Annotated in this window: 52 protein-coding genes, 8 tRNA genes, 1 other RNA gene and 1 riboswitch (1 of these 62 cut by a window edge); of the genes, 27 read left to right on the plus strand and 34 right to left on the minus strand. The window is 70.8% G+C overall.

What is annotated here, in order from left to right; translation table 11 throughout:
- The 4 genes from PSEJ35_RS16165 to PSEJ35_RS0112010 all read right to left on the minus strand — a co-directional run.
- Positions 1-273: IS5/IS1182 family transposase (locus tag PSEJ35_RS16165; RefSeq protein WP_037083205.1), on the minus strand; the 273-nt coding region annotated here is incomplete at its 3' end.
- A 56-nt stretch (positions 274-329) separates the two neighbouring features.
- Entirely contained in the window at positions 330-587 is a 258-nt protein-coding gene (locus PSEJ35_RS16170) for a YciI family protein (RefSeq protein WP_232207653.1), read from the minus strand.
- 197 nt (positions 588-784) lie between these two features.
- The gene (locus tag PSEJ35_RS0112005; RefSeq protein ID WP_028918010.1) at positions 785-1,453 is read right to left on the minus strand and encodes a L,D-transpeptidase; all 669 of its coding nucleotides are present in this window, start codon (positions 1,451-1,453) and stop codon (positions 785-787) included.
- 148 nt (positions 1,454-1,601) lie between these two features.
- Positions 1,602-1,868: a membrane protein gene (locus tag PSEJ35_RS0112010; RefSeq protein WP_024870206.1), complete on the minus strand. Its 267-nt coding sequence runs from the start codon at positions 1,866-1,868 to the stop codon at positions 1,602-1,604.
- Positions 1,869-2,201: 333 nt separating this feature from the next.
- Here PSEJ35_RS0112010 and PSEJ35_RS0112015 point away from each other — a divergent pair, with 333 nt between their 5' ends.
- The 4 genes from PSEJ35_RS0112015 (at position 2,202) to ffs (ending at position 7,164) form a co-directional block, all read left to right on the plus strand.
- Positions 2,202-2,399 (plus strand): hypothetical protein, encoded by a 198-nt coding sequence (locus tag PSEJ35_RS0112015; RefSeq protein ID WP_028918011.1) that lies wholly within the window; start codon positions 2,202-2,204, stop codon positions 2,397-2,399.
- Between the two features lie 16 nt (positions 2,400-2,415).
- Positions 2,416-2,625, plus strand: a riboswitch (cobalamin riboswitch).
- Between the two features lie 173 nt (positions 2,626-2,798).
- Complete coding sequence (locus tag PSEJ35_RS0112020) at positions 2,799-5,222, plus strand: ribonucleoside-diphosphate reductase subunit alpha (protein WP_051412663.1); 2,424 nt, start codon at positions 2,799-2,801, stop codon at positions 5,220-5,222.
- A gap of 14 nt (positions 5,223-5,236) precedes the next feature.
- A complete protein-coding gene (locus PSEJ35_RS0112025) occupies positions 5,237-6,235 on the plus strand; it encodes a ribonucleotide-diphosphate reductase subunit beta (protein ID WP_028918013.1) in 999 nt (332 codons plus the stop codon).
- 838 nt (positions 6,236-7,073) lie between these two features.
- An RNA gene (gene ffs / locus PSEJ35_RS17035) (signal recognition particle sRNA small type) lies at positions 7,074-7,164 on the plus strand.
- 234 nt (positions 7,165-7,398) lie between these two features.
- On the opposite strand, the gene PSEJ35_RS16175 is transcribed toward ffs, so the two are convergent.
- Genes PSEJ35_RS16175 through PSEJ35_RS0112060 form a run of 7 tightly spaced genes read right to left on the minus strand, consistent with a single transcriptional unit; the run spans position 7,399 to position 12,166 of the window.
- A complete protein-coding gene (locus PSEJ35_RS16175; protein ID WP_051412664.1) occupies positions 7,399-8,421 on the minus strand; it encodes a gluconolaconase in 1,023 nt (340 codons plus the stop codon).
- The gene (locus PSEJ35_RS0112035) at positions 8,418-8,891 is read right to left on the minus strand and encodes a molybdenum cofactor biosynthesis protein MoaE (RefSeq protein WP_028918014.1); all 474 of its coding nucleotides are present in this window, start codon (positions 8,889-8,891) and stop codon (positions 8,418-8,420) included. The genes PSEJ35_RS16175 and PSEJ35_RS0112035 overlap by 4 nt, the downstream gene beginning before the upstream one ends.
- Position 8,892: 1 nt before the next feature.
- Positions 8,893-9,138 (minus strand): MoaD/ThiS family protein, encoded by a 246-nt coding sequence (locus PSEJ35_RS0112040; protein WP_028918015.1) that lies wholly within the window; start codon positions 9,136-9,138, stop codon positions 8,893-8,895.
- Positions 9,135-9,635 carry a cyclic pyranopterin monophosphate synthase MoaC gene (gene moaC, locus PSEJ35_RS0112045; protein ID WP_028918016.1) on the minus strand — a complete coding sequence of 167 codons (501 nt, stop codon included), beginning with the start codon at positions 9,633-9,635 and terminating at the stop codon, positions 9,135-9,137. The genes PSEJ35_RS0112040 and moaC overlap by 4 nt, the downstream gene beginning before the upstream one ends.
- Before the next feature lies 1 nt (position 9,636).
- Positions 9,637-10,659, minus strand: a complete 1,023-nt coding sequence (gene moaA / locus PSEJ35_RS0112050; protein ID WP_028918017.1) for a GTP 3',8-cyclase MoaA — start codon at positions 10,657-10,659, stop codon at positions 9,637-9,639.
- On the minus strand, positions 10,656-11,417 hold the full coding sequence (locus tag PSEJ35_RS0112055; RefSeq protein ID WP_028918018.1) for an MBL fold metallo-hydrolase: 762 nt from the start codon (positions 11,415-11,417) through the stop codon (positions 10,656-10,658). The genes moaA and PSEJ35_RS0112055 overlap by 4 nt, the downstream gene beginning before the upstream one ends.
- Complete coding sequence (locus tag PSEJ35_RS0112060; RefSeq protein ID WP_028918019.1) at positions 11,417-12,166, minus strand: 3-deoxy-D-manno-octulosonic acid kinase; 750 nt, start codon at positions 12,164-12,166, stop codon at positions 11,417-11,419. The genes PSEJ35_RS0112055 and PSEJ35_RS0112060 overlap by 1 nt, the downstream gene beginning before the upstream one ends.
- A gap of 29 nt (positions 12,167-12,195) precedes the next feature.
- Here PSEJ35_RS0112060 and PSEJ35_RS0112065 point away from each other — a divergent pair, with 29 nt between their 5' ends.
- Together PSEJ35_RS0112065 and PSEJ35_RS0112070 are read left to right on the plus strand one after the other, a co-directional pair.
- Positions 12,196-13,236 (plus strand): glycosyltransferase family 9 protein, encoded by a 1,041-nt coding sequence (locus PSEJ35_RS0112065; RefSeq protein ID WP_037083211.1) that lies wholly within the window; start codon positions 12,196-12,198, stop codon positions 13,234-13,236.
- Positions 13,237-13,269: 33 nt separating this feature from the next.
- A complete protein-coding gene (locus tag PSEJ35_RS0112070; protein ID WP_051412665.1) occupies positions 13,270-16,353 on the plus strand; it encodes a spermine synthase in 3,084 nt (1,027 codons plus the stop codon).
- Here PSEJ35_RS0112070 and PSEJ35_RS0112075 read toward each other — a convergent pair.
- Positions 16,329-16,736 (minus strand): DUF6165 family protein, encoded by a 408-nt coding sequence (locus PSEJ35_RS0112075; RefSeq protein ID WP_028918022.1) that lies wholly within the window; start codon positions 16,734-16,736, stop codon positions 16,329-16,331. The genes PSEJ35_RS0112070 and PSEJ35_RS0112075 overlap by 25 nt on opposite strands.
- A gap of 133 nt (positions 16,737-16,869) precedes the next feature.
- Here PSEJ35_RS0112075 and PSEJ35_RS0112080 point away from each other — a divergent pair.
- Positions 16,870-16,960: transfer RNA gene (locus PSEJ35_RS0112080), tRNA-Ser, on the plus strand.
- Positions 16,961-17,094: 134 nt separating this feature from the next.
- Entirely contained in the window at positions 17,095-17,799 is a 705-nt protein-coding gene (locus PSEJ35_RS0112085) for a PP2C family serine/threonine-protein phosphatase (protein WP_028918023.1), read from the plus strand.
- 57 nt (positions 17,800-17,856) lie between these two features.
- Here the strand turns inward: PSEJ35_RS0112085 and dnaQ are convergent, their stop codons facing one another.
- The 3 genes from dnaQ to PSEJ35_RS17510 are packed head-to-tail and all read right to left on the minus strand — an operon-like array spanning position 17,857 to position 19,722.
- Positions 17,857-18,594 (minus strand): DNA polymerase III subunit epsilon, encoded by a 738-nt coding sequence (dnaQ, locus tag PSEJ35_RS0112090; protein WP_028918024.1) that lies wholly within the window; start codon positions 18,592-18,594, stop codon positions 17,857-17,859.
- Between the two features lie 5 nt (positions 18,595-18,599).
- Positions 18,600-19,052, minus strand: coding sequence for a ribonuclease HI (gene rnhA, locus PSEJ35_RS0112095; protein WP_028918025.1), 453 nt, complete (start codon positions 19,050-19,052; stop codon positions 18,600-18,602).
- Positions 19,053-19,071: 19 nt separating this feature from the next.
- Positions 19,072-19,722: a hypothetical protein gene (locus tag PSEJ35_RS17510; RefSeq protein WP_028918026.1), complete on the minus strand. Its 651-nt coding sequence runs from the start codon at positions 19,720-19,722 to the stop codon at positions 19,072-19,074.
- 12 nt (positions 19,723-19,734) lie between these two features.
- Here PSEJ35_RS17510 and gloB point away from each other — a divergent pair, with 12 nt between their 5' ends.
- Together gloB and PSEJ35_RS16180 are read left to right on the plus strand one after the other, a co-directional pair.
- On the plus strand, positions 19,735-20,496 hold the full coding sequence (gloB, locus tag PSEJ35_RS0112105) for a hydroxyacylglutathione hydrolase (RefSeq protein WP_028918027.1): 762 nt from the start codon (positions 19,735-19,737) through the stop codon (positions 20,494-20,496).
- On the plus strand, positions 20,493-21,677 hold the full coding sequence (locus PSEJ35_RS16180) for a lytic transglycosylase domain-containing protein (protein WP_051412666.1): 1,185 nt from the start codon (positions 20,493-20,495) through the stop codon (positions 21,675-21,677). Before gloB ends, PSEJ35_RS16180 begins: the two co-directional genes overlap by 4 nt.
- Positions 21,678-21,790: 113 nt before the next feature.
- Here PSEJ35_RS16180 and PSEJ35_RS0112115 read toward each other — a convergent pair whose 3' ends face one another.
- The 8 genes from PSEJ35_RS0112115 to tig form a co-directional block, all read right to left on the minus strand.
- Entirely contained in the window at positions 21,791-23,767 is a 1,977-nt protein-coding gene (locus PSEJ35_RS0112115; protein WP_028918028.1) for a peptidylprolyl isomerase, read from the minus strand.
- A 142-nt stretch (positions 23,768-23,909) separates the two neighbouring features.
- Positions 23,910-23,986: transfer RNA gene (locus PSEJ35_RS0112120), tRNA-Asp, on the minus strand.
- A gap of 79 nt (positions 23,987-24,065) precedes the next feature.
- Positions 24,066-24,140 (minus strand) — tRNA-Val (locus tag PSEJ35_RS0112125).
- Positions 24,141-24,172: 32 nt separating this feature from the next.
- Positions 24,173-24,535 (minus strand): HU family DNA-binding protein, encoded by a 363-nt coding sequence (locus PSEJ35_RS0112130; RefSeq protein ID WP_255326744.1) that lies wholly within the window; start codon positions 24,533-24,535, stop codon positions 24,173-24,175.
- A gap of 128 nt (positions 24,536-24,663) precedes the next feature.
- Positions 24,664-27,132 carry an endopeptidase La gene (gene lon / locus PSEJ35_RS0112135; protein WP_028918030.1) on the minus strand — a complete coding sequence of 823 codons (2,469 nt, stop codon included), beginning with the start codon at positions 27,130-27,132 and terminating at the stop codon, positions 24,664-24,666.
- 175 nt (positions 27,133-27,307) lie between these two features.
- Positions 27,308-28,597 carry an ATP-dependent Clp protease ATP-binding subunit ClpX gene (clpX, locus tag PSEJ35_RS0112140; protein WP_028918031.1) on the minus strand — a complete coding sequence of 430 codons (1,290 nt, stop codon included), beginning with the start codon at positions 28,595-28,597 and terminating at the stop codon, positions 27,308-27,310.
- 149 nt (positions 28,598-28,746) lie between these two features.
- Complete coding sequence (gene clpP, locus PSEJ35_RS0112145; RefSeq protein ID WP_028918032.1) at positions 28,747-29,376, minus strand: ATP-dependent Clp endopeptidase proteolytic subunit ClpP; 630 nt, start codon at positions 29,374-29,376, stop codon at positions 28,747-28,749.
- An 88-nt stretch (positions 29,377-29,464) separates the two neighbouring features.
- On the minus strand, positions 29,465-30,760 hold the full coding sequence (gene tig, locus PSEJ35_RS0112150; protein ID WP_028918033.1) for a trigger factor: 1,296 nt from the start codon (positions 30,758-30,760) through the stop codon (positions 29,465-29,467).
- A gap of 261 nt (positions 30,761-31,021) precedes the next feature.
- On the opposite strand from tig, the gene PSEJ35_RS0112155 reads away from it, so the two are divergent.
- The 6 genes from PSEJ35_RS0112155 (at position 31,022) to PSEJ35_RS0112180 (ending at position 32,483) form a co-directional block, all read left to right on the plus strand.
- Positions 31,022-31,098: transfer RNA gene (locus tag PSEJ35_RS0112155), tRNA-Pro, on the plus strand.
- 38 nt (positions 31,099-31,136) lie between these two features.
- Positions 31,137-31,213, plus strand: a tRNA-Arg gene (locus PSEJ35_RS0112160).
- A 30-nt stretch (positions 31,214-31,243) separates the two neighbouring features.
- Positions 31,244-31,320: transfer RNA gene (locus PSEJ35_RS0112165), tRNA-His, on the plus strand.
- 91 nt (positions 31,321-31,411) lie between these two features.
- A tRNA-Lys gene (locus PSEJ35_RS0112170) sits at positions 31,412-31,487 on the plus strand.
- Positions 31,488-31,579: 92 nt separating this feature from the next.
- Positions 31,580-31,664 (plus strand) — tRNA-Leu (locus PSEJ35_RS0112175).
- Between the two features lie 60 nt (positions 31,665-31,724).
- Positions 31,725-32,483, plus strand: coding sequence for a Bax inhibitor-1/YccA family protein (locus PSEJ35_RS0112180; protein ID WP_028918034.1), 759 nt, complete (start codon positions 31,725-31,727; stop codon positions 32,481-32,483).
- 72 nt (positions 32,484-32,555) lie between these two features.
- On the opposite strand, the gene PSEJ35_RS0112185 is transcribed toward PSEJ35_RS0112180, so the two are convergent.
- The 4 genes from PSEJ35_RS0112185 to grxC form a co-directional block, all read right to left on the minus strand.
- The gene (locus PSEJ35_RS0112185; RefSeq protein WP_028918035.1) at positions 32,556-33,869 is read right to left on the minus strand and encodes a Na+/H+ antiporter NhaC family protein; all 1,314 of its coding nucleotides are present in this window, start codon (positions 33,867-33,869) and stop codon (positions 32,556-32,558) included.
- A gap of 162 nt (positions 33,870-34,031) precedes the next feature.
- Entirely contained in the window at positions 34,032-35,036 is a 1,005-nt protein-coding gene (locus PSEJ35_RS0112190) for an isocitrate dehydrogenase (RefSeq protein ID WP_028918036.1), read from the minus strand.
- A 161-nt stretch (positions 35,037-35,197) separates the two neighbouring features.
- Positions 35,198-35,533 (minus strand): carboxymuconolactone decarboxylase family protein, encoded by a 336-nt coding sequence (locus tag PSEJ35_RS0112195; protein ID WP_232207656.1) that lies wholly within the window; start codon positions 35,531-35,533, stop codon positions 35,198-35,200.
- Between the two features lie 62 nt (positions 35,534-35,595).
- Positions 35,596-35,907 carry a glutaredoxin 3 gene (gene grxC / locus PSEJ35_RS0112200; protein ID WP_051412667.1) on the minus strand — a complete coding sequence of 104 codons (312 nt, stop codon included), beginning with the start codon at positions 35,905-35,907 and terminating at the stop codon, positions 35,596-35,598.
- Positions 35,908-36,029: 122 nt separating this feature from the next.
- On the opposite strand from grxC, the gene PSEJ35_RS0112205 reads away from it, so the two are divergent.
- The 6 genes from PSEJ35_RS0112205 (at position 36,030) to PSEJ35_RS0112230 (ending at position 45,407) form a co-directional block, all read left to right on the plus strand.
- Positions 36,030-37,667, plus strand: a complete 1,638-nt coding sequence (locus PSEJ35_RS0112205) for a M48 family metalloprotease (protein ID WP_028918039.1) — start codon at positions 36,030-36,032, stop codon at positions 37,665-37,667.
- Positions 37,668-37,747: 80 nt separating this feature from the next.
- Positions 37,748-38,437 (plus strand): phosphate regulon transcriptional regulator PhoB, encoded by a 690-nt coding sequence (gene phoB, locus PSEJ35_RS0112210; protein ID WP_028918040.1) that lies wholly within the window; start codon positions 37,748-37,750, stop codon positions 38,435-38,437.
- Between the two features lie 19 nt (positions 38,438-38,456).
- Positions 38,457-39,854: a phosphate regulon sensor histidine kinase PhoR gene (phoR, locus tag PSEJ35_RS0112215; protein ID WP_051412668.1), complete on the plus strand. Its 1,398-nt coding sequence runs from the start codon at positions 38,457-38,459 to the stop codon at positions 39,852-39,854.
- A 24-nt stretch (positions 39,855-39,878) separates the two neighbouring features.
- Positions 39,879-41,987, plus strand: coding sequence for a polyphosphate kinase 1 (gene ppk1 / locus PSEJ35_RS0112220; protein WP_028918042.1), 2,109 nt, complete (start codon positions 39,879-39,881; stop codon positions 41,985-41,987).
- A 53-nt stretch (positions 41,988-42,040) separates the two neighbouring features.
- Positions 42,041-43,564: an exopolyphosphatase gene (ppx, locus tag PSEJ35_RS0112225; RefSeq protein WP_028918043.1), complete on the plus strand. Its 1,524-nt coding sequence runs from the start codon at positions 42,041-42,043 to the stop codon at positions 43,562-43,564.
- Between the two features lie 85 nt (positions 43,565-43,649).
- Positions 43,650-45,407, plus strand: coding sequence for a VWA domain-containing protein (locus PSEJ35_RS0112230; protein WP_028918044.1), 1,758 nt, complete (start codon positions 43,650-43,652; stop codon positions 45,405-45,407).
- 486 nt (positions 45,408-45,893) lie between these two features.
- Here PSEJ35_RS0112230 and PSEJ35_RS0112235 read toward each other — a convergent pair whose 3' ends face one another.
- The 3 genes from PSEJ35_RS0112235 to PSEJ35_RS0112245 are packed head-to-tail and all read right to left on the minus strand — an operon-like array spanning position 45,894 to position 47,912.
- Entirely contained in the window at positions 45,894-46,838 is a 945-nt protein-coding gene (locus PSEJ35_RS0112235) for an aspartate carbamoyltransferase catalytic subunit (RefSeq protein WP_028918045.1), read from the minus strand.
- Positions 46,839-46,879: 41 nt separating this feature from the next.
- The gene (gene ruvX, locus PSEJ35_RS0112240; protein ID WP_028918046.1) at positions 46,880-47,353 is read right to left on the minus strand and encodes a Holliday junction resolvase RuvX; all 474 of its coding nucleotides are present in this window, start codon (positions 47,351-47,353) and stop codon (positions 46,880-46,882) included.
- Complete coding sequence (locus PSEJ35_RS0112245; protein WP_028918047.1) at positions 47,346-47,912, minus strand: YqgE/AlgH family protein; 567 nt, start codon at positions 47,910-47,912, stop codon at positions 47,346-47,348. Before PSEJ35_RS0112245 ends, ruvX begins: the two co-directional genes overlap by 8 nt.
- 77 nt (positions 47,913-47,989) lie before the next feature.
- Between PSEJ35_RS0112245 and PSEJ35_RS0112250 the strand changes: the two genes are divergently transcribed.
- Complete coding sequence (locus PSEJ35_RS0112250; protein WP_028918048.1) at positions 47,990-48,532, plus strand: DNA-3-methyladenine glycosylase I; 543 nt, start codon at positions 47,990-47,992, stop codon at positions 48,530-48,532.
- Positions 48,533-48,549: 17 nt separating this feature from the next.
- Here the strand turns inward: PSEJ35_RS0112250 and PSEJ35_RS0112255 are convergent, their stop codons facing one another.
- The 3 genes from PSEJ35_RS0112255 to PSEJ35_RS0112265 form a co-directional block, all read right to left on the minus strand.
- Positions 48,550-49,224 (minus strand): YitT family protein, encoded by a 675-nt coding sequence (locus PSEJ35_RS0112255; protein ID WP_028918049.1) that lies wholly within the window; start codon positions 49,222-49,224, stop codon positions 48,550-48,552.
- 170 nt (positions 49,225-49,394) lie between these two features.
- The gene (locus PSEJ35_RS0112260) at positions 49,395-50,525 is read right to left on the minus strand and encodes a PilT/PilU family type 4a pilus ATPase (protein ID WP_028918050.1); all 1,131 of its coding nucleotides are present in this window, start codon (positions 50,523-50,525) and stop codon (positions 49,395-49,397) included.
- Positions 50,526-50,668: 143 nt separating this feature from the next.
- Positions 50,669-51,706, minus strand: a complete 1,038-nt coding sequence (locus tag PSEJ35_RS0112265; protein WP_024869363.1) for a type IV pilus twitching motility protein PilT — start codon at positions 51,704-51,706, stop codon at positions 50,669-50,671.
- Positions 51,707-51,811: 105 nt separating this feature from the next.
- Here PSEJ35_RS0112265 and PSEJ35_RS0112270 point away from each other — a divergent pair, with 105 nt between their 5' ends.
- From PSEJ35_RS0112270 to PSEJ35_RS0112285, 4 genes are all read left to right on the plus strand, one after another.
- Positions 51,812-52,498: a YggS family pyridoxal phosphate-dependent enzyme gene (locus PSEJ35_RS0112270; protein WP_028918051.1), complete on the plus strand. Its 687-nt coding sequence runs from the start codon at positions 51,812-51,814 to the stop codon at positions 52,496-52,498.
- A 19-nt stretch (positions 52,499-52,517) separates the two neighbouring features.
- Entirely contained in the window at positions 52,518-53,357 is an 840-nt protein-coding gene (proC, locus tag PSEJ35_RS0112275; RefSeq protein ID WP_028918052.1) for a pyrroline-5-carboxylate reductase, read from the plus strand.
- A complete protein-coding gene (locus tag PSEJ35_RS0112280; RefSeq protein WP_037083220.1) occupies positions 53,354-53,821 on the plus strand; it encodes a DUF4426 domain-containing protein in 468 nt (155 codons plus the stop codon). Before proC ends, PSEJ35_RS0112280 begins: the two co-directional genes overlap by 4 nt.
- Positions 53,822-54,007: 186 nt before the next feature.
- On the plus strand, positions 54,008-54,424 hold the full coding sequence (locus tag PSEJ35_RS0112285; RefSeq protein WP_028918054.1) for a hypothetical protein: 417 nt from the start codon (positions 54,008-54,010) through the stop codon (positions 54,422-54,424).
- A 43-nt stretch (positions 54,425-54,467) separates the two neighbouring features.
- Here the strand turns inward: PSEJ35_RS0112285 and PSEJ35_RS0112290 are convergent, their stop codons facing one another.
- Positions 54,468-54,832: the 3' portion of a pirin family protein gene (locus PSEJ35_RS0112290; RefSeq protein ID WP_028918055.1), read on the minus strand. 496 nt of this gene lie beyond the right edge of the window; the window shows 365 of its 861 coding nt (coding positions 497-861); the start codon falls outside the window, past its right edge; it ends in the stop codon at positions 54,468-54,470.

The raw sequence follows: 54,832 nt of genomic DNA on the forward strand, positions 1-54,832 counted from the left end.
GCGGGCAAAGCGGCGCATCACCGGCATCTCGTACAGCGTCTCTTCCATGCCCGGGTCGCTCAGCGAGTACCACTGCTGCAGGAAGTGGATGCGCAGCATCGTCGCCAAGGGATACGGCTGCCGGCCGCGCTGGCCCANCTTCGGGTAGTGCGGTGCGATCAGCGCCAGCAATGCGTTCCACGGCACCACCTGCTCCATCTCCGCCAGGAAGACCTCGCGCCGCGTCTTCTTGCGCTTGCCCGTGTGTTCCGCGTCCCCGAAGCTCAGCTGCATCGTCGTCATCCGTCGAACCTTGCGCTATTGTCGCCGAAGGGATTTGTCCAACCCGGCTACAATGCCCGGGGCACAAAACAGGGCACAAACCCCGGTTTGTGAATGGCTTCGATGATGAAGAGTCCGCCGACCATTTCCTTCGCTTCGGTATAGGGGCCGTCGCTGGCCTGCATCCTGCCGGCGCGGGTGCGCAGCGTCTTCCAGTCCTTCGGCTCGGCCAGCGAGGCGGATACCCGCATCTTCCCGGTCGCCTGCATCTTCTCGTCCAGCGCCGGGCACTGGCTGACCAGCCTCGCGACCGCCTCGGGGGTCATCTTCGCGAACGCTTCGGGGGGGTGTGGTACGCCAGGCCGAGGTATTTCATCGCGCATCCTCCATGGGTATGCACGGGCGACGAATCGGCGGCGCGGGGATCGACAGGCGGATTTCGCCCCGGCCAGAAGTGCCCGAACCAGGGGCTGCGTTTGCGGACGCAAACTCCCCCGCGAAGCGAGGATGAGCGACGCGCCCGTCAGCGACGGGCGCTCTTCCTGCCGTTCTTGTCTCCGGCGGTCGCGCGGCTCTGCACGAACTCGGGGAAGGTGTCGGCCAGCGAGTCCTTCTCCGGCAGGATGTAGAACACGCCGCCGCGCGCGAACACCGGTTCGATGACCTTCTCGTAGAACTCGGGCGCGACGTTGATGCAGCCGTGGGTGATGCGGTTGTCGTCCGGCTCGGGCGAGGCCAGGCGCTCGGGCCGCCGCTCGGAGCGGACTCCGGTCGCGGTGGGATGGATGGAGACCGCGGACTCGTAGTCCACCCAGAGCACGCGGCCGGCGTCGATCGACGGGCCGAAGCCGCCGATGAAACGGCCGGCGGGCGTGGTGCGGTCGCGTCCGGGGATCTCGCGCAGCGCCAGGCCGGCGATACCCGGTGCGGTGTGGTCGCCGATCGCCGAGCCGAACAGCCCGGGCGCGGCACCGCGCGGACGGCCATCGCCGTCGAACACGAGGATCTGCGCCGAGGCCTTGTCCATGATCGCGAACGGATAGCCTTCGGTGTCGCGCGTGGCGACGATCCAGCCGGCCAGCTCGATCACCAGGTCGGACACTTCCTGGTCCGGCGGAAGCAGGTCGACGGCGCCTTCCTGCTGCGCGACGGGCTCCTGGTCGGCAGCGAATACGGGGTTTGCGAACGCCAGGGCACACAGCAGCGCGCCCAGGATCGCAGGATGTTTAGGTGTACGGATGGTGCGATTCCTCGCGGGGATCGAATCAGGGAATGAGACCGGTGGCGCAAGGCCACCGGGTCCCAGGTTCAAACCGTTCCTCACAACTCGTGCAGGACGATCAACCGCGCGGCTGGCGGGTCGGCGGCGCCGATTCCAGCTGCTGGACGCGGCTTTCCAGCTGGTTCAAGCGCTGGTTGGCCTGCTGCGCGGACTGGTTGGCCGCATCAGCACTCTGCGCCGCGCCCTGCACCCGGGTGTCGAGCTGGTCGAGACGCGAGTTGATGCGGGCGAAGTCCTCGTCGTAGCTGGCACAGCTGGCAAGACCCAGGCCGGCGACAAGCGCCACGCCCAACGTACGCGCCATCACCACATGATGCTTGCTCATAAACCAATCCTCCTTCGTCTGGGGGCCTCGGAATATAGCGACCTTTCGGTCAATGCCATGAAGACGCCTTCAGCTCACATTGCTGTACGTGGATGGAGCGTGAAGGCGGACAGATGCGTGTCGCACGCGCACGTTTAATCCGCGGTGAACTCCTCAGGTATACATCGAGTAATGCCTCACAGATCGGATGGTTCGCCGCTCGGAAACGCATCAGCATGGCCGCATATCGCTACCACTCACGTTGCCGGGTTGCGGATCCAACAGTGTGGACGGGAGCGACCCACCATCCGGATTCTCCGGTCTGGCGGATAGGCAGGCGGCAACCGGACCAGCTTGCCCGGCATCGGCATCGGCATCGGCATCGGCATCGGCATCGGCATCGGCATCGGCACGGACACCGACACCGGCATCAGCCCTGCCTGGGCTTCGGCGATGGACTACCCGGTTGCGGGCAAGCTCATGGCAACGCACAGGCCGATGCACCGGCCGCAAGTGGGTCGGGGGCGCCAGAAACGCGATATGTTCCGTTGACTACGCATGCCGACCCCTTTATGTTGTGGCCGTCGGTTCCGCCGGTGCTCGCCGGTGGATGAAAAGGGAAGCCGGTCGAAACCCGGCACTGCCCCGCAGCGGTAGATGGAGACGACGTCGCACCTGGCACTGGGATGGTGATCCCGGGAAGCCGCGACCGAGGAGGTACCGGACGCCGGTACCACATCCATGAGTCCGAAGACCTGCCGACAGCCGCGCGCAGCACACCGCGCGGTGCCGGCCGCGGAGTCTCCGGGGGGAGATGGCTGGTGCAGCAGGACCAGCCGCCACCCCACGTCGCGGCTCCTGCGACACCGCATGCCTACCCTGTTTCTCCGATGCCATGCGCGCCTGCGTGGGACAGGCGCGCGCCCGTGCATCACGCATGGAGAAACTCCGATGAATCCGAACGAAGCCGCCGTGGCCGACGCCGCGCCCGCCGCGCCTGCCTTCGACCTGACCCCGCCGCCGGCGGCCACGACGATGCGCGTGACCAAGCGCAATGGGCAGAGCGAGGCGGTCGACCTCAACAAGATCGTGCGGGCCATCGCCCGTGCCGCCGAAGGCCTTTATTCGGTGGAACCGATGAGGGTGGCCACGCGCACGATCTCCGGCCTGTACGACGGCGCCACCACCGCCGAACTGGACGAGCTGTCCATCCGCACCGCGGCGCTGCTGACCGCGGAGGAACCCGAGTACGGGCGGCTGGCGGCGCGCCTGCTGGCGGGCGTGATCGCCAAGGAGGTCTCCGGGCAGGAGATCCACGCCTTCTCCCAGTCCATCAACCGCGGCCATGAACTGGGCCTGGTCAACGACCGCCTGCTCGGCTTCGTGCAGGCCAATGCGCGCAAGCTGAACGACGCGCTGGATGCGACGCTCGACCGCAACTTCGACTACTTCGGCCTGCGCACCCTGTACGACCGCTACCTGCTGCGCCATCCGCAGACGCGCAAGGTGATCGAGACCCCGCAGCAGTTCTTCATGCGCATCGCCAGCGCGCTGAGCGAGGACGTCCCCGGCGCCATCGCCCTGTACCGGCGCATGGCCGAGCTCGATTACCTGCCCTCCTCGCCGACGCTGTTCAACAGCGGCACCACGCACGAGCAGCTGTCGTCGTGTTTTCTGCTGGATTCGCCGCAGGACACGCTGGAGTCCATCTATGCCCGCTACGGCGACATCGCCCAGCTGAGCAAGTTCAGCGGCGGGATCGGGGTCAGCTATACGCGGGTCAGGGCCCGCGGTTCGCTGATCCGTTCGACCAATGGCCACAGCAACGGGATCGTGCCGTGGCTGAAGACGCTGGATTCCTCGGTCGCGGCGGTCAACCAGGGCGGCAAGCGCAAGGGCGCCGCCTGCGTCTACCTCGAGCCCTGGCATGCCGACGTCGAGGAATTCCTCGAGCTGCGCGACAACACCGGCGACGAGGCGCGCCGCACCCACAACCTCAACCTCGCCAACTGGATCCCGGACCTGTTCATGCGCCGGGTGGAGGCCGATGCGGAGTGGTCCCTGTTCGACCCGCGCGTGGTCCCGGAGCTGGTTGACCTGTACGGCGAGAGTTTCGACCGGGCCTACGAGCAGGCCGAGGTCCAGGGCAAGGCAGCCAGGATGGTCAAGGCCCGGGAGCTGTACGCGCGGATGATGCGGACGCTCGCGCAGACCGGCAACGGCTGGATGACGTTCAAGGACAAGTGCAACCGCGCCAGCAACCAGACCCTTCGCGCCGGCAACGTGATCCACCTGTCCAACCTGTGCACGGAGATCCTCGAGGTCACCTCCAGCGAGGAGACCGCGGTGTGCAACCTCGGCTCGATCAACCTGGCCCGCCACCTCGACGAGGACGGCGCCTTCGACTTCGACAAGCTGGCCGAGACCGTGCGCCTGGCGGTGCGCCAGCTCGACCGCGTGATCGACCTCAACTTCTATCCGATCGAGAGCGCCCGCCGCGGCAACCTGCGCTGGCGCCCGGTCGGGCTGGGCTGCATGGGCCTGCAGGACGTGTTCTTCCGCCTGCGCCTGCCGTTCGACGCCCCCGAGGCGCGCGCGCTCTCGGCCAGGATCGCCGAGACGATCTACTACCACGCCCTGGAGACCTCCTGCGAGCTGGCCCAGGAGCGCGGGCCCCACCCGTCCTTCGCCGATACCCGTGCGGCCAATGGCGAGCTGCAGTTCGACGCCTGGAACGTCGTCCCCGCGGATGCGGAGCGCTGGGACGCGCTGCGCGAGCGGATCCGCCGCCATGGCCTGCGCAACTCCCTGCTGGTCGCCATCGCCCCGACCGCGACGATCGCCTCCATCGCCGGCTGCTACGAGTGCGTGGAACCGCAGGTGTCCAACCTGTTCAAGCGCGAGACCCTGTCCGGCGACTTCCTGCAGGTCAACCGCTACCTGGTCGACGAGCTCAAGACCCTGGGCCTGTGGACGCCGGAAATGCGCGACGCCATCAAGCTGGCCGAAGGCTCGATCCAGGCCCTGCCGCAGATCCCCCGGCTCCTGCGCGACGTCTACCGCACTGCCTGGGAAATTCCGATGCGCTCGCTGATCGACATGGCCACCGACCGCGGCGCCTTCATCGACCAGTCGGCCTCGCTCAACCTGTTCATGGAAAGCCCCACCATCGGCGCCCTGTCCTCCATGTACATGTACGCCTGGAAGAAGGGCATCAAGACCACCTACTACCTGCGTTCGCGCCCGGCCACCCGCATCGCCAAGGCGACGGTTGCCGGCAGTACCGGAGCCCGGGCCCCGGCACCGGACTACACGCCGGAGCAGGCCGTGGCCTGCTCGCTGGAGAACCCCGAAGCCTGCGAGGCCTGCCAGTGAGCGCCGCCCGCCAGATGCTGCTCCACCCCGGCTTCGAGCTCACCCTGCGCCCGATGCGCTATCCGCAGTTCTACGAGATGTACCGCAATGCCATCCGCAACACCTGGACGGTGGAAGAGGTGGACTTCTCGCAGGATCTGGCCGACCTCAGGCACAAGCTCGGCCCGGCCGAACGCCACCTCGTCGAGCGGCTCGTCGCTTTCTTCGCCACCGGCGATTCGATCGTGTCCAACAACCTGGTGCTGAACCTCTACCAGCACGTCAACGCGCCGGAGGCGCGGATGTACCTGTCGCGGCAGCTGTACGAAGAGGCGCTGCACGTGCAGTTCTACCTGACCCTGCTGGACACCTACCTGCCGGATCCGGCCGAGCGCGCCAGGGCCTTCGCGGCGGTCGACAACATCCCGTCGATCCGCCGGAAGGCCGAGTTCTGCTTCAAGTGGATCGACTCGATCCAGTCGCTGCACCGGATCGAGTCCCGCGAGCAGCGCCGCCAGTTCCTGCTGAACATGGTCTGCTTCGCCGGGTGCATCGAGGGCCTGTTCTTCTTCGGCGCGTTCGCCTACGTGTACTACCTGCGCTCGCGCGGGCTGCTGCACGGGCTGGCCAGCGGCACCAACTGGGTGTTCCGCGACGAAAGCTGCCACATGGCGTTCGCCTTCGAGGTCATCCGCACCGCGCGCGAGGAGGAACCGGACCTGGTCGACGAGGCGTTCCACCAGCAGGTGGTGGAGATGCTGGAAGAGGCAGTGGAGTGCGAGCACGCCTTCGCCCTGGACACCCTGTCCGGCGGCGTGGCCGGCCTGTCGCCGAAGGATATGCGCGAGTACCTGCAGTACTGCGCCGACCAGCGCCTGGTGCAACTGGGCTTCCCGAAGCACTTCGGCTCGCGCAACCCGTTCCCGTTCATGGACCTGCAGGACGTGCAGGAACTGACCAACTTCTTCGAGCGGCGGGTATCGGCCTACCAGGTCGGCGTGGAGGGCGAGGTCGCTTTCGACGAGGCGTTCTGACATCCAACGGGTGGGCGGGCGACGCATCAAACCCGCCTCCCCGGAAGAGATGCCATGGCGCGCGCGCCGCACCGGGGATGGCAGCGTCGCCGGTGCGCCCCGCGCTTGCGTCGCCGCTGCCATCCCTGCCCGTGCACCTGCAGCACGCACATCCGATCCCCGATCCCGCGGCGCCCGGGCTGCCCAAGCCCCGGCATGTCGCCATCCCCGGCACCGGAACGGCCGGGGGTGGCGACCACCGGCCGACCCGCGTGCCCGGCGCCAGCGACGGCCGCGTGGCGGAGGCGCGGGATCCGTCAGTCCTTGGCCCCGGCGTCTGGCAGCACCCGCACCGTCGCGCTCATGCCTGCCGCCAGCACCAGCCCATCCGGCACCGTGGCCGGATCGATGCGGATGCGTACCGGGATGCGCTGGGCCAGGCGGCCAGTTGAACGTGGGAGTGACGTCGGCCAGCAGGTTCTCCGAAGTGGGGCTGGCCGAATCGGCGATGCCGATAGCGAGCGCCGTGCCGATGTACAGCCAGGTCTGGCCCTCGCCCTCCAGCGACTTGCGCAGCGCGGCCAGGCGGCCGGCAACGGCCGGCGGCGGCCGCGGTCCCTGCCGCGCTCACGGCGCGGTTTCCGTGCCGGCCAGCAGGAGACGGCTGTGGGCGTACGCGGCTGACGGCCGGACATGAACGGCGCCGATGGCGCCGGCCCGGCCCGATGGGCTAGAATCCGCAGCGTTCCGGCGCGGCTTCCGCCCGCCGCAGCACCTGCGACCCGCCTCGCGTGCCCGGCACGCCGCGGATCGCCAGATCTCCGGGCCGCGCAGCGCGCGGCCCGCGTCTATGGTGGCCCCGTCGGCCCCTCGCGACGCTAGGTCGAAAACCCCGCCAGGGCCGGAAGGCAGCAACGGTATCGATCGACGCGGGCGCCGAGGCAAGCCGGCGGGGCCGCCACCTTTTCGGGCTTCGTAGAGCGGGGCTTGCCCCGCTGCTCGTCATGCGCGCGGGCACATCACGGGGAGTCGGGCGAGCCCGACTCTACAAGGGCGTGGATTCGCCCGACGGTATGGTGCCTGCCCTTGTAGAGCGGGGCTTGCCCCGCTGCTCTTCACGCGCGCGGGCACACCAGGCGGGGGAGTCGGGCAAGCCCGACTCTACGAGGTGGTGGCGGAGGGATTCAGGGGCCGGCGACGATGCCGAGGGCGTCGGGTTCGTCGCCGGTGGGCCAGCGGTCGATGACGACCCAGGAGACGGTGTCGACAACGGCGATCTCGTTGCCGCCGCTGATGGCGACGTACGCACGCAGGCCGGAAGGATCGACGATCGCGCCGATCGGCAGCGCGGCGCGGCCGAGCATGGTCTCGCGGTACTCCGCGTCCGGGTCGGCCAGCTGTACGTTGGCCACCGGCCGGCGCGCGACCGCATCGAAGACCGACAGGGTGCCGGCACGGGCATTGGTCACCAGCGCGTGGCGGCCGCTGGGGGTGAAGGCGACGCGGATCGGGAAGCCGGCACTGTCGAGGGTGTCGAGCACGTCCAGGGTCCGCGGGTCGTGCACGGTCACCGTGCCCGCGGCGCGGTTGGTCACCCACACCGTCTCGTCGCGGGCCACGGCCACGCCTTCGGCACCGGCGCCGGCCGGCTTTTCCAGTACCGAGCCATCGATGAGGTCCACGCGGACCAGGGTGCCGGCGGAAATCTTGGTGACGTACGCGGTGCGCCCGTCGGCGGACAGGGCGACCATGTGGCCGGTGCCCGGTCCGATGTCGTAGGCGCGTACCACTGCCCCGCCGCGCAGGTCGACGCGCAGCAGCGAATTGCTCGCCTCGGTGGTGACCAGCAGGTGGTGGCCGTCCGGTTCGAAGCGGAGGCCGTGCGGGCGGCCGTGCCTGCCGAGGTCGACCTGGCGCACGCGCTTGCCGTCGCGGGTGTCGTAGACGCTGAGGGTATGGCCCGGAGCCTGGTGGCCGTATTCGCTGACCACCGCCTGGCGGCCGTCGGGACTGACCGCGATCTCGTGCGGGCCGGGTCCGGTCTCGGCCTCGCCGAGCTTGCGGCCATCGTCCAGCGACAGTCGCCACAGCGTGTTGGCGGACTTGTTGCCGACCAGCAGTTCACCGGCGGCGGCCGGCAGCGCCAGCGAGGCGAGCAGCAGCGCCGGCAGCAGTGCCCGGCGCCAGCGGGTGCGCTTCGAGGTCATGGGGTGTCCTCCTTGGGTGTGCTTCCTTCCGTAGTGGCCGCGACCGGATGCAGCCACTGCCGGTCGCCATCAGCGTAGCGCTCGTGTTTCCAGATCGGCACGCGCGCCTTGACCTCGTCGATCACCCAGCGGCAGGCAGCGAATGCGGCATCGCGGTGCCCGGCCCCCACCCCGACCCAGACCGCCAGTTCGCCGATCGCCAGCTCGCCGGTGCGGTGCACGCAGTGCACGCCGGTGATGGCGAACCTCTGCGCCGCCTCCTCGACGATGCGCTGGCCCTCGGCCTCGGCCAGCGCGGTGTAGGCTTCGTACATCAGCCCGTGCACCGGACGGCCTTCGTTGTGGTTGCGGACCCAGCCTTCGAAGCTGGCATACGCCCCGGCGGCATCGTCCAGCAGGCGGGCGCGCAGCGGCGCGACCTCGAAGGGCGCGCTGGCCAGCTCGAACTTCGCGTGCGGCTTCGCCGGCATCTCAGCCTCCGGACACCGGCGGGATGAAGGCGACCTCGCTGCCCTCGCGCGGGGCATCGTTCCAGCGCGCGAAGGCGCCGTCGACGGCGACGCGCAGGTGCTCGCGCGGCCAGCGCAGGCCGTGGCGGACGGCGACCTCGGCGTACAGCGCGGCCAGGTCCGGCGCGGCGCTGTCGACGGACTCGCCGTCCACGCCGGTCGCCTCGCGCAGGCCGGCGAAGTACAGCAGCCGCAGCCGCGCCATCACCCCGCCCTTCCGAAGTCGCGCTTGCCGCCGCGCTTGCCCAGCAGCCTGGCCGGGCCCAGCACGATCGCGTGCGACAGCGCCTTGCTCATGTCGTACACGGTCAGCGCCGCCACGGTCGCCCCGGTCAACGCTTCCATCTCCACGCCGGTCCGCGCGGTGGTGCGCGCGGTGCACTCGATGCGCAGTTCGCGCTCGCCGTGCCAGTCGATGGCGATCTTCAGCCCGTCCAGCGGCAGCGCGTGGCAGAACGGGATCAGTTCGTGGGTGCGCTTGGCCGCCATCGTGCCGGCGATCACCGCGGTCTCGACGATGCCGCCCTTGGATGCGCGCAGGCCGCTGGCGCGCAGCTGCGCGGCGACCTCGGCCGGGAACCGCACCCTGCACTCGGCGGTGGCGCTGCGCGCGGTGGCGGCCTTGTGCGACACGTCGACCATGGCTGGCCGGCCGGCATCGTCCAGGTGGGTCAGTCGGGCGGCGGGGGACTTGCGGGTGGCCAACTCAACCTCCGATCAGGTACATCTCGATGTGCTTGCGCGGCGCGGACGGATTGCCGCGGATCTCGCTGTAGCGATCCTCGCGCCGCGACCACAGGCCTGCCAGGTGCCCGAACAGCGCGGCCTCGCCCTGCGCCAGGGCCGGCTTCAGATCGTGGCCCTGGTCGGCGAACAGGCAGGTATACAGCTGGCCATCGGCAGAGACGCGGGCGCGGTGGCAGTGGCCGCAGAATGGCGTGCTCACCGAACTGACGAAGCCGACCTCGCCGCCACCGTCCGCGAACGCGTAGCGCTCGGCCACCTCGCCGCAGTAGTGCGACTGCAGCGGGCGCAGCGGCCAGCGCGCGGCGATGCGGTCGCGCAGCTCGGCCGAGGTCACCACCTGTTCCTGGCGCCAGCCGTTGCAGGTACCCACGTCCATGTACTCGATGAAGCGGACCACGTGGCCCGTCCCGCGGAAGTGCCCCAGCAGCGGCAGCACCTGCTCCTCGTTGAGGCCACGCTGGACCACGCAGTTGATCTTCAGCGGGCCGAAGCCGGCGGCCCCGGCGGCGGCGATGCCCTCCAGCACCGGTCCCACCTCGCCGCGGCCTCCGGACATGGCGCTGAACACCGCCGGATCCAGCGCGTCCAGGCTCACCGTTAGCCGGCGCAGCCCGGCCTCGCGCAGCGCGCGCGCCTGCGCGGCCAGCAGCGAGCCGTTGGTGGTCAGGGCCAGGTCGTCGATGCCGGGGATCCGCGCCAGGCGCGCGACCAGGTCCGGCAGGCGCTTGCGCAGCAGCGGTTCGCCGCCGGTCAGGCGCAGCTTGTGCACGCCGGCGGCAGCGAAGGCGCGCACCAGGGTCTCGATCTGGTCGAAGGACAGGCGCCCGGCCGCGTCCAGGCCGTGGTCGTCGGGGATGCGGTCCGCCGGCATGCAGTAGCCGCAGCGGAAATTGCAGGCGTCGATGACCGACAGCCGCAGGTCGTGCAGGGGCCGGCCGAGGCGGTCCAGGATCGGAGCCTGCGCCGGCCGTGCCAGGTTCATGGCGGCGACGCCTGCATCGCGGTGGGTCCGGCCAGCCCGAGCAGCTCGCCCGGATGGGCGACGCGGTGGCCGCGCGCGGCCATCGCCGAAGCATCGGCGGCGCTGGCGTAGTGGTACAGCACCATGCGCTGGCGCAGCGCCTCCGGATACTCGCGCTCCAGGTCGTCCAGGCCGGTATGCGAAGGATTGCCGTGCAGGCCGCAGTCGTGGGCGATCAGCTCGCCGGCATCGGCGAAGCGGGCCAGCATCTCCGGGATCGGGCGGGTATCGCCGGTCCACACCAGGCTGCCGCGCAGGCGCAGGCCGAACGCGGTATCCGGCCAGTGGTGGCGCACCGGGAACACCTCCAGGCGGATGCCGTCGTGCCAGAACGCCTCGCTGACCGGAACCAGCTGGAACGCGTCCCAGAAGTTGGCGCCGCCTTCGGCCAGCACGTTCGGGTAGTCGGCCACGCGCCGCTGCAGCAGCGGCACCACCGGCGCCGGCACGTACAGGCGCACCCGGCCGCGGCGCTGCGGGTCGAAGTAGCTGGACACGAACAGCCGCTCCAGCCCGGCGACGTGGTCCAGGTGCACGTGGGTGATGAACACCGCGTCGGGCAGGTGGCCGTACGCGGCCTCGAACGCGGTCAGCCCTTCGGCGCCGCAGTCGATGGTCAGCCACGGGCGGCCGTCGCGCTCGAGGCTGGCCATCGCCGAGCCCAGCTCCACCGCCGACGCGTTGCCTACCCCGTGCAACCGGAGCGACCAGGCGGCCATCAGCAGCCCCGCTTCCAGGACAGTTCGTAGGCGCGGCGCAGGCGCGCGAAGTCGGCCTCGACCTCGGCGCTGGCGCGCTCGCCGCGCAGCTTCAGCAGCGAACGCAGCAGCCGGCGCAGGTTGGCCTCGCGCCAGTGGGTGGCGGGGATGCGCATGCGCCCGCGGTCGAAATCGATCAGCCAGCCGCGGCCGTTGCCGTCGAACAGCAGGTTGTGCGCGTTGAGGTCGGCGTGGTCCAGGCCTTCGCGGTGGAAGCGGGCGATCAGGCGCCCGGCTTCTTCCCAGGGCGCGCCGCTACCGGCGACCAGTGCGCGGTCGGCCAGCGAGCGCACGTCGACCAGGCGCTCGAGCAGGATCGAGGCCCGGTAGGTGAACCCGTCGCGCACGTAGCTGGCCGCCAGCGGGGTCGGCAGCGGCAGGCCGCGGCCGAGCAGCTCGCGCATCAGCCGGAATTCGGCGAAGCTGCGGGTATGCGCGGCGCCGCGCCACAGGTAGCGGTCGCGGCTGAAGCGCGCGGCCAGGCCGCCACGCAGGTAGTGGCGCAGCACGCAGGCGCCGAACGGCGCATCGACGAACCAGGCGCCGCCGCGGCCGCCGGAGCCGACCGGACGCGCGTGGTCGCCCCACGCCGCCGGCGAGAACAGTTCCGGGCCAGCTTGCCGCAGCCGCTGGCGGTCGAAGAGAATGGCCCCGTATCCGCTCTCCGCGCGGTACGGCGTCAAGGCTTCGCTGGCATCGAAGGCGACCATCCGCACGAGTCTAACAACACCTGCAAGCGATGCGCCCCTCACTCTGCCTGCTGCGCCTGTCCGCCCTCGGCGACGTGACCCACGTGGTGCCCCTCGTGCGCACCCTGCAACGGGCCTGGCCCGACGGCCCGCCGCTGCACTGGGTGATCGACCCGGCCGGCTTCCGCCTGCTCGAGGGGCTCGAAGGGGTGGTCTTCCACGTCTACGACAAGCGCACCGGCCTGGCCGGCATGCGCGAGCTGCGCCGCTCGCTGCCGGCGGAAGGCTTCGATGCCCTGCTGCACATGCAGCTGGCCGCGCGCGCCAACCTGCTGTCGGCGTTCATCCCGGCGCGCCGGCGGATCGGCTACGACCGCACCCGCTCCAAGGAGCTGCACGGGCTGTTCGTCAACGAGCGCATCCCCGACCGCCCCGGCCTGCACGTGCTGGACGTGCTCGGCAGCTTCTGCGAGCCGCTGGGCCTGCGCCAGGACACGGTCGTCTGGGACCTGCCGGTCCCCGAGGCGGCCTTCGAATGGGCGCGCGAACAGTGGCCGGACGACGGCACCCCGGTGCTGATGATCTCGCCCTGCTCCAGCCACGCCCTGCGCAACTGGCGCGCCGAACGCTACGCCGCCCTGGCCGACCATGCCGCCGCACGCGGCTGGCGGATCGTGCTGTGCGGCGGGCGCAGCGGGCTGGAGCGGCAGACCGCCGACGCCATCCTCGCCGGCATGCGCGCGCCGGCGCTGGACCTGGTGGGCAGGGACACGCTCAAGCAGCTGCCGGCCCTGCTCGCCCGCGCCGACCTGCTGGTCACCCCCGATTCCGGGCCCATGCACATCGCCAACGCGATGGGCACGAAGGTGCTGGGCCTGCACGCGGCCACCGACCCGGACCGCAGCGGTCCCTACTCGGACCGCCGCTACTGCGTGGACCGCTACGATGACGCCGCGCGCCGTTTCCTCGGCAAGCCCGCCGCTTCGCAGAAGTGGGGCACCAAGATCGAGCACGACGGCGTGATGGACCTGGTCACGGTGGAAGATGCGATCGAAGCCTTCGAGCGTTACCGCAACGACCACGGCGGCTGATCGGGACGGCATTCCGTCCCGCCCCGGGAGGCCATGAGCGCGGCCGCCCGCCTGCCGTCGACGTCCCTCCGTCCAGCGCCCTCGGGCGCGGCGATCCTGTTCCTGTTCGTGCTGTCCGGCTTCGCCGGGCTGGTCTACCAGTCGCTGTGGACCCAGTACCTGGGCCTGGTGCTGGGCCACGCCGCCTACGCGCAGAGCCTGGTGCTGGCGATCTTCATGGGCGGCATGGCCGCCGGCGCCTGGCTGGCGGCGCGGCTGGGCACGCGCTGGACCCGGCTGCTGTTCGCCTACGCCATCGCCGAAGCGGCGATCGGCGTGCTCGGCCTGGCCTTCCATGCGCTGTTCCTCGGCTACGCCGGAATCTCCGCGGCGGTGCTGCCGGTGCTGGGCGATGGCGTGGCCGGCCATACCTTCCCCTGGCTGGGCGCGAGCCTGCTGATCCTGCCAGCGTGCCTGCTGCTGGGCGCGACCTTCCCGCTGCTGAGCGCCGGGTGGCTGCGCACCGCGCTGGCCCAGGACGCGCGCGTGCTCGGCGGCCTGTACGCGGCCAACAGCCTGGGCGCGGCGCTGGGCGCGCTGCTGGCCACCTTCCTGCTGCTGCCGCGGCTGGGCATGCCCGGGGCGATGACGGTCGCCGGCGTGGCCAACCTGGCGGTCGCGGCGGGCGCGTGCTGGCTGTCCTGGCGACACGAAGGGGACAGCGGCGGCCGGGCATCCTGCGCACCGCCCGCTTCTTCTCCAGCCACGTCTGGAACACCCGCTGGCACCGCCCGTGTCGGCCTGGTGCGCGTCGTGCTCGCCGCCGGCCTGCTCTCCGGCGCCTGCTCCTTCGTCTACGAGATCGGCTGGATCCGACTGCTCAACCAGGCGCTGGGCACGACCGTGCACAGTTTCGAGCTGATGCTGGCCGCGTTCCTGCTCGGCCTGGCCTCCGGCGGCGCCTGGGTGCACCGGCGCGCGCCGCGGCTGCGCGATCCGCTGCAGAGTGCGGCGTTCGCGCAGGTGGCGATGGGCGTGGCGGCGATGCTATCGCTGCTGGCCTTCGCCCAGTCCTTCGACTGGACCGCCGCGCTGGTGCAGTCGCTGGCGCGCACCGACGGCGGCTACCGGCTGTTCCTGCTCGGCAGCGGCGGCATCGCCATCGCGGTGATGCTGCCGGCGGCATTCTTCGCCGGCACCACCCTGCCACTCTTCACCCTGGTGCTGCTGCGTAACGGGGCGGGCGAGGCTTCGATCGGACGGCTGTATGCGGCGAATACCGCCGGCGCGATCGCCAGCGTGCTGCTGGCCGTGCACGTGCTGGTGCCGCTGCTGGGCGTGCGCGGCGCGGTGCTGCTGGCCGCGGCCGGCGACGTGGCCCTGGGGTTCTGGCTGTACGCGCAGCTGCGCGGCGAGCTGTCGCCGGCGCGCATGGCGCTGCTGTCGCTGGGCGGCGTGGCGGCGCTGGCGGTGGCCATGCAATGGGGCCAGCCCGATCCGCGTGTGCAACTGTCGGGCGTGTTCCGCACCGGCTTCGCCCAGCTCGATGCATCGCTGGAAGTGCCGTTCCTGCGCGACGGCAAGACCGCCACCATCGGCGTGGCGCGCTCGCCCTCCACCGGCACGCTGTCGCTGATCACCAACGGCAAGTCCGACGGTGCGATGGCCGCCAGCCTCGATGCTCCGCCGGGGGGCGACGAGCTGACCATGGTCAGCCTCGGCGCCCTGCCCCTGGCCCTGCATCCGCTGCCGCGCCAGGTCGGGGTGATCGGCTGGGGCCTCGGCATGTCGACCCACACCTTGCTCGGCAGCGACCGGGTCGAACGGGTGGAGACGGTGGAGATCGAACCGCTGGTGCACCGCGCCGGTGCGCAGCTGTTCGCCGCACGCATCGGCCGCGCCCTGCACGACCCGCGCTCGCAGGTGCACTTCGACGATGCGCGCCGCTTCTACACGAGCGGCCGCCGGCGCTACGACGTGATCGTGTCCGAGCCGTCCAACCCCTGGGTCAGCGGCGTGGCCGGCCTGTTCACCCGCGAGTTCTACCGCTTCCTGCACGGCCACCTGGCCGAGGACGGCCTGCTGGTGCAGTGGCTGCAGACCTACGAGATCGACGACGCACTGCTGGCGCGGATCGTCGCCGCGCTGCGCGAGAACTTCGCCGACGCGGCCGTGTACCTGGCGCAGGACAACGACCTGGTGGTGGTCGCCTGCCGCAGTGCCTGCCCGCAAGCGGACGCCATGCGCCTGCGCGCGACCGCGGCGCTGGCCAGCGAGACTGGGCGGGTCGGCCTGGCCGGCGACGCCGCGCTGCAGCTGCGCCGCCTCGGTGGCGGCGCGTTGCTGGACACCTACGTACGCGCCCTGCAGGCCGAAGCGCACAGCGACTTCCACCCGGTGGTGTCGCTGCAGGCGCCGCGCACCCGCTTCCGCCGCGACCGCGCCGACACCCTGCAACGCCTGGCCGACAACGGCCTTCCGGTGCTCGACCTGATCGAAGGCCGGCGGCCGCCACCGGCATCGGAGGACATCCCGATCCTGCGCGGCCACAGCCTCCTGCAGGCCCGTCAGCGCGCCATCGCCCTGGCCGACGCGCTGCGCGCAGGCCACCACGCCAGCGCGCTGGCACGCCGCTCGATCGATACGCCCCCGGCGGAAACCGGACTACAGGCCCTGCTGGCCCTGTCACGCGGCGTGGTCGACGACCCGGTGACCTGGGCCGGCGCCGCCTCGGGGGTGGCCGTGGCCACGCTGGGCCACCTGCCCCCGGAAGACCTGCAAGGGGTGTGGCTGCAGCCGGCCTGGATCGACGCGTCGATCCAGCCGCCGGCGGTGCGGGCGATGCTGGCGCTGTACGCCGCCGCCGCCGCGCGCGACGCGCAGGCGATGCTGCGCAGCGGCGAGGCCCTGCTGCAGCTGCCGCAGGCGCTGCCGGCGGAAGTGGAGGAACAGGCCCTGCTCATCGCCCAGCTCGGCGCGCTGGGCAGCGGCCGGCCGCAGGACGTGGAGCGCCTGCACCAGGCCTACGGCGTGGCCATCCCGCACAGCGAGCGGCTGCGCATGGTCCGGCACATGGTCAGGATCCGCGCGCTGGAAGTGCGCGCGGACGCGGCTCAGAGCGTGGAGCCGGTGCGGTAATCCTGGTAGGACTTCTCCTCGACGTAGGCCGAGCCCAGCGCCAGGTTGATCTCCTTCTTCACCCGCGCGCGCTCGTCGTTCTCGAAGTACACGCTGCGCGCCAGGCGCACGAACTCCTCGTCGAACTCCTGCGCCTTCTCCTTGACCCGGATGTCGTCCTCGATGTCCCACAGCCGTTCGTTGACCGCCTTCAGCTGCGCGCGCAGCTGGGCGATGTCCTTGCCGGCGGCCGGATGCTGCATCCAGGTGTGCTCCAGCGCGGACAGTTCCTTGCGGACGTTGGCCAGCTTGGCGGGATCGGTCATGCGCTCGGACTTGATCTGCAGGATCGCGATCTTGTCGAGCAGCTCGCCGAAGGATACGGGGACCAGGATCTCGGACATCGGGGCGGCACCGGAAGGGAAAGCAGGGCGCTAGTCTAGCCAACCGCGGCCGGGACGATCCCGATGTTGTGCAGAGCGCGCCGGTTCCGTATCATGGCGGGCCCCGCGGACGGACCACGCCGCGCGGGCTTCCGGAAAGGTGGCAGAGTGGTCGAATGCGCCGGATTCGAAATCCGGTGTACCGGTCTCCGGTACCGTGGGTTCGAATCCCACCCTTTCCGCCAGATACAGAAGAAGACGGGCTCCGGCCCGTCTTTTTCTTTGTCCGCTCCCTTGTCCGCGCCCCGCGCCGCCGGCGTGGCCCACCGCGCCGGCCCAATCCGTTTTATCCTGCTGACAGCGAATCCACGCGGGCGCCATGATCGAATTCGGACACCTCACCCATGTCGGCCTGCGCCGGCAGCTGAACGAGGACACGTACTACGGCGACGGTGAGCTGGGCCTGTGGCTGGTGGCCGATGGCATGGGCGGCCATGCCTGCGGCGAGGTGGCCAGCGCGCTGGCCCGCGAGACCATCGTCCGCGAGGTCCGCAGCGGCACCCCGCTGGTCCAGGCGATCCGCATCGCCGACGAGGAGATCATCCGCGTCTCCCGCCGCCGCAACGACGCCCTGCCGATGGGCACCACCGTGGTCGCCGCGCGCGTGCAGGGCCAGCGCTTCGAGGTGGCCTGGGTCGGCGACAGCCGCGCCTACCTGTGGCAGGACGGCCGCCTGGCCCAGCTGAGCCAGGACCACAGCTACGTCCAGGACCTGGTCGACCAGGGCACGCTGACCCCGGAACAGGCCCGCTCGCACCCGCACCGCAACGTAGTGACCCAGGCGCTGGGCGTGACCGATCCGAACCACCTGAACGTGTCGCTGATGGCCGGCGAACTGCGCCCGGGCATGCAGCTGCTGCTGTGCAGCGACGGCCTCACCGAGGAAGTGGACGACAGCCGCATCGCCGAGACCCTGGCCGGCCAGGACTGCAGCGCGCAGGAATGCGTGGACACGCTGGTGGCCGCCGCGCTCGACGGCGGCGGTTCGGACAACGTCACCGCGGTGCTGGTGCGCTGCCAGTAGCAGCGCGACCGGCCCGTGGGCGGGCCGGCGTGGCCGGCCCTCCCCTGATCGGCTACTTCAGGCGTTGACCGCCTCGGCCAGCGGCTCCGGCGATTCCAGCGCGTCCCACAGCGCGCGGCCGGCCTTCTTGCGCAGCCGCTCCAGGCGCCGCTGGTGCGCCTCCAGCTCCCCGGCCGAGGCGCCGATACGCGGGCGCTCGCCGCCGACCGGGCCGAAGCTGGCCACCGCCACCGGGCGCGCGGCCTCGTCGGCGACCTCGCCGAAGCCGATCTCCTCCTGCCCGGAGGTCAGGGCGACGTAGACGTCGGCCAGGATCTGGGCGTCGAGCAGCGCGCCGTGCAGCTGGCGGTGCGAGTTGTCCACGCCCAGGCGCTTGCACAGCGCGTCCAGCGAGTTGCGCTGGCCGGGGAAACGTTCGCGCGCCAGCAGCAGGGTATCGACCACGGTGCAGCGGTCGACGATGCGGCCAAGGTCCCCGCCGCAGCGCGACAGCTCGTAGTCGAGGAAGCCCAGGTCGAAGGCCGCGTTGTGGATGATGAGCTCGGCGCCGTCGATGTACTCGAGGAACTCGTCGACGATCTCCTCGAAGCGCGGCTTGTCGGCCAGGAACTCGAGGGTCAGTCCGGTCACTTCCTGGGCGCCGGCCTCGAAGTCGCAGTCGGGCTTGAGGTAGCGGTGGAAGTTGCGGCCGCTGGGGCGCCGCTCCAGCAGTTCCACGCAACCGATCTCGACGATGCGGTTGCCCTTCTTCCACTCCAGGCCGGTGGTTTCGGTATCGAGGATGATCTGGCGCATCGGGCTCAGTGTACCGCGCCAGTGTCGCGCACCCGCTGGGCCGCTGTGCGCGCGAGCATGTCGACCCGCTCGTTGTCGGGGTCGCCGTTGTGGCCCTTGACCCAGCGCCACTCGACCTTGTGGCGGCCGGCGGCGGCGTGCAGGCGTTCCCACAGGTCGCGGTTCTTGACCGGGTCGCCGCCGGCGGTCTTCCAGCCGCGACGCACCCAGCCGGGCATCCATTCGGTGATGCCCTGGCGCACGTACTGCGAATCGGTATGCAGGACCACGTTGCACGGCTCGCGCAGCGTCTCCAGGGCCATGATCGCGGCCATCAGCTCCATGCGGTTGTTGGTGGTGTCCGGCTCGCCGCCGGCCAGTTCGCGCTCGTGCGCGTTGTAGCGCAGCAGCGCTCCCCATCCGCCGGGCCCCGGGTTGCCGAGGCAGGCGCCGTCGGTGTGGATCTGGATCTTCTTCATTCGTTTCCTTGCAGGGAGTTCAGGCCACCGGCGCGGCGCCCCGCCGCCATGCCAGCGGGGCCGGCGCCACCGGCGCCAGGCCACGTTTCTCGGCCACGATCACGCAGGCCGCGCGCAGCGGCAGGCGCGAGGCGCGGGTGCCGCCGGCGCCGGCCAGCCGCCAGCGCGGGCCGATGAACTGCGGCGGGTCGGCCTGCAGTCCCAGCGCGCGCAGCCGCTGCAGCCAAGGCCCGTGCGCCGGGGCCGGCAGGTCGCGCGGCCGGCGCAGGCGGAACGGGCTCCACGGGTTGACCAGGAACAGCCACAGGCGACCGCCCTCGACCAGCACCCGGGTGCATTCCTCCAGCAGCGCCCAGGGATCGTCGCTGCCCGGGTGCTGGAGGATGACGTCACCGAGGCAGTCGTTGGCCAGCGGCAGCGGCAGGCCGCAGCGCAGTGTCCCGGCGTAGCCGCCCTCGCATTCGTGCAGGAGCATGCCGCGGCGGGCCGGCAGGAGGGCCGCGTCCGCACCCATGCAGGGGCCGGGCACCAGCCACAGCCAGGGACGGGCCGGACGCACGGCCATGGCTTCGGCCAGCCAGCGGCGCTCCTCGGCCAGCAACCACTGCGCCTCGGCACCGCTGAACCGGAGCTTGGCGCCGGGTTGACGGCTGGAGGCGGCGGCAGGCATGGTCGGGATTCTATGCGACTGAGCGCGCTGCCCGCATTCGAGGACAACTACATCTGGGTCCTGCGCGAGGGGCACCGGGCGCTCGTCGTCGATCCCGGCGAAGCCGCGCCGGTGCTGGCTGCGGCCGCCGAGGGACTCGAACCGGCGGCGATCCTGCTGACCCACCACCACAACGACCACATCGGCGGCGTGCACGCGCTGCTGGAGCGCTGGCCGGGCCTGCCGGTGTTCGCGCCGGACGATGCGCGCATCGACGTGGAGGCCGAGCGTGTCGGCGAAGGCAGCCGCCTGCGCCTGCTCGACCACGGCCTGGAGGTGCTGGCCGTCCCCGGCCATACCCGCAGCCACCTCGCTTACCTCGTCGATGGCCACCTGTTCTGCGGGGACACCCTGTTCAGCCTGGGCTGTGGCCGCCTGTTCGAGGGTACGCCGGTGCAGATGCTCGAATCGCTGGCCAAGCTCGCCGCCCTGCCCGCCGACACGCGGGTCTGCTGCGGACACGAATACACCCGTTCCAACGGCGCCTTCGCCGCGGCCGTGGAACCGGCCAATGCCGCCCTCGGCGCGCGCCGGGCGGAGGTCGAACGGCTGCTGGCCGCCGGCCAGCCCACCCTGCCCTCCACCCTCGGCAGCGAACGGGAGTGCAACCCGTTCCTGCGCTGCGAGGTTCCGGCGGTCCGCGCCGCCGCGGCCGCCCGCCTGGGCCACGAGCCGGCGGATGCAGTGGAGACCTTCGCCGCGCTGCGCGCCTGGAAGGACGTTTTCCGCGCATGACGCCGCGCCGGCTGACCCTGGCCGCGATGGCCGGCGCCTGCCTGCTGTCCGCCTGCGCGGTGCAGCCGGCGACGAAGCCGACGCCACCCGCGCCGGCCATCCCCGCACCCGAACCGACGCGGGCGCCACCGGCGGCGCCCGCCCGCACCGAGGTCCCGGCGCCGCCGCCGGCCACGCCGCTGGCCGGCGACACGGTTACCGGCCTGGACATCTACGAGGCCTTCCGCGACGGCCTGGCCGAACCGCAGTGCGACAACGCGCAGGAGCGCTGGCGCCGGCACTTCGCCCACGCCCCGGAGCGGCTCGGCAATCCCGACCGCGACACCCTCGCGCTGTTCGGCTACGTGGTCGGCGTGCTGCGCGAGGCCGACCTGCCGACCGAGTTCGCCCTGATCCCGTTCGTCGAGAGCGGCTATGCGCCGGGTGCGCGCAGCAAGGCCGGGCCGGCGGGCCTGTGGCAGTTCGTGCCGGCCACCGCGCGCGACCACGGCGTGCGCATCGCCGGCGGTTACGACGGGCGCCTGGCGCCGGCCGAGTCCACCCGCGCTGCGGTCAGCTACCTCGACCACCTCTACCGCCGCTTCGACGGCAACTGGCGGCTGGCGCTGATGGCCTACAACGCCGGCGAGTTCCGGGTGAAGAAGGCCCTGCAGCGCAGCAGCAACGACGGCGCCGGCGACGCCGCGCCGCAGAGCCTGCCGGGGCTGGCGCCGGTGACCTACGCCTACGTGGAGAAGCTGCACGCGCTGGCCTGCCTGCTGGAGGAAGCCGGCGGCCAGCCGCAGTGGCGCGCGCAGCTGGAGCGACCGGTGCCGATACTGCGCGAACAGGCGGTGGATGGCACCGGCAACCTGCAGGCCTGGGCCAGCCGCCAGGGCCACGACCTGGCCACGCTGCGCCGGCTCAACCCGGCCCTCGGCGGCAGCTGGCCCAGCGGCCACGCGCCGCTGGCGCTGGTGCCCGGCCGCGGCCAGCCGGGCCACATCGAGGCCGATCCGCTGGCCAGCCTGCGCCAGGCATCCGCGGGCGCGCCCGATGCGGCCACCTACACCGTGCGCCGCGGCGACTCGGCCTGGACGATTGCCAGGCGCCATGGCGTGGCCATCGCCCGCCTGCTCGAACTCAACGGGCTGCGCGCCGACAGCGTGCTCAAGCCCGGCATGGTGCTGCGGCTGCCCTGACGCGGCCGCCCCGCACCCTCTCCCCGCAACAAGAAAGGGCGCGACAGCCAGGCTGCCGCGCCCTATTCCCCTGGAGATGTCGCCGCGGCGCGGGTGCGCCGCGGCGCGATTGCTTACAGCTGCGCTTCCTCAACCACGATGTCGAAGCGCTTGCGCTGTGCGCGCACGTAGGCTTCGGCCGCGGCGGCGCCGTCGATCTGTTCGAGCTGGCGGCGCAGCTGGACGCGCTGCTCTTCCGGAATCTGCGACGGATCGCCCGGCTTCACCGCGGTGACCACGAACACCGCCTGGCGGCCGTCCGGCATCAGGAAGCGGCCGGCGGCCGGCTTGCCTTCGCCGGCCGGGGCGGCGGCGAAGATGCGGCGGTTGGCTTCCTGGGTCGGGGCCGGCACGCCACGCGGCATGTTGGTGAACGGCATCACCTCGGTGCCGGCGGAAGCGGCGACCTCGGCCATCGCCTCGCCCGCGCGCAGGCGCTCGACGATCGCGTCGGCGGCGGCCTCGGCGGCCTTGCGCTGGCGGTCGGCGCGCACCGCGGCGACCACCTGGTCGCGCACCTCGGCCAGCGGACGTGCCGCTTCCGGCTGGTGCTCGACCACGCGGATCACCACGCTGCGCTCCGGGCCCAGCGGGATCGGATCGCTGGCGGTGCCGTCCTCGATCATTGCCTCGGAGAACGCGGCGCGCTTCACCTCGGGCGAGGCGGCGATGCCGGTGACGTCCTGGCGGGTGAACGGGCCGAGCTTCTGCACCGGCAGGCCCACCGCTTCGGCGGCCGGGGCCAGCGTCGACGGGTTCTGGTAGATGAGATCGGTCAGGCGGCCGGCCAGCTCGCTGAAGGCGCGCTCGCGGTCGGCCTGGGCCTGCTCGCGCTCCAGTTCGGCGCGGACCTGCTCGAAGCTGGCCTGCGCGCCCTGCTTGAGCTCGCGCAGCTGCAGCACGTGGTAGCCGAAGTCGGTCTGCACCGGGCCACGCACCTCGCCCGGCTGCATCGCGAACAGCGCTTCCTCGAACGGCGCGACCATCACGCCGCGTTCGACCCAGCCCAGGTCGCCGCCGCTGTCGCGCGAACCCGGATCCTCGGAATTGGCCTTGGCCAGCGCCGCGAAATCTGCCCCCGGCGCGCGCGCCTGTTCGGCCAGCTTCTGCGCCTTTTCCTGCGCGGCCTTGCGCGTGGCTTCGTCGGCATCCGGGGCGACGCGCACCAGGATGTGCGAGGCCAGGCGCTGCTCGGGCTCGACGAAACGGGCCTTCTCGTCCTCGAAGCGCTTGCGCAGCGTCGCCTCGTCGGCCGGCGCCGGTTCCGGCAGGCGGCTTGCGTCGAGCTCGACGTATTCGATGGTCACCGTCTCCGGGCTGGTGAAGTCGCCCGGGTGCGCCTCGTACCAGGCCTGGATCGCGGCGTCGTCGACCTCGGCGGTGTCCTCGGCCGGCGGCGGCAGGATCGCCACCTCGATGTCGCGGGTCTCGCCGGACAGGCGCAGCAGGCGCTCGAACTCGCCATCGGTCACGAACGCCGAAGTGCCGAGGCCGACCGGGATCAGCGACTGCTGCAGCGAGCTGCGCACCAGCTGCTCGAACTGCTTCGGTGTCTGCGCCGGCACCTGCGAGGCCAGCGCCAGCTGGTAGCGGCTCGGATCGAACTTGCCGTCGACCTGGAAGGCCGGGATCGAGGCGATGTACTCGCGGACCGCCGCGTCGCTGACCACCACGCCGGCGCGGTCGGCGGCCAGCTGCAGGACCTTCTCGTCGATCAGCTGGTCGAGCACGCGGCGCTTGTTCTCGATGGTCTCGAATTCGCGCGGATCGAAGGCCTCGCCCTGCTCCTGGCGCGCCTGCATGCGCTCCTGCTCGAAGCGGCGGCGGAATTCGTCGACGCTGACTTCGCGGTGTTCCCACAGCATGGAAGCCGGCCACCACTTCGGCGCGCCTTCCCACCAGGTCGGCGGAGCCTTCACCTGCGCCACGTTGTTGGCGCCCAGGCCGCCGAGGTAGCGCTGGTCGATGACGAACAGGAACGGAATCATCAACAGCGCGATGATGACGGTGGCGACCCACCCCGAAGTCCGGTCGCGGAGTTTCTGCAGCATTGGTCCTGCCTGGTCTGTCTACGTCGGGTTAAGCGGCGCAGTTTAACCGAGCCGCGGGCGGCGCGCTCCGGCGGCCCCGCGCCGCGCCGGCGGGAAGCGGAAAAAAAGAAGGCCCCTGGTTTCCCAGGGGCCTTCCGGATAGTGGCGGAGTGGACGGGACTCGAACCCGCGACCTCCGGCGTGACAGGCCAGCATTCTAACCGACTGAACTACCACTCCGCGTGAGACAGCTATTGTAAGACGATTTTTCGAGTTGTGGAAGACCGTCTTGCAACTTTTTTTTCACATCCGCCGAAGCTGGTGGGTGCTGAGGGTTTCGAACCCCCGACCCTCGCCTTGTAAGGGCGACGCTCTACCGCTGAGCTAAGCACCCGGGTCAGGCAACCCGCCTCGGCAGCGGGCCGATCAGTTTACAGCGTCCTTCAGGGCCTTGCCAGCCTTGAACGCCGGATTCTTCGAGGCCTTGATCTTGATGGTCTCGCCCGTCTTCGGGTTGCGGCCGGTGCGGGCGGCGCGCTTGCGGACCTGGAAGGTACCGAAGCCGACGAGCGTGACCGCCTCGCCCTTCTTCAGCGCCTTGGTGATCGCATCGATCACCGCATCGACCGCGCGCGCGGCCTCGGCCTTGGTGACTTCGGCATCGCTGGCGACGGCGTCGATCAGATCGGTTTTGTTCATTCTTCTGTGCTCCCTGTGCGGCATCGCCGCGAGATGGGTGTGATGTGGGCCCGCGCCCCTCGCGTGCCCGATGGTCCGGTGCCACCGCACGGTACTGGCCGCTGGCGGGTGCGCCCGTTATACAGGGGGGCGCCACCATGCCGCAACCCGAAAATGCAGCAATGGCGCGGGTTTTTGCCTCCCGCGCCATCGCTGGGGCCATGCCGTGGACAGGATCGTCAGTGCTTGACGTCGGCCTGGTCCTGGGCCGGTCGCTGGCGGCGCCCACCGTTCTTGCCGCCGCGCGGGCCCGTCCTGCCGGCGGCCGGCCGCAGCGGGCGTTCCAGGGCCAGGTCCAGCACCTCGTCGATCCACTTCACCGGGACGATCTTCAACCCGTCGGTGACGTTGGCCGGGATGTCGGCCAGGTCCTTGCGGTTCTCCTCCGGGATGATCACCGTGCGGATGCCGCCGCGCAGCGCGGCCAGCAGCTTCTCCTTGAGGCCGCCGATCGCGGTGACCTTGCCGCGCAGGGTGATCTCGCCGGTCATGGCGATGTCCGCGCGCACCGGCACCTTGGTCAGCGTCGACACCAGCGAGGTGACCATCGCGATGCCGGCGCTGGGGCCGTCCTTCGGCGTGGCGCCGTCGGGCACGTGCAGGTGCACGTCCTGCTTCTGCAGGAAGTCGGTCTCGATGCCGAGGTTCTCGGCGCGGGCGCGCACCACCGAAAGCGCGGCCGACGCCGATTCCTTCATCACGTCGCCGAGCTGGCCGGTCAGGATCATCTGGCCCTTACCCGGCACCAGGGTGGATTCGATCTGCAGCAGGTCGCCGCCGACCTCGGTCCAGGCCAGGCCGGTGACCAGGCCGATCTCGTTCTGCTCCTCGGCGCGGCCGTAGTCGTAGCGGCGCACGCCCAGGTACTTGTCGAGGTTCTTCGAGCTCACCTGCGCCTGCGCGACCTTGGCCTTGCGCGCGGACTTCTTCGCGGTCTTCTTCGCCGGCTGCTGCGGGCCCTTGAGCGCGATCTCCTTGACCACCTTGCGGCAGATCTTGGCGATCTCGCGCTCGAGGTTGCGCACGCCGGACTCGCGCGTGTAGTAGCGCACGATGTCGCGGATCGCATCCTCGCCGATGGCCAGCTCTTCCGGCTTGAGGCCGTTGGCCTTCAGCTGCTTGGGCACCAGGTAGCGCTGGGCGATGCTCAGCTTCTCGTCCTCGGTATAGCCCGGGATACGGATGACCTCCATGCGGTCCAGCAGCGGGCCGGGGATGTTCAGCGAGTTCGATGTCGCCACGAACATCACCTCGGACAGGTCCAGGTCGACCTCCAGGTAGTGGTCGTTGAAGCTGTGGTTCTGCTCCGGGTCCAGCACCTCCAGCAGCGCCGAGGACGGGTCGCCACGGAAGTCCATCGACATCTTGTCGATCTCGTCGAGCACGAACAGCGGGTTCTTCGTGCCGACCTTGTTGAGGTTCTGCACGATGCGCCCCGGCATGGAACCGACGTAGGTGCGGCGGTGGCCACGGATCTCGGCTTCGTCGCGCACGCCGCCCAGCGACATGCGTACGAACTTGCGGTTGGTGGCCTTGGCGATCGACTGGCCAAGCGAGGTCTTGCCCACGCCCGGCGGGCCGACCAGGCACAGGATCGGGCCCTTCATCTGCTTCACCCGCGACTGCACCGCCAGGTACTCGAGGATGCGCTCCTTCACCTTGTCCAGGCCGTAGTGGTCGGCGTCCAAGGTGTCCTGCGCGGCCTTGAGGTCCTTGCGCACCTTGCTGCGCTTCTTCCACGGCACGCCCAGCAGCCAGTCGAGGTAGTTGCGCACCACCGCGGCCTCGGCCGACATCGGCGACATCTGCTTGAGCTTGTTGAGCTCGGCGCGGGCCTTGGCCTCCACCGCCTTGGGCATGCCGGCCTCGGCGACGCGGCGCACCAGCTCCTCCATCTCCCCCGGCGAGTCGTCCAGGTCGCCCAGTTCCTTCTGGATCGCCTTCATCTGCTCGTTGAGGTAGTACTCGCGCTGGCTGCGCTCCATCTGCGACTTCACCCGGCCGCGGATGCGCTTCTCCATCTGCTGCACGTCGATCTCGCCCTCGACCAGGCCGACCAGCAACTCCAGCCGCTCGCCGATGTCGGCGCTTTCCAGCAGCCGCTGCTTGTCGGCCAGGCGCACGCCGATGTGCGCGGCGATGGTGTCGGCCAGGCGGCCGGGATCGTCGATCCCGGACAGGGTCTGCAGCAGCTCCGGCGGCAGCTTGCGGTTGGTCTTGACGTACTGCTCGAACAGGCTGGTCAGGGTCCGGGCGATGGCCTCGACCTCGCGCTCGTTGCGCACGCTGCCGGCCTCAATCAGCTCGCCGCGACCATGCAGGGCGCCGTCGCGTTCGGCGATCTGGTCCACGTGCACGCGCGCGGTGCCCTCCACCAGCACTTTGATGGTGCCGTCGGGGAGCTTGAGCAGCTGCAGGACCTGGGCCAGGGTACCGACCGTGTACAGGTCGGCCGCCTGCGGGTCGTCGGTCTCGGCGGACTTCTGCGCGACCAGCAGGATCTGCTTGTCGGCCTCCATCGCCTGCTCCAGCGCGCGCATGGACTTGTCCCGGCCGACGAACAGGGAAATGACCATGTGCGGGAACACCACCACGTCGCGCAGGGGCAGGACGGGCAGTTCCAGGACGTCGGATCGATTGCGGGACATGCAGGCTCCGTGAAAACGTGGGGATGGCGGCCTCCGCCGCCCTGGCCCACGTTATGGGGGCTAGCCGGAGACGTTGCAAGAAGGACCGGAAAAGTCCTTTCCGGTCATGCAGATAAGAGAAGCCCCGGGGTGGCCCGGGGCTTCTTCAGGTTGCTTAACCGCGGCGCGGGCCGGGTCATTCGGCCGAGGCCACCTTCGGCGGGGCCGCCGGCGGGGTCTGGTAGATCAGGTACGGCTCGGTCTTGTGCTCGATCACCGATTCGTCCACCACCACCTTGCTGACGTTCTCCATGGACGGCAGCTCGTACATGGTGTCCAGCAGCACCGACTCGACGATGGTGCGCAGGCCGCGGGCGCCGGTCTTGCGCTTGAGCGCCTTGCGCGCGATCGCCGACAGCGCGTCCGGACGGAACTCCAGCTCCACGCCCTCCATCTCGAACAGCTTCTTGAACTGCTTGGTGATGGCGTTCTTCGGCTCGGTCAGGATCTTGACCAGGGCCTCCTCGTCCAGCTCCTCCAGGGTCGCCACCACCGGCAGGCGGCCGACGAACTCCGGGATCAGGCCGAACTTGATCAGGTCCTCCGGCTCGACGTCGGCCAGCAGCTTGCCGGTGTCGGCCTTGACCTTGGTGCTCTTCACCTTGGCGCCGAAGCCGATGCCGCCTGCCTCGCTGGTGCGCTGCTGGATGATCTTGTCCAGGCCGGCGAACGCGCCGCCGACGATGAACAGGATGTTCTTGGTGTCGACCTGCAGGAACTCCTGCTGCGGGTGCTTGCGGCCGCCCTGCGGCGGGACCGAAGCGACGGTGCCCTCGATCAGCTTCAGCAGCGCCTGCTGCACGCCTTCGCCGGACACGTCGCGGGTGATCGACGGGTTCTCGCTCTTGCGCGAGATCTTGTCGATCTCGTCGATGTAGACGATGCCCTGCTGCGCCTTCTCGACGTCGTAGTCGCACTTCTGCAGCAGCTTCTGGATGATGTTCTCCACGTCCTCGCCGACGTAGCCGGCTTCGGTCAGTGTGGTCGCATCGGCGATCGTGAACGGGACGTTCAACAGCCGCGCCAGGGTCTCGGCCAGCAGGGTCTTGCCCGAACCGGTCGGGCCGACCAGCAGGATGTTGGACTTGGCCAGCTCCACGTCCTCGTTGCGCTGGCGGCTCTCGATGCGCTTGTAGTGGTTGTACACGGCCACCGCGAGGGTCTTCTTCGCCCGCTGCTGGCCGATCACGTACTGGTCCAGGACCTCGAGGATCTCGCGCGGCTTGGGCAGCGAGCTGCGCGAGGACTGTGCCTTCTCCTCGAGTTCCTCGCGGATGATGTCGTTGCAGAGCTCCACGCATTCATCGCAGATGAACACGCTCGGGCCGGCGATCAGCTTCCGCACCTCGTGCTGGCTCTTTCCGCAGAAGGAGCAGTAGAGGATCTTGTTGCTGTCTCCGGAACGGCCTTGCCGGTCTTCGCTCATGCTTGTTCTTTTCCACTGTTACAGCCCGCCGGAGCGGGTTCGGGGCGAGAATAGCACAGGGCCGGAACTGCGCCAGAGGCGCGCCGGGCCGTGCTTCTCGGGGTTGCCGGCCCGCCCGGGAGGGGGCAGGACCGGCTGCCTGGCGGGGGTCAGCCCGCCTGGATCGACTCTTCCGGGCGACGCTCCAGGACTTCGTCGACCAGGCCGTAGGCCTTGGCCTCGGCCGCGCTCTTGAAGTTGTCGCGTTCGGTGTCGCGGGCGATGGTCTCGATCGACTGGCCGGTATGGTGGGCCAGGATCTCGTTCAGCCTCGCGCGCATGCTGAGGATCTCGCGCGCGTGGATGTCGATGTCGGTGGCCTGGCCCTGGAAGCCGCCCAGCGGCTGGTGGATCATCACCCGCGAGTTCGGCAGCGCGTAGCGCTTGCCGGCCGCGCCGGCCGCCAGCAGCACGGCGCCCATCGAGGCTGCCTGGCCGACGCAGATGGTGCTCACGTCCGGCTTGATGTACTGCATGGTGTCGTAGATCGCCATGCCGGCCGTGACCAGGCCGCCGGGCGAGTTGATGTACAGGCTGATGTCCTTCTCGGGGTTCTCGGCCTCGAGGAAGAGCATCTGGGCGATGATCACGTTGGCGACGTGGTCCTCGACCGGGCCGACCAGGAAGATCACCCGCTCCTTGAGCAGGCGCGAATAGATGTCGTACGCGCGCTCGCCGCGGCTGGTCTGTTCGACCACCATCGGGACCAGGTTGAGGGCTTTGGTCGGGATCATGCTCATGGGGGCTCCTGGCTGGGTTGGGGCGCCGGTCATCCGGCGCCCCGGGACAGCATAGCGGGGGCGGCGAAGGCGCCGCACCCGCCGGCCGTCATCCCCGGATGGCTTCCTGGAACGACAGCGCCACCTCGGTGTGCTGGGCGCGCTCGGAGATCCAGTCGATCACCTGCTCTTCCATCACCCGGGCCTGCAGTCCCTGCATCAACTGGGGGTCGTTCCGGTACATCTCAATGACCTGCTCCGGCTCCTCGTAGGTCGAGGCGATCAGGCGCAGGGTTTCGTTCACGCGCTTGGGGTCCAGGCGCAGCTCGTGGCGGCGGGCGACCTCGCCGACCAGCAGGCCGGCCAGGACGCGCTTGCGCGCCGGCTCCAGGAACTGCTCGTGGGCGTCGGCCGGCGGCTGGCCCGGGTCGCGGCCGCTGCGGCGGATCTGCTCCAGCTGCTGGGCCAGCATCGCCCGGGCCTCGTTCTCGACCAGGCGCGGCGGCAGCTCGACGTGGGCCCAGGTGTTGACCAGCTGCTCGCCGACCTCGCGGCGCAGGCGGTTCATCAGCGCGCCCTTGAGCTCGCGCTCGAGGTTGGTGCGGATGTCCTCGCGGAACTTGTCCATCTCGCCGCTCTTCACGCCGAAGCTCTTGATGAACGCGGCGTCAACCTCCGGCAGGACCGGCTCGGCGATGCGCGACAGGGTCACGTGGACCTGGGCGGTCTTGCCGGCCAGCTCGGCCTGGCGCCAGTTCTCCGGGAAAGCCACGTCGAGGACGGTCTCGACGCCCTGCTCCAGGCCGACCAGCGCGTTCTCGACCGCCGGCAGCAGCTGGCCGGAGCCGATCAGGGTGCTGAACTGCTCGGCGCCCTCGGCCGGCTGGCGGAACTCGCCCAGCCCGGTCCACAGCGAGCCGGCGACCAGGTCGCCCTCCTTCGCCGCGCGGGTGACCGGGTTGAAGGTACGGCGCTGCAGGCGCAGGTTCTCGATCATCTGGTCGATGTCGGCCTCGGTCACCTCGGCGGTGTGGCGGGTCACCTGCAGCTTGGACACGTCGATGTCGCCGAAGTCCGGCACCACCTCGAAGGTGGCGACGAATTCCAGCTCGCTGTCGCCGGCACGGTCGATGCGCGGGCTGCCGGCCACGCGCAGGTCGTGTTCGCGGATGGCCGAATCGAAGGTCTGGCGCACCAGGCCGCCGAGGACCTCGGCCTTGACCTGCTCGCCGAAGCGCTGCTCGATCACCTTCGGCGGAACCTTGCCCGGACGGAAGCCCTTGATGCGGGCGGTGCGCGCGATCTCGCGCAGGCGGCCACTCACGCTGGACTCCACCTGCTCCGCCGGCAGGCTGAAGTTCATGCGGCGTTCGAGGTTGCCGGTGGATTCGACGGAAACTTGCATGTGTCTGGCTCCTGCGGCCGCGGCTCCTGCCACGGCGGAAATCGACGTTGGGTTAAGGGCTTGGGACCGGCTTGACAGCTGGCCCGACGGAACGCGCTAGTTTCGCCCATCCGTGGCACGTGCGCCAGTCCGTGGAAAGATGGCATTGACACCCCCGCAGCGTTCACGAACAATAGCCGACCTTCCGGACGCCTTCGGGCTCCAGGGAGCCGGGCCCGGCGGGCCGGAGCGAGGTCTGCCGGACCGTCGAACCCAGCACACCGGGGTATAGCGCAGTCTGGTAGCGCGCCTGCTTTGGGAGCAGGATGTCGGGGGTTCGAATCCCTCTACCCCGACCATTCCGCCACCGGGGCGGGTCGATGCCTCACCGAGTTGTGCGCCCGTAGCTCAACCGGATAGAGCACCGGCCTTCTAAGCCGGCGGTTGCAGGTTCGATTCCTGCCGGGCGCGCCAGATCGGGCGCCGGGCATAGCAGTTCCAGTGGTGGCTGTAGCTCAGTTGGTTAGAGTACTGGATTGTGATTCCAGTGGTCGTGGGTTCGAATCCCATCAGCCACCCCACCATTCCGAAGCAACGGAAGTTGCCGAGGGGAGTTGCCAGGACAGCGAAATCCGCTAGAATGTGCAACTCGGTTCCACACCGAGTTTCTCGGGGCCGTTAGCTCAGTTGGTAGAGCAGCTGACTCTTAATCAGTAGGTCCAAGGTTCGAATCCTTGACGGCCCACCAGACCGAAGAAAACGCCCGGCCAGTCCGGGCGTTTTCTTTTTCCGGCGGCGGCATCGCACGGCCCCGCCGCGCCGCTACAATGCCGGCGACCTGCGAAAGTGGCGGAATTGGTAGACGCACTGGATTTAGGTTCCAGCGGGTAACCCCGTGAGGGTTCGAGTCCCTCCTTTCGCACCACGCCCCCACCCTCCCGCGTGTATCCTTGGCCGCATATCCCAGCCAGACGGAGCACGCGCCATGCGCAGCGGCAATCCCGCCTTCCAGGAATCCACCTTCCTCGATCTCGGCAGCGGCACGGTGGTGTCGCGCGACGCCGGCACCATGACCCTCAACGGCACGGTCAACCGCACCGGCATCCTGCTGTTGCTGGCGGTGCTCACCGGCGCCTGGTCGTGGTCGCAGGCGTTCGGCGCGGACGGCACGGTGAACCCGGCCATCGGCATGTACGTGTGGGGCGGCCTGCTCACCGGCCTGGTGCTGGGGATGGTCACCATCTTCAAGCAGGCCTGGTCGCCGGTGACCGCGCCGCTGTACGCGATCGCCGAGGGCGTCTTCCTTGGCGCGATCTCGGCCCTGTTCGACGCCCGCTTCAACGGCATCGTCATGCAGGCGGTGCTGCTGACCTTCGGCACGCTGTTCGCCATGCTGTTCGCCTACCGCAGCGGCCTGGTCAAGGCCACCGAGAACTTCAAGCTCGGCGTGGTCGCGGCCACCGGCGGCATCTGCCTGGTCTACCTGGCGACCATCGTGCTGGGCTTCTTCGGCATCCAGATCCCGATGATCCACGAGTCGGGGATCATCGGGATCGGCTTCAGCCTGTTCGTGGTGGTGATCGCGGCGCTGAACCTGGTGCTGGACTTCGACTTCATCGAGACCGGCGTGGAGCGCGGCGCGCCGAAGTACATGGAGTGGTACGGCGCCTTCGGCCTGATGGTCACCCTGGTGTGGCTGTACCTGGAGTTCCTGCGCCTGCTGTCGAAGCTGCAGTCGCGCTGACCGCCGCCGGCGGGAAGACGAACGGGGCGCCCTTGGCGCCCCGTTTTCTTTTGGTGCGTCGTGCCGGCCCGCTCACGCGGCCGGCATCGCCTTGCGCCGCGGCCACAGCATGAAGCCCAGCGCCGACAGCGCCAGCAGCCAACAGTAGTGCACGCTGCCGGCCACGGCCAGCGGCGACAGCGCGCCCAGCGAGGCGACCAGCAGCACCTGCGCGCCGTAGGGCAGGACGCCCTGGACCACGCAGGCGAAGATGTCCAGTACGCTGGCCGAGCGCCGCGGGCTGATCCCGTGGCGCTCGGCGATGTCGCGGGCCAGGCTGCCGCTGACCAGGATGGCCACGGTGTTGTTGGCGGTCAGCGCGTCGGTGCCGGCGGCCAGCGCGGCAATGCTCAGCTCGCCCGAGCGGCGCCCGGTATGGCCGCGGGCGAAGCGGGCGATCGCGCCGGCCAGCCAGTCCAGCCCGCCGGTGGCCTTGATCAGCGCGGCCAGGCCGCCGATCAGGATCGACAGCAGGGTGATCTCGACCATGCTCTCGAAGCCGGCGTAGATGTCGCCGACGAAATCCACCGCCCCGTAGTCCGGCGCCAGCGCCAGCCCGGCCACGCCGGCGGCGACGATGCCGATGCCCAGCACCAGCACCACGTCCAGGCCGGCGACGGCCAGCACCAGCACCAGCAGGTACGGCAGCACCAGCCACGGCGAGGCGGCGGCTTCGGACGCCGGCACCGGCGAGCTGTCGCCCATCGTGGCCAGCAGCAGCACCGTCGCCAGCGCCGCCGGCGCGGCGATCTTCAGGTTCTCGCGGAACTTGTCGCGCATCTCCGCGCCCTGGCTGCGGGTGGCGGCGATGGTGGTGTCGGAGATGATCGACAGGTTGTCGCCGAACATCGCCCCGCCCAGCACCGCGCCGGTGACCAGCACCCGGTCCAGGCCGGAGGCGTCGGCCACGCCCAGCGCGATCGGCACCACCGCCGCGACCGTGCCCATCGAGGTGCCGATCGACAGCGAGACGAACGAGGCCACCAGGAACAGCCCCGGCAGGATCAGCGCCGGCGGCAGCGCGCCCAGGCCCAGCGCCACCACCGCGTCCACCGCGCCCACGCCCTTGGAGACCATGGCGAAGGCGCCGGCCAGCAGGAAGATCAGGCACATCAGCATGACGTTGCCTTCGCCCATGCCCGACAGCAGCGTCGCCTGCGGCGGCACCCCGCGGCGCCGCGCCAGCCACAGGCTCAGGGCCAGCGCCGGCAGGATCGCCACCGGCGCGCGCAGCTGGTAGAAGCCCATCGGCTCGCCCTGCGCGGTGTAGTACAGGCCGGCGCCGAAGAACAGCGCGAGGAACACGAGCAGCGGGGTCAGCGCCAGGACGCTGGGACGGACGGACATGGGCGGGAGCGGCGCGGGGGAAGGAGGCGCCGATTCTTGCGTGGCGCCCACCCCGGGCCAAGCGCCACGGGTGGCACAGCGCGCAACGAAAACGGGACGCTGTGCGTCCCGTTCGTGTCGTCGCCAAGGGCCGGCGCCGTGGTGGCCGGCCCGGTGCCCGCTTCAGAGGCGGCTGGCGATGGCCTGGGCGAAGCCCATGGTGGTGCCAGTGCCGCCCAGGTCGCCGGTCAGCGAGTCCCTGGCTTCCAGGGTGGCCACGATCGCCTTGCGCAGGCGCTCGGCGTTGGCGCCCTGGCCGATGTGGTCGAGCATCTGTGCCGCCGCCAGCAGCAGCGCGCAGGGGTTGGCGATGCCCTTGCCGGCGATGTCCGGCGCGGTGCCGTGGACGGCCTCGAAGATCGCCGCGTCCGCGCCGATGTTGGCGCCCGGGGCCAGGCCCAGGCCGCCGACCAGGCCGGCGCACAGGTCGGAGATGATGTCGCCGAACAGGTTGGTGGTGACGATCACGTCGAACTGCTCCGGACGCATCACCAGCTGCATGCAGGCGTTGTCGACGATCATTTCCTGGAACTCGATCTCCGGGTACTGCGCGGCCACCTCGCGCGCGACCTTCAGGAACAGGCCGGAGGTCGACTTGATGATGTTGGCCTTGTGCACCGCGGTGACCTTCTTGCGGCCGGTCTTCCTGGCCAGCTCGAAGGCGTAGCGGACGATGCGCTCGGAGCCCTTGCGGGTGACGCGGGTGCCGGAGAACGCGGTCTCGCCGTCGGCCGACACTTCCTGGCCCTCGGCCAGGTAGGCGCCCTCGGTGTTCTCGCGTACGGTGATCATGTCGATGTTCTCGTACCGCGACTTGGTGTTCGGGAACGAGATGGCCGGGCGCACGTTCGCGTACAGGTCGAAGTGGCGGCGCAGGCTGACGTTGATCGAGGTGAAGCCGCCGCCGACCGGGGTGGTCAGCGGGCTCTTCAGGGCCACCTTGTTGCGGGCGATGGAGTCCAGGGTCTCCTTCGGCATCAGGTCACCGTGCTTCTCCAGGGCCACCACGCCGGCATCGGCGAATTCGTATTCCAGGCCGGCGCCGAGGCGGTCGAGCACGTGCAGGGTGGCGTCCATGATCTCCGGGCCGATGCCGTCGCCGCGGATGACCGTGATTTTCTGGGTCATGTGGTGTGATTCCGGAACAGGCGCACGGGTCCGGCGGGCCGGACACGGCGCGGAAGGGGGAAAGTTGGGTGTGAAATTATGCCCGATCCGCGCTGAACGCCCCACCTCGACCTTTGGAGGGGAACGCCGGTGCCCGCCTGCCGGCGGGCACCGCAGGTGTTTCAGCCGTGGTCGTGGGCCGGGGGCGCGCTTTCGGCCCCGCCCTCGAGCTGGTCGAGGAAGTCCACCGCCCGGCGCAGGTGCGGGATCACGATCGAGCCGCCCACCACCAGGCCGACCGAGAAGGCCTCGAAGAACTCGTCGCGGTTGACCCCGGCCTCGCGGCACTGGGCCACGTGGTAGCTGATGCAGTCGTCGCAGCGCAGGACCAGCGAGGCGACCAGGCCCAGCAGCTCCTTGGTCTTCACGTCCAGGGCGCCGGCCTGGTAGGTCTGGGTGTCCAGGGCGAAGAAGCGGCGCACGACCTGGTTGGGCTCGGCCAGGATGCGCTGGTTCATGCGCTGGCGGAACTCGGTGAACTGGCGGACCCGGTCGTCGCCGCCCTGCCCTTCGCCGCCGCTCACGCCGAGGCCTCCGGGGCCTGGCCGTCCAGCAGCGGCAGCAGCTTGCCGGCGCGGTGCATCGCCATCATGTCGTCATAGCCGCCGACGTGGACGTCGCCAACGAAGATCTGCGGCACGCTGGTACGGCGGGCGAGGTTCACCATCTTCTCGCGCTCGGCCGGGTCCAAGTCGACGCGGACCTCGGTCCATTCGCGGCCTTGGCTCTTGAGGAAGTTCTTGGCCGCCACGCAGTACGGGCAGATGGCGGTGGAATAAAGGGTGATCTGGGGAACGGACACGGGAAACTCCGCGGGACGGATGGGGTCTATACGGATATGGTAGCGGCCGTGCCCGGCGCAGCCTGCACGGATGGAACACAGCGGATTAACCGCCGATTCACCCGTGCCCCCCGCCCCGACCGCATCCTGCCCCAGACCCCGGAGACCCTGCCTTGCGTTACCTGCTGCTGGCCGCCGCCCTGTCCCTGAGCCTGGCTCCGCTGCGCACGACCGCGCAGGAGGAGCCGCGCCTGCCCGACATCGGCTCCTCGGCCGGCGAGCTGCTGACCCCGGCCAAGCAGGCCGAGTACGGCGCGATGATGCTGCGCGAGCTGCGCAACTACGGCTACCTGCTCGACGACCCGCTGCTGGACGACTGGCTGCAGTCGATGGGCAACCGCCTGGGCGCCAACAGCGACCGCCCCGAGCAGCCGTACACGCTGTTCATGCTCAAGGAACGGCAGATCAACGCCTTCGCCACCCTGGGCGGCTACATCGGCATGAACGCCGGCCTGGTCCTGACCGCGCGGCGCGAGGACGAGGTCGCGGCGGTGCTGTCGCACGAGATCGCCCACGTCACCCAGCAGCACGTGCTGCGCGGTGTCGAACGCGCCCAGCGCGACCAGGTCCCGATCCTGCTGGGCATGCTGGCGGCGATCGTGGCGGCGCAGGCGGCCGGTGGCAGCTCCAGCGGCGACGCCACCCAGGCGGCGATCGTCAGCGGCATGGGCCTGATCCAGCAGAACCAGATCAACTACACCCGCTCCAACGAATCCGAGGCCGACCGCCTGGGCATCCGCACCCTCTCGCGCAGCGGCTACGACGTCGACGCGATGGCCGGCTTCTTCGAGCGCATGGCCCAGGCCACCCGCGGCAACGAGGGCGGCTACACGGTGCCGGACTACCTGCGCACCCACCCGGTCAACACCACCCGCATCAGCGAGGCGCGGCAGCGCGCCGACCAGCTCAAGCGCAACACGGTCACCGCGGTGACCTCGGTGCCCGGCGGCGGCGAACGGATCGAACGCGTCGACCGTTCGCGGATCCAGGCGCCCCCGGGCATCGGCAACCCGCTGCTGCCGGCCGGCTTCCGCCTGGACTCGCTGGACCCGGCCGACGGCATGCAGGGCGCGCAGTTCGCCTGGGCCCAGGAGCGCCTGCGTGCGCTCACCGCCAACACGGCGGACGCGGCGATCCGCGAGTACGAAGCATTGCGCCGGGCCAGCCCCACCGGCCTGAGCGATGCGCAGCGCTACGGCCTGGCGATCGCGCGGATGGCGCGGGAACCGGCCATTGCCGCGCAGGAACTGGCGGCACTGCTGGAGGACCATCCGGACAGCCTGTGGGTGGCCCTGGCCCTGGGCCAGGCCGAATCGCGCGCCGGCAGGACCGCGCAGGCCAACCGCCGCTTCGACGAACTGCTGCAGCGGATGCCGTCCAGCCGCCCGGTGGCGCTGACCTACGCCCACGCCCTGGTCGAACAGGGCGGCGCCGAGGCCGGCCGCCGCGCCCAGGAAGTGCTGCGGCCGATGCTGGCCCGCGCCGGCGAGGACCCGGTGTTCCAGCAGACCTTCGCCCGCGCCAGCGAGCTGGCCGGCGACACCCACCGCGCGGCCGAGGCCTACGCCGAGGCGGCCTTCCTCAACGGCCGCCCGGAGCAGGCGCTGATCCAGCTGGAGACGCTGAAGAAGCGCGGCGACCTGGACTACGTGACCCGCTCGCGGGTCGACGCGCGCATCGCCGCGATCACCCCGACCGTACTCGAGCTGCGCCGCCAGGGCATCCGCGACCCGGACATGCAGCGGCGCTGAGGCCGGCGACGGGGCCGCTGTAACACGCCGGTCATCGAACGGTAGTCTAATCGCGGCGACGCGCCCTCCCTGGACGTTCCGTGCAGAAGCAGATCCTGATCGTCGACGACGAACCGGCCATCCGCGACATGGTCGCCTTCGCCCTGCGCAAGGGCGACTACGCGCCGGTCCATGCCGGCGACGCGCGCGAGGCGCAGGCGGCCATCGCCGAGCGCGTGCCCGACCTGATCCTGCTGGACTGGATGCTGCCGGGCACCAGCGGCCTGGAGCTGGCCCGGCGCTGGCGCCGCGAGGCACTGACCCGCGAGGTGCCGATCATCATGCTCACCGCCCGCGGCGAGGAGGACGACCGCGTCGGCGGCCTGGAGGCCGGCGTCGACGACTACGTGGTCAAGCCGTTCTCGGCGCGCGAGCTGCTGGCGCGGGTCCGCGCGGTGATGCGCCGCACCCGCGAGGACGACGAGGACGGCAGCATCAGCGCCGGCCCGCTGCGCATCGACGGCGCCGCGCACCGCGTCTTCGCCGGCGACAGCACCGTGCCGATCGGCCCCACCGAATACCGCCTGCTGCACTTCTTCATGACCCACCCCGAACGCGTGTACAGCCGCGCCCAGCTGCTGGACCACGTCTGGGGCGGCAGCGTGTACGTCGAGGAACGCACCATCGACGTGCACATCCGCCGCCTGCGCAAGACCCTGGAGCCGTTCGCCGCCGACGCGCTGATCCAGACCGTGCGCGGTGCCGGCTACCGCTTCTCGACCGCGACCTGAGCGGGAGCGCGCCCACGGTATGAGGCCCTTCCCCGACAGGCTGGAATCCGCTGCCGCTCCGGGCCGCGCACCCGTGCCCCTGCGCGCGGCGTGGCGGCGCACCCTGGCCGGCACCCTCGCGCTGCTGGCCATCGCGCTGCTGCTCGGCCTGGCCCTCGGCCAGCCCGCCTGGACGCTGGCGGCCGCGGCGCTGGTCCTGCTGGCCTGGCACGGCGGACGCCTGCATCGCATGCTGGCTGACATCGACGCGCACCGGGCCGCGCCGCCCCGACGCGGCGGCAAGGGCGTGTGGAACGCGCTGGCCGGGCTGCTGCGGCGCGACCGGGCGGAAATGCGGGCGCGCAAGCGTCGCCTGCTCGACCTGCTGCGCGCCTACCGCGCCGCCGCCGACGCCCTCCCCGACGCGGTGGTGGTGGTCGACCGCGACACCCTGCGCATCCTCTGGTCCAACCGCGCCAGCACCGTCCTGCTCGGCCTGCACCGGCCGCGGGACCGCGGCGCGCCGGTGGTCGAACGCCTGCAGCCGCTGCCGCTGGCGCGCTGGCTGGCCGCCGGGCGCAACGCCGAACCGATGCATGACGCGCGCTCGCCGGTGGACGAGCGCGTGCGCCTGGACCTGCGCCTGGTCCCGTATTCGGAGGACTACTGGCTGCTGGTCGCCCGCGACGTCAGCAAGCTGCTGCACCTGGAACAGATGCGGCAGGACTTCGTCGCCAACGTCTCCCATGAACTGCGCACCCCGCTGACCGTGGTCCACGGCTACCTGGACATGCTCGATCCGGAAGACATGCCCGAGTGGCAGCCGATGCTGGAGGAGATGCGCCGGCAGTCGCAGCGCATGACCCGGCTGGTCGAGGACCTGCTCACGCTCTCGCGGCTGGAAGCACGCGACAGCCTGCCCGAGGAGACCGTGGCCATGGCGCCGATGCTGGCCGCGCTGCGCCGCGAGGCCGAGGCCTGGTCGCAGGGCCGGCACGCGATCGAGGTGCAGGACCTGGCCGGCTGCGACCTGGCCGGCTCCGGCCAGGAGCTGCACAGCGCCTTCTCCAACCTGGTCACCAATGCGGTCCGCTACACCCCCGCCGGCGGCCGGATCACGATCCGCTTCGCCCGCGATGCCGGCGGCGGCGCAGTCCTCTCGGTGCAGGACACCGGCCAGGGCATCCCCGCGGCGCACCTGCCGCGCCTGACCGAGCGCTTCTACCGGGTATCCGGCAGCCGCTCGCGCGAAAGCGGCGGCACCGGCCTGGGGCTGTCCATCGCCAAGCACGTGCTGGGCCTCCACCAGGCACGGCTGGAGGTGGAGAGCACGGTCGGCCAGGGCAGCACCTTCAGCTGCCACTTCGGCCCCGGGCGGGTCCGGGCGAGGCATGATGGAGAGGCCGAACCGCCTGCGGCCCGCCAGGCCAGCCACTGACCCGCTTACGAGTTGCGCGCGACGATGGAAAACGACCTGCTTCCTTCCGATCCGGCAGCGGCCGCCCCCGCAGGCGACGGCGACGACGTACTGCGCGACCCGGCGCTGTACCTCAACCGCGAACTGGGCCAGCTGGATTTCAACTTCCGCGTGCTGGCGCAGGCGCGCGACCCGTCGGTACCGGTGCTGGAGCGGCTGCGCTTCCTGTGCATCTCCTGCACCAACCTCGACGAGTTCTTCGAGATCCGCGCGGCGATGGTGCGCCACGCCCAGGCGCTGGGCCTGCCGGCGCAGTCCGACGGCATCGCCCCGGCGCAGCTGATGGAACTGATCCACCAGCGCGCGGCGGAACTGGTGGAGGCGCAGTACCGCTGCTGGAACACCGAGCTGCGTCCGGCCCTGGCCGAGGCCGGGGTCGACATCCTGCCCCGCCGCACCTGGAACCCGCGGCAGCGCCGCTGGCTGCGCGCCTGGTTCCGCAAGAACGTGGTGCCTGTGCTGTCGCCGCTGGGGCTGGATCCCTCGCATCCGTTCCCGCGCATCCTCAACAAGTCGCTCAACGTGGTGGTGGTGCTCGACGGCATCGACGCGTTCGGGCGCCCGGGCCACCTGGCGGTGGTGCGCGCGCCGCGCTCGCTGAGCCGCATCATCGAGCTGCCGCCCAGCCTCGCCGGCAAGGGCCGCCAGGCCTTCGTGCTGCTGTCGTCGATGCTGTCGGCGTTCGCCGACGAGCTGTTCCCGGGCATGGAGGTGCGCGGCGCCTACCAGTTCCGGGTGACCCGCAACTCCGAACTGGTGGTGGACGAGGACGAGGTCGAGAACCTGGCCTCGGCCGTGCGCAGCGAACTGGCCGGGCGCGGCTACCGTCCCGCGGTGCGCCTGGAGATCTCGCACGACTGCCCGCGGCCGATCGTGCGCACCCTGCTGCAGAACTTCGAGCTGCCGGAGAACGCGGTCTACTACATCGACGGCCCGGTCAACCTCAACCGCGCGATCGTGGTCCACGAACTGGTCCAGCGGCCGGACCTGAAGTACCCGGCGTTCTCGCCGCGCAGCCGCCTCGGGGACCGCGACGTGTTCGCGGTGGTCTCGGCCGGCGACGTCCTGCTGCACCACCCGTTCGACTCGTTCTCCGGCGTGCTGGAGCTGGTCACCCAGGCGGCGTCCGACCCTGACGTGCTGGCGATCAAGCAGACCCTGTACCGCACCGCCAAGAACTCGGCCATCGTCGATGCGCTGGTCCTGGCCGCGCGCAACGGCAAGGACGTCACCGCGGTGGTCGAGCTGCGCGCGCGCTTCGACGAGGAGGCCAACCTCGCCTTCGCCGAGCGCCTGCAGGAGGCCGGCGTGCAGGTGGTCTACGGCGTGGTCGGCTACAAGACCCACGCCAAGATGATGCTGGTGGTGCGGCGCGAGGGCCGCCGGCTGCGCCGCTACGTGCACCTGGGCACGGGCAACTACCACAGCGGCACCGCCAACGCCTACACCGACCTGGGCCTGATCACCGCCGACCCGGAGATCGGCAACGACGTGCACCTGCTGTTCCAGCAGCTGTCCGGCCTGGCGCCGTCGATCCGGCTGCGGCGCATCCTGCAGTCGCCGTTCACCCTGCACAGCGGGATCCTGCAGCGGATCCAGCGCGAAACGCGGCTGGCGCGCAGCGGACGGGCGGGACGGATCATCGCCAAGATGAACGCCCTCAACGAGCCGCAGGTGGTGCGCGCGCTCTACGAGGCCTCGCAGGCGGGCGTGCAGATCGACCTGATCGTGCGCGGCGCCTGCACGCTGCGCCCCGGCGTGCCGGGCGTGTCCGACAACATCCGCGTGCGCTCGATCGTCGGCCGCTTCCTCGAGCACAGCCGCGTGTACTGGTTCGGCAACGACGGCAGACCTGAGCTGTTCTGCGCCAGCGCCGACTGGCTGGAGCGCAACCTGCTGCGCCGGGTGGAAACCTGCTTCCCGATCCTCGACCCGGCGCTGGCCGAGCGCGTGTACCGCGAGGTGCTGCAGAGCTGCCTGGCCGACAACCTCAACGCCTGGGAGCTGGGTGCCGACGGCAGCTACCGCAAGCGCGAACCGGCCCCGGGCGAGGCACCGCATTCGGCGCAACAGGCGCTGCTGGATGCGCTGTAGGGATCGCACCTGCCACGGGCAGCAGGCATGGAGCTTCCGCTAGGATACGCGCCATGCCCTTTCCGCCCCCCCGCCCGCAGGTCCAGGACGGCGACGCGCTGGCCGCGATCGACCTCGGTTCCAACAGCTTCCACATGGTCCTGGCCCAGCACAAGCCGGGCCAGTTGCGGGTGATCGACCGCCTGCGCGAAACCGTGCGCCTGGCCGACGGCCTGGACGAACACGGCGGGCTGAGCGAGCCGGCGCGGCAGCGCGCGCTCGACTGCCTGGCGCGCTTCGGCCAGCGCCTGCGCGGCGTCGAGCGCCTGCACGTTCGCGCGCTGGCGACCAACTCGGTGCGCAAGCTGCGCGATCCGCACGAATTCCTGCACGCCGGCGAGACCGCGCTGGGGCATCCGATCGAAGTGGTGTCCGGCCGCGAGGAGGCGCGCCTGATCTACCTTGGCGTGGCCCATGCGCAGCCGCCCAAGCCGGGACAGCTGCGCCTGGTGATCGACATCGGCGGCGGCTCGACCGAGTTCATCATCGGCCGCGGCTTCGAGCCGGTGGAGCGCGAGAGCCTGCAGGCCGGCTGCATTGCTTCCACCCGCCGCTTCTTCCCCAACGGCCGCCTGTCGAAGCGCCGCTGGAACGCCGCGGTTACCGGGATCACCGCCGAGTTCCAGCAGTTCGCGCGTCGCTACCGCCAACTCGGCTGGCAGGAGGTGCTGGGTTCGTCCGGCACGCACAAGGCCATCGGCGAGATCTGCGCGGCGATGAAGCTGACCAAGGGCGCGATCACCGCCGAGGCCCTGCCCAAGGTGCGCGAACAGCTGCTGCGCGCCGACAGCATCGACCAGATCGACCTCCCTGGCCTGTCCGCCGAGCGCCGCCCGATCATCGCTGGCGGCGTGCTGGTGCTGGAGGCGGCGTTCCGCGCGCTCGGGTTGCAGAAGCTGCTGGTCAGCAAGGCGGCGATGCGCGAAGGCATCATCTACGACATGCTCGGCCGCGGCAGCGCCGCCGATCCGCGCGACGCCTCGATCGCGTCGCTGGTCATGCGCTACGGCATCGACGAGGTGCAGGCGGCGCGGGTCGAAGCCACCGCGCTGCGCCTGCTCGAACAGGTCGCCGCCGACTGGAACCTGGAAGACGACGACGCGCGCATGCTCGGCTGGGCCGCGCGCGTGCACGAGCTGGGCCTGGCGATCGCCCACAGCGGCTACCACGTGCACGGTTCCTACGTGCTGGAGCATTCGGACCTGTCCGGCTTCTCCCGCCAGGAACAGCAGGTGCTGGCCGCGCTGGTGCGCACGCACCGGCGCAAGGTACCCAGGAGCGCCTTCGACGCCCTGCCCGACCGCCTGCTGCTGCCGGCGCGGCGCATGGCCGCGCTGCTGCGGCTGGCGGTGGTCCTGCACCGCGGCCACAACGGCGAGGACATCCCGCGGCTGGACCTGTCCGCCAGCGGCAACCGCCTGCAGCTGGTGCTGGAACGCGACTGGATCGAAAGCCGCCCGCTGCTGCGCGCCGACCTGGTGGCCGAGCGCGAGGGCATGGCCGGGCTGGGGATCGGATTCGAGCCCATGGTCGCCTGAGTGGCCCGAGGGCCCCCGCCCTCCTTCAACCCCATCCGCCACGCCCGCGCGTTCGATCTCCCGTCCAGCCCACGGGAGTCCCGACATGCGCACTGCCCCGAAGTCCCCGCTCGTCCTGGCCCTGGCCGTCGCCATCGCCCTGGCCGCGGCCGCCTGCAGTACCGGCCCGCGGTCGGGCACCGCCGCTTCCGCCGACGCGGACGCCACCGCCGATGCCCGGGCCGAGGCCCTGGCCCAGGCCCGGGCACGCGAGCATGCCCTCGCCCGGCGCAAGGTCGCCGAAGCCCCCGCCGGCCTGATGGCGCCGGCGCCGCCTCCGCCTGCCCCGGCCGCGATGGCCGCGTACGCGAGCCGCCAGGCGATGGCTCCGCACTGGATGCCGGTACCCTCGCCGCCGCCAGCGAACACCGAGGTCTACGCCGGACGCGACGACAACCCGGTGCAGCGCGCCAGCGAACAGCCCCTGTCGACCTTCTCCATCGACGTGGACACCGGCAGCTACGCCAACGTCCGCCGCATGCTGCGGGCGGGCGTGCGCCCGCCGGCGGATGCGGTGCGCGTGGAGGAGTTCCTCAACTACTTCGACTACGGCCACCCGGCGCCGGCCAGCCGCGACGTCCCGTTCCGCGTGACCACCGAACTGGCGCCCTCGCCCTGGAACGCCAACCGCCAACTGCTGATGATCGGCATCAAGGGCTACGAGGTCCGCCAGGCGGAACTGCCGCCGGCCAACCTGGTGTTCCTCATCGACACCTCCGGCTCGATGGATTCGCCGGACAAGCTGCCCCTGCTCAAGCGCGCGCTGGCCATGCTGGTGCCGCAGCTGCGCGCGCAGGACCGCGTCTCGATCGTGGTCTACGCCGGCTCGGCCGGCCTGGTCCTGCCACCCACCCCGGGCGACCGCCATGCCGAGATCCTCGCCGCACTGGAACGCCTCCAGGCCGGCGGCAGCACCAACGGCGGCGAAGGCATCCGTCTGGCCTACGCGGCGGCGCGCCAGGGCTTCGTCGAAGGCGGCGTCAACCGCATCCTGCTGGCCACCGACGGCGACTTCAACGTCGGCACCGTCGACCGCGGCACCCTGGAAACCTGGGTCGCCGACCAGCGCAGGTCCGGCATTGCCCTGTCCACCCTCGGCTTCGGCAGCGGCAACTACAACGACGCCATGGCCGAACGCCTGGCCGACGCCGGCGATGGCCAGCACGCCTACATCGACACCGTGCAGGAAGCGCGCAAGGTGCTGGTCGAGCAGATGCAGTCCACGCTGCTGACCATTGCCCGCGACGTGAAGATCCAGCTCGAGTTCAACCCCGCCCTGGTCGCCGAATACCGCCTGGTCGGCTACGAGAACCGCCTGCTCGGCCACGCCGACTTCGCCAACGACCGCGTCGACGCCGGCGACATCGGCGCCGGCCACGAAGTCACCGCCCTCTACGAGATCGCCCTGGCCGGCTCCGGTGGCGAACGCCTGCCGCCGCTGCGCTACGGCGCCCCGCCATCCGCTTCCGCCGCGGCAAGGACCGGCGAACTGGCTCACCTGCGCCTGCGCTACAAGCTGCCGGACCAGGACCGGAGCCGCCTGATCGAGACCCCGGTGCTGCGCTCGTCGCTGCGCCCGGAACCCAGCCCTTCGCTGCGCTTCGCCACCGCCGTGGCCGGCTACGCCGACCTCCTGCGCGGCGGCGGCAACGTCGGCGACTGGACCTGGAGCGACGTCACCACCACCGCTCGCGGCGCCCTCGGCGACGACCGCTGGGGCCTGCGCCACGAGTTCCTCGGCCTGGTCGAAGAAGCCCGCGGCGTAACCGGCGCGGACACGCCGCGACCGCTGGCGAGCGAATGACCCCATGCCGTCCCACGCCCCGCTCCGGCGCGTCGACCTCTGGCCCCGTAGAGTCGGGCCTGCCCGACTCCCACGCCGGATGTCCGACGTGCGCGAAAAGCAGCGGGGCAAGCCCCGCTCTACAAGAAGCAACCGCACAGCCCCTCCCGCAGGGAGAGTGGCGAGAACGAACGAAGTCACGACCCGAACGCGCCCGAAGACGCGGTAGCGTGGGGGTAGCCAAAAGCGTCTCGCTGGGTGATGCGGTTGGGAAGCTGGCGCGTGGCGACGCGCCGGGCGTCACCAGCGCCCTGGCGCATTCCCGGCGCGGACGCGGAACCGCGCGATGCGCCATACCCGCGCGCTGCCGCGGCTCCGTCCGGAGCCCGCCACGCGAACGCCGTTGCCGTTGCGTTTGCTGTTACGGCCGCCCCCCAGTCCCCGGATGCGCTTCGCTTATCCGGGCTACAGACGCGGGCCTCTCTCCCGATGAGAGAGCGACACGGCTCAGCCGAGCAGGTGCTCCAGCACCGCCATGCGCACGGCCACGCCGTTGGCGACCTGGCGCAGTACCCACGACTGCGGGCCGTCGGCGACCTCGTCGGTGATTTCCACGCCGCGGTTGATCGGGCCCGGATGCAGCACCGCCGCATCGCGCGCCGCGCGCGCCAGGCGCTGCGCGGTGAGGCCGTAGCGCGCGTGGTAGTCCTCCAGCGACGGCACCAGGCCCTCTTCCATCCGCTCGCGCTGCAGGCGCAGCATCATCACCGCGTCCACGCCCTCCAGCATCGCGTCGAAATCGTCGCCGACCACGCAGCCGGCGGTGGTCTCCGCGTCCGGCAGCAGCGAGGCCGGCCCGCAGACCCGGATCTCGCCCGCGCCCAGCGCGCGCAGCGCATGCAGGTCGGAACGCGCCACCCGCGAATGCTTGACGTCGCCCACGATCAGGATCTTCAGCTTCGAGAAATCGCTGCCCTTGGCCTGGCGCAGCGTCAGCATGTCGAGCAGGCCCTGGGTCGGGTGCGCGTTGCGGCCGTCGCCGGCGTTGACCAGCGCCGTGCCCTCGCCGGCCGCGTTGGCCAGCGCCTGCACCGCCCCGTCGCCCGGATGGCGCACGATGAAGCCGCGCACCCCCATCGCCTCCAGGTTCTTCAGCGTGTCGCGCGCGGTCTCGCCCTTGCGCGTGGACGAGGTCGATGCGTCGAAGTTGAGCACGTCCGCGCCCAGCCGTTGCGCGGCCAGCTGGAACGAGCTGCGGGTGCGCGTGGAAGGCTCGAAGAACAGCGTGCACACCGCCGTGCCGGCAAGCACCGCGCGCTTGCCGACGCGGCCGACCGCCGCGTCGCGGATCTGCCCGGCGCGGTCGAGCAGCTGCAGCATGGTGGCGGGCGGCATGCCCTCGAGGGTCAGCAGGTGTCGCAGGCGGCCGTTCGGATCGATCTGGGGCGTCATGGCGTCGGTGGCAGGTGCTGGGAATGGGAGATGGATGCGGCTCACACCGGCGTGGCGTCGCCGGGCGACTCCAGCCAGCGCTCGATGATCACCGCCGCGGCGGCGGCATCGAGCGCGGCGGCATCGCGGCGGCGGCGGTTGCCGGCGGCACGGTCGCGGGCGAAGCGGTGCGCCGCCTCGACCGAGCTGGAACGTTCGTCGACCATCACCACCGGCAGCCGGTAGCGGGTCTTGAGCTGGTTGGCGAAGGCGCGGGCGCGGCGGCGCGCCGGCTGGTCGGCGCCGTCGAGGGTCATCGGGTCGCCGACCACCAGGCCGCGCGGACGCCACTCCGCATGCAGGCGGTCGACCGCGGCCCAGTCGGTGCCGTTCTCGCGCACGTCGACCACCGCCACCGCCCGCGCCCCGCCCAGCGCGCTGCCGACGGCCACGCCGATGCGGCGCGAACCGACGTCGAAGCCGAGCACGATCGCGTCGGCCGCGAGCAGGGCCTCGTTCGCGGGGGCCTCAGGCATGCCCGCTGTAATCGGCCAGGCGGAACAGGTCGACGCCGATGCGCCCGGCCGCGGTCTGCCAGCGGCGCTCCAGCGGCAGGTCGAACAGCAGCTCGGCGTCCATCGGCGCGGTCAGCCAGGTGTTCTCGCCCAACTCGTATTCGAGCTGGCCGGCGCCCCAGCCGGCGCAGCCCAGCGCCACCAGCGCGCGCGGCGGCCCCTCGCCGGCGGCCATCGCCTCGAGGATGTCGCGCGAGGTGGTCAGGTACAGGCCGTCGGCCACCTGCAGGCTGGAATCCCAGGCGCGGTCGCCGTCGTGCAGGACGAAGCCGCGTTCCTGGTGGACCGGCCCGCCGTGCAGCACCGGGCGCGCGCACAGTTCCTCGTCGTCGCTGCCGATGCCCATCTGCGACAGCACCTGGCCGAGGGTGTACTCGGAGGCGCGGTTGACCACCACGCCCATGGCACCCTGTTCGTCGTGCTGGCAGATCAGCGCCACGCTGCGCGCGAAGTTGGGATCGGCCAGCGCCGGCAGTGCGATCAGCAGCTGGTTGGCCAGGTTGTCGTTCGCCACGGACATGCGCGCATTCTAGCGCCCATGCGGAGGCGGCGGCCGGCTGCCGCATAATCGGGCAGCCCACCACCACGCCTCGCCACATGTCCGGCTACTGCGACTTCGCCCCGGGCCACCCGCTGCACGGCCCCTACCACGACCACGAGTACGGCTTCCCGGAGCGCGACGAGCCCGTCCTGTTCGAGCGCCTGCTGCTGGAGATCAACCAGGCCGGGCTGAGCTGGGAAACCATGCTGAAGAAGCGCGAGGGCTTCCGCCGCGCCTACGACGGCTTCGACGTGGACCGGGTCGCCGCCTACGGCGAGGCCGACCGCCAGCGCCTGCTGGCCGATCCGGGGATCATCCGCAACCGCCTGAAGATCGAGGCGGCGATCCACAACGCCCAGGTGGTCCGGCGCCTGCGCGACAGCCACGGCGGCTTCGCCGCCTGGCTGGACGCCCACCACCCGCTGGACAAGCCCGGCTGGGTGAAGCTGTTCCGCCGCACCTTCCGCTTCACCGGCGGCGAGATCACCGGCGAGTTCCTGATGAGCCTGGGCTACCTGCCCGGCGCGCACCGCGCCGACTGCCCGGTGCAGGCGCGGATCGCCCCGCTGGCGCCGCCGTGGATGGCGGCGGCCGGCTGAAGCGCCGGCACCGGCGGTCACACGCCCATGTAGCGGTGCGGCCGGTGGTTGAACATCAGCACCAGGCTCAGCAGCACCGCGCCGACCGCCGAGTACAGCACCTTCGACGGCGGCAGCACGAAGAAGGCCGCGGTCATCAGCAGCGCGTCAAAGGCCAGCTGGACCTTGCCGGCGCTGATCCCGTGGTCGCGCTGCAGGTACACCGCCAGGATGCCGACGCCGCCGAGACTGGCGCGGTGGCGGATGAAGAACAGCACGCCGAGCCCGCACAGCGCCCCGCCGACCACCGCCGAGTACAGCGTCGACATGTAGGCGTAGCCGGCCCAGCGCGGCAGCAGGTCGGTGAGCAGGCCGCAGGCGCCTACCGCGACGAAGGTCTTGAGGGTGAACTCCCAGCCCATCCGCCGCACCGCGATCCAGTAGAACGGCAGGTTCACCAGCACGAACACCAGGCCGAAGTTCCAGCCCAACGCGTAGTGCAGCAGGAACGAGACCCCGGCCATGCCGCCGATCATCAGCCCGCCCTGGGCGAACACGGCCAGGCCCAGCGAGGCCACCAGGGTCGCCAGCAGCATGCCCTGCACGTCCTCGGCCACCGAATGGTGGAAGGCGCGGTCGTCCGCCCGGGTCCCGGCCGAGTCGGGTGGCGGGGTCAGGGGGCCGGAAGTGACGACGGTGCCGTCCGCGGGCAGGGGTTCCTGCCCGGGCCGGAGGTCCGGATCGGTGGCGTTCACGTGGGGGGCCGCGGGTGGGGGGCGCGATTCTAGCCTGAGCCGCGCCCGGGTAACGTCGCCAGGAAACGACGAGGCCGCCCGGAGGCGGCCTCGCTGTGCGCCGGAAGGACCCGGCCGGCAGCGGCGCCTCAGCGCGCCTCGGCGATCTCCACCCCGTCCAGGCCCTGGGCCAGGGTGCGGGCGTCGCCGCCCTGGGACAGCTTGATGCGCAGGCGCACCTCGTTCTGCGAGTCGGCGTAGCGCAGCGCGTCCTCGTAGGAGATCTCGCCGGCCTGGTACAGCTCGAACAGGCTCTGGTCGAAGGTCTTCATGCCCAGGTTGGTCGACTCCTTCATGACCTCCTTGAGCTTGTGGATCTCGCCCTCGCGGATGTAGTCCTGCACCAGCGGGGTGCCGAGCAGGATCTCCATGGCCACGCGGCGGCCCTTGCCGTCCGGGGTCGGCACCAGCTGCTGGGCGACCACGCCCTTGAGGTTCAGCGACAGGTCCATCAGCAGCTGGCCGCGCCGGTCCTCGGGGAAGAAGTTGATGATGCGGTCCATCGCCTGGTTGGCGTTGTTCGCATGCAGGGTGCACAGCACCAGGTGGCCGGTCTCGGCGAAGGCGATGGCATGGTCCATGCCCTCGCGGGTACGCACCTCGCCGATCATGATCACGTCCGGGGCCTGGCGCAGGGTGTTCTTCAGCGCCGCCTCCCAGCTCTCGGTGTCGATGCCGACCTCGCGCTGGGTGACGATGCAGCCCTCGTGCTTGTGCACGAACTCGATCGGGTCCTCGATGGTGATGATGTGGCCGGTCGAGTTCTGGTTGCGGTAGCCGATCATCGCCGCCAGCGAGGTGGATTTACCCGTGCCGGTGGCGCCGACGAAGATGATGATGCCGCGCTTGGTCATCGCCAGCGTCTTGATGATCGGCGGCAGGTTCAGCTCCTCGACGGTCGGGATCTTGGTCTCGATCCGGCGCAGCACCATGCCCACCTGGTTGCGCTGGTAGAAGCACGACACGCGGAAGCGGCCCACGCCGGCCACGCCGATGGCGAAGTTGCACTCGTGGGTCTTCTCGAATTCCTCGCGCTGCTGGGGCGTCATCACGTTGAGCACCAGGTCGCGGCTCTGCTGCGGGGTGAGCGGCGTCTGCGTGATCGGCGTGATCTTGCCGTGGACCTTCATCGCCGGCGGCATGCCCGCGGTGATGAACAGGTCCGACGCCTTCTGGTGCGCCATCAGCTTGAGGAACGAGGTGAAGTCGATGGTGCTCATTGGGGCTCCTGCGGAGCGGTGATTCGTGATCGGTGATTGGTGATTCGAGGAAGCAAACCGCCTTTCCAGCTCACCCATCCACGCCCACGATCACGGCTTTTACGAATCACGAATGACCAATCACCAATCACACGCCTTTTCGATCACTCGAAAAGGCGCTTGTCCTTGGCGTATTCCTTCGCCTGCTGGCGGGTGACCAGGCCGCGCTTGACCAGGTCCTGCAGGTGCTGGTCGAGTGTCATCATGCCGTACTGCTGGCCGGTCTGGATCGCAGAGTACATCTGCGCGACCTTGTCCTCGCGGATCAGGTTGCGGATGGCCGGGGTGCCGACCATGATCTCCCAGGCCGCGGTACGGCCGCCGCCGACCTTCTTCAGCAGCGCCTGCGAGATCACCGCGCGCAGCGATTCGGACAGCATCGAGCGGACCATCGGCTTCTCGCCGGCCGGGAACACGTCAATGATGCGGTCGATGGTCTTGGCCGCCGAGCTGGTGTGCAGGGTGCCGAACACCAGGTGGCCGGTCTCCGCGGCGGTCAGCGCCAGGCGGATGGTCTCCAGGTCGCGCATTTCGCCGACCAGGATGTAGTCGGGGTCCTCGCGCAGCGCCGAGCGCAGGGCCTCGTTGAAGCCGTGGGTGTCGCGGTGCACCTCGCGCTGGTTGATCAGGCACTTCTGCGAGGTGTGCACGAACTCGATCGGGTCCTCGACGGTGAGGATGTGCCCGTACTCGTTCTTGTTGATGTGGTCGATCATCGCCGCCAGCGTGGTCGACTTGCCCGAGCCGGTCGGGCCGGTGACCAGGATCAGGCCCTGCGGCTGGTTGATCAGCTCGCGGAAGATCGGCGGGCAGCCCAGGTCCTCCAGGGTCAGCACGTCCGAGGGAATGGTACGGAACACCGCGCCGGCGCCGCGGTTCTGGTTGAACGCGTTGACGCGGAAGCGGGCCAGCGACGGGATCTCGAACGAGAAGTCGACCTCGAGGAACTCCTCGTAGTCGCGCCGCTGCTTGTCCGACATGATGTCGTAGACCAGCGCATGGACCTGCTTGTGGTCCAGGGCGGGGATGTTGATGCGGCGCACGTCGCCGTCCACGCGGATCATCGGCGGCAGGCCGGCGGACAGGTGCAAGTCGGAAGCCTTGTTCTTGACCGAGAAGGCCAGCAGTTCGGCGATATCCATCCAAGATCCCCCAGGTGGCCCGCGTTCTGTGCGCAGGCTGGAACGTTACATCCCCTGCGGGGCAGTATAGCGCTCCCGCCGCTGCCGCCAATGCCCGGAAAACCGATGTCCGCCGACCGTCTCAGAATCGTGCTGCAGCGCATCCAGAACGCGGCCGAGGCCTGTGGCCGGCCAGCGCCGGCGCTGCTCGCGGTGTCCAAGACCCAGCCGGCGGAAGCCGTGGCCGCCCTGGCCGAGGCCGGCCAGCGCGGGTTCGGCGAGAACTACGTGCAGGAGGCCGCGGCCAAGCGCGCCGCGCTGGCGGAGCGCCATCCCGGCCTGGCCTGGCACCTGATCGGCCACCTGCAGTCGAACAAGGCCGCGCTGGCCGCGCAGACCTTCGACTGGGTGCACAGCGTCGACCGACCCAGCGTCGTCACCGCCCTCGCCCGCCACCGCGACCCGGCGCGCGGTCCGCTGAACGTGCTGGTGCAGGTGAACGTCGAGGCCGAGCCGGGCAAGTCCGGCTGCGCCCCGGACGACCTGCCGGCCCTGGCCGCGCAGGTGGCGTCCGAGCCCCAGCTGGCGCTGCGCGGTCTGATGTCGATCCCGGTGCCGCACGAGGACCCGGAACTGCGACGCCCGGCGTTCCGGCGCATGCGCACCCTGTTCGAGCAGCTGGCCACGGAGCATCCGCGCGTGGACACCCTGTCGATGGGGATGAGCGATGACTTCGCGATCGCCATCGAGGAAGGCTCGACCCTGGTCCGGATCGGCACCGCCCTGTTCGGCCCGCGGCCGCCGAAGCCGTAGCGCATTCCCTGGAGGACACATGAATCCACACGCCCCCGCGGCCGACGCCATCGCCTTCATCGGCGGCGGCAACATGGCCCGCAGCCTCATCGGCGGCCTGCTCCGCCGCGGCGCCGACCCGCGCCGGATCCGCGTCGCCGAACCGGTGGCCGCGCTGCGCGAGGCCCTGGCCGCCGATTTCGGCGTGCAGGTGTTCGAGCACGGATCGGACGCGGTGCAGGACGCCGGCCTGTGGCTGCTGGCCGTCAAGCCGCAGATGATGCGCGTGGCCTGCGAACCGCTGGCCGCCGTGGCGCAGTCGCTCCGGCCGCTGGTGGTATCGATCGCCGCCGGCATCCCGGTGGCCCGGCTGCAGGAATGGCTGGGCGGCGGCCTGCCGGTGGTGCGCTGCATGCCCAATACCCCGGCCCTGCTCGGCGCCGGCGTGACCGGCCTGTTCGCCGGCGAGGGCGTGGACCAGGCGCAGCGCGCCCGCGCAGAGGAACTCCTTTCCAGCGCCGGCGCGACGGTATGGGTGGACGGCGAAACGCTGGTCGACGCGGTCACCGCGGTCTCCGGCAGCGGCCCGGCCTACGTGTTCCTGCTGGCCGAGGCGATGGAAGCGGCGGCGGTGGCCGAGGGCCTGCCGCCGGCCGATGCCCGCACCCTGGTCGTCCACACCCTGCTCGGCGCCGGCCGCATGCTGGCCGAAGCCGGTGACCCGCCAGCCGAGCTGCGCCGCAAGGTCACCTCGCCCGGCGGCACCACCCAGGCGGCGATCGAAACCTTCCAGGCCGGCGGCTTCGAGGCGCTGGTCGCCCGCGCGGTGCACGCCGCGCGCGAACGGGGCGCCGCGCTGGCCGCGGCGACCGGCCCATGAACGCGCTGCGCCTGGCCAAGGCCGCCCTGCTCGGCGGCCTCGTACTGGCCGGCTGCGGCGGCCCGGCCCCACAGGCGGCGCAGTTCGTGCCGCCGGCACCGAGCACCACCGACCTGTCCGGTTCGCTGCGCGCCCGCTACAACCTGCTGCCCACCCTCGCCCTCGGCGAGGCGGTGGCGCGCGAGTACGGCGTCGAACGCGACGAAGGCACCGCGCTGCTGGTGGTGGCGCTGCGCCGCGTCGGCGCCGATGGCGAGGAAACCAGCGCCGACGCCGGGGTGTCCGCCGAGGCCGTCGACCTGGGCGGGCGCCGCCAGCAGGTGGCGCTGCGCAAGGTCGCCACCGGCGACTACGTCGACCACGTGGGCACCGTGCGCGTGGGCCGCCACGACACCATCCGCGTGCAGGTCGCCGTGGTCGCCGACGGCCGCCGCCAGCAGTTCGATTTCCAGCGCAACTTCTGAGCGGGGTTGCGTCCGGCGCCCATGCTGGCTAAGTTCGGCGCGGGAGTGGCCGCCATCCGCACGCCGGAAGCGGCCAGAGAACCAGGGGGGAGACCGCGCGGGCGCCCATGCGCCCCGGCGCCATTCCGCCCGCGCGTTTCCTTGCAACGGTCAGGCCCGCCGTCCGGGCCCGAAGGGGGACGCGTCATGAACAGACTGCATTGCCTGGCAATCCTTGCCTTGAGCGTGGCCTTCCCGGCCTCGGCGCAGCAGGGCGCCTGCCCGCCCCTGCCTGCCGGGACCCACCTGCAGTGGCAGGAGAAGGTGCACGACGGCTTCGTGCTGTGCCGCGCGCTCGATGGCGAACGGCCGGTGCTGAGCCTGATGCTCACGGCCAAGCCCACGGTCAACCTGCTGCGCCGCAACCGCCTTGAAGAAGGCAGCATCGGCTCGCACGAAGTGCGCTGGTACCAGCCGGAAATGGCGGTCCAGACCGGCGCGCAGCAGCGGATCACCATCGTCGAGCTCGGCAACGACCGCTACGCGCAGGTCTGGGTCGAGGCATCCAGCGACACCGAGTTGCGCCAGCTGCTCACGCTGGCGCAGTCGATCCCGCTGTACTGAGCCCACGCGGAAGGCGCGGCCGGGGAGCCCGGCCGCGCCGCGTTCAGAAGCGACCTTCCTGGAAGTCGACGAAGGCCTGCATCAGCTCCTGCTTCGTGTTCATCACGAACGGGCCGTAGCGGACCACCGGCTCGCGCAACGGCGTGCCGGCCACCAGGATCAGGCGCGCACCGGCCTCGCCGGCGCGCAGCGACAGCGCGCCGCCGCCGCCGAGCACGCCCATTTCCGCGGTCTCCAGCAGGCGGGCGTCATCGCCCTCACCCACCGTGGCCGCACCTTCGAACACGTAGGCGAAGGCGTTGTGCCCGTCGGGCAGCGCGTATTCCCAGGCCACGCCCGGCTGCAGGGCGATGTCCAGGTACACCGGATCGGTGGCCGGCTGCACGATCGGGCCGACGGTGTCGCCGA

The sequence above is a fragment of the Pseudoxanthomonas sp. J35 genome (assembly GCF_000513995.1).
In the GTDB taxonomy this organism is placed as follows: Bacteria; Pseudomonadota; Gammaproteobacteria; order Xanthomonadales; family Xanthomonadaceae; genus Pseudoxanthomonas.

Coding starts and splice junctions, on each gene's coding strand:
- PSEJ35_RS0112270 (WP_028918051.1), top strand. CDS start 51,812: ATGTCCGCCGACCGTCTCAGAATCGTGCTGCAGCGCATCCAGAACGCG.
- PSEJ35_RS0112185 (WP_028918035.1), bottom strand. CDS start 33,869: ATGTCCGTCCGTCCCAGCGTCCTGGCGCTGACCCCGCTGCTCGTGTTC.
- ruvX (WP_028918046.1), bottom strand. CDS start 47,353: ATGCCTGAGGCCCCCGCGAACGAGGCCCTGCTCGCGGCCGACGCGATC.
- gloB (WP_028918027.1), top strand. CDS start 19,735: ATGCGACTGAGCGCGCTGCCCGCATTCGAGGACAACTACATCTGGGTC.
- moaA (WP_028918017.1), bottom strand. CDS start 10,659: ATGAACCTGGCACGGCCGGCGCAGGCTCCGATCCTGGACCGCCTCGGC.
- PSEJ35_RS0112260 (WP_028918050.1), bottom strand. CDS start 50,525: ATGAGCACCATCGACTTCACCTCGTTCCTCAAGCTGATGGCGCACCAG.
- ppk1 (WP_028918042.1), top strand. CDS start 39,879: ATGGAAAACGACCTGCTTCCTTCCGATCCGGCAGCGGCCGCCCCCGCA.
- PSEJ35_RS0112055 (WP_028918018.1), bottom strand. CDS start 11,417: ATGGCCGCCTGGTCGCTCCGGTTGCACGGGGTAGGCAACGCGTCGGCG.
- PSEJ35_RS0112075 (WP_028918022.1), bottom strand. CDS start 16,736: ATGTCCGAGATCCTGGTCCCCGTATCCTTCGGCGAGCTGCTCGACAAG.
- PSEJ35_RS0112020 (WP_051412663.1), top strand. CDS start 2,799: ATGAATCCGAACGAAGCCGCCGTGGCCGACGCCGCGCCCGCCGCGCCT.
- PSEJ35_RS0112250 (WP_028918048.1), top strand. CDS start 47,990: ATGTCCGGCTACTGCGACTTCGCCCCGGGCCACCCGCTGCACGGCCCC.
- PSEJ35_RS0112230 (WP_028918044.1), top strand. CDS start 43,650: ATGCGCACTGCCCCGAAGTCCCCGCTCGTCCTGGCCCTGGCCGTCGCC.
- PSEJ35_RS0112235 (WP_028918045.1), bottom strand. CDS start 46,838: ATGACGCCCCAGATCGATCCGAACGGCCGCCTGCGACACCTGCTGACC.
- PSEJ35_RS0112285 (WP_028918054.1), top strand. CDS start 54,008: ATGAACAGACTGCATTGCCTGGCAATCCTTGCCTTGAGCGTGGCCTTC.
- PSEJ35_RS16180 (WP_051412666.1), top strand. CDS start 20,493: ATGACGCCGCGCCGGCTGACCCTGGCCGCGATGGCCGGCGCCTGCCTG.
- PSEJ35_RS0112060 (WP_028918019.1), bottom strand. CDS start 12,166: ATGGTCGCCTTCGATGCCAGCGAAGCCTTGACGCCGTACCGCGCGGAG.
- PSEJ35_RS0112025 (WP_028918013.1), top strand. CDS start 5,237: ATGCTGCTCCACCCCGGCTTCGAGCTCACCCTGCGCCCGATGCGCTAT.
- PSEJ35_RS0112245 (WP_028918047.1), bottom strand. CDS start 47,912: ATGTCCGTGGCGAACGACAACCTGGCCAACCAGCTGCTGATCGCACTG.
- proC (WP_028918052.1), top strand. CDS start 52,518: ATGAATCCACACGCCCCCGCGGCCGACGCCATCGCCTTCATCGGCGGC.
- PSEJ35_RS0112195 (WP_232207656.1), bottom strand. CDS start 35,533: ATGAACCAGCGCATCCTGGCCGAGCCCAACCAGGTCGTGCGCCGCTTC.
- PSEJ35_RS16175 (WP_051412664.1), bottom strand. CDS start 8,421: ATGACCTCGAAGCGCACCCGCTGGCGCCGGGCACTGCTGCCGGCGCTG.
- PSEJ35_RS0112180 (WP_028918034.1), top strand. CDS start 31,725: ATGCGCAGCGGCAATCCCGCCTTCCAGGAATCCACCTTCCTCGATCTC.
- lon (WP_028918030.1), bottom strand. CDS start 27,132: ATGTCCCGCAATCGATCCGACGTCCTGGAACTGCCCGTCCTGCCCCTG.
- PSEJ35_RS0112010 (WP_024870206.1), bottom strand. CDS start 1,868: ATGAGCAAGCATCATGTGGTGATGGCGCGTACGTTGGGCGTGGCGCTT.
- PSEJ35_RS0112280 (WP_037083220.1), top strand. CDS start 53,354: ATGAACGCGCTGCGCCTGGCCAAGGCCGCCCTGCTCGGCGGCCTCGTA.
- PSEJ35_RS16170 (WP_232207653.1), bottom strand. CDS start 587: ATGACCCCCGAGGCGGTCGCGAGGCTGGTCAGCCAGTGCCCGGCGCTG.
- PSEJ35_RS0112190 (WP_028918036.1), bottom strand. CDS start 35,036: ATGACCCAGAAAATCACGGTCATCCGCGGCGACGGCATCGGCCCGGAG.
- PSEJ35_RS0112035 (WP_028918014.1), bottom strand. CDS start 8,891: ATGCCGGCGAAGCCGCACGCGAAGTTCGAGCTGGCCAGCGCGCCCTTC.
- PSEJ35_RS0112065 (WP_037083211.1), top strand. CDS start 12,196: ATGCGCCCCTCACTCTGCCTGCTGCGCCTGTCCGCCCTCGGCGACGTG.
- PSEJ35_RS0112115 (WP_028918028.1), bottom strand. CDS start 23,767: ATGCTGCAGAAACTCCGCGACCGGACTTCGGGGTGGGTCGCCACCGTC.
- ppx (WP_028918043.1), top strand. CDS start 42,041: ATGCCCTTTCCGCCCCCCCGCCCGCAGGTCCAGGACGGCGACGCGCTG.
- PSEJ35_RS17510 (WP_028918026.1), bottom strand. CDS start 19,722: ATGCCTGCCGCCGCCTCCAGCCGTCAACCCGGCGCCAAGCTCCGGTTC.
- PSEJ35_RS0112085 (WP_028918023.1), top strand. CDS start 17,095: ATGATCGAATTCGGACACCTCACCCATGTCGGCCTGCGCCGGCAGCTG.
- phoR (WP_051412668.1), top strand. CDS start 38,457: ATGAGGCCCTTCCCCGACAGGCTGGAATCCGCTGCCGCTCCGGGCCGC.
- PSEJ35_RS0112070 (WP_051412665.1), top strand. CDS start 13,270: ATGAGCGCGGCCGCCCGCCTGCCGTCGACGTCCCTCCGTCCAGCGCCC.
- PSEJ35_RS0112265 (WP_024869363.1), bottom strand. CDS start 51,706: ATGGATATCGCCGAACTGCTGGCCTTCTCGGTCAAGAACAAGGCTTCC.
- rnhA (WP_028918025.1), bottom strand. CDS start 19,052: ATGAAGAAGATCCAGATCCACACCGACGGCGCCTGCCTCGGCAACCCG.
- dnaQ (WP_028918024.1), bottom strand. CDS start 18,594: ATGCGCCAGATCATCCTCGATACCGAAACCACCGGCCTGGAGTGGAAG.
- clpX (WP_028918031.1), bottom strand. CDS start 28,597: ATGAGCGAAGACCGGCAAGGCCGTTCCGGAGACAGCAACAAGATCCTC.
- clpP (WP_028918032.1), bottom strand. CDS start 29,376: ATGAGCATGATCCCGACCAAAGCCCTCAACCTGGTCCCGATGGTGGTC.
- tig (WP_028918033.1), bottom strand. CDS start 30,760: ATGCAAGTTTCCGTCGAATCCACCGGCAACCTCGAACGCCGCATGAAC.